Source organism: Sphingobacterium sp. SRCM116780 (genome assembly GCF_021442025.1).
Taxonomy (GTDB): Bacteria; Bacteroidota; Bacteroidia; order Sphingobacteriales; family Sphingobacteriaceae; genus Sphingobacterium.
Genome location: NZ_CP090446.1, coordinates 519,043 through 576,713, shown reverse-complemented (window position 1 = coordinate 576,713; position 57,671 = coordinate 519,043). Strand labels below are relative to the sequence as shown.

Below are 57,671 nucleotides of genomic sequence, written 5' to 3'. Positions count from 1 at the left end.
TTCTTCTTATGGTGGATTCAATTATTATACAGGAGAACAAGTCGTAAAAGATTCGGAGTTAAATCGTATTTGGATGTCCGGTGTAACCGCAACTTTAGGTAAGCGTTTACAATGGCCAGATAACTGGTTCCAAGCAAATACTTCTTTATCATTCCAACGTTATAAATTACAGAATTATGCAAACTATTTCTTGTTTGATAATGGTACAGCTTATAATATCAACTTAACACAGGAATTCAGCCGCAATACCATCGATGCACCTATCTATCCAACTTCAGGGTCTAATCTTAAGTTCTCGGTGCAATTGACACCTCCTTATTCTTTATTTAATGACATTAACTATCAAACTGCTGATAATAATGTTAAATACAAATGGACAGAATACCACAAATGGAAATTTGATTCACAATGGTATGCAAAGATTGCTGGTAAATTGGTCTTCAAGGCACAAGCACAATTTGGTTTCTTAGGACGTTATTCTAACAAAACTGATATCTCTACATTTGAGCGTTTCAAAGTTGGTGGTGATGGTATGCAGGGTTTTGACTTCTTACAAGGATCGGAAATTATTGCAATGCGTGGATATGCAAATGGTGTGATTATCCCAGAAGGAACACAAAATGTTAATATAGCAAGAAACTCAGGAAGTCCTATTTATACGAAATACCAAATGGAGCTAAGACATCCTGTGATGTTAAATGAGCAAGCAACAGTTTTTGTGTTAGCTTTTGCAGAGGCTGGTAATACTTGGAATAAATTTTCTGAATATAATCCATTCAAAGTAAGACGTTCTGTTGGTGTTGGTGCACGTATTTTCTTACCTATCTTTGGTATGTTGGGTATTGATTATGGTCATGCATTTGATCCAATTCCAGGATTACCTAGCAGTACTTGGAAGCAAAACTTTACATTTAGTATCATGCAAAACATGGGAGGATTTTAATTCTCCTTAAACTTTTTATCATAAACGTTGTCATATAGAAGAAATTCATATATTAGTTGAAAGTATAATCAAGAATAAGATGAAAAAAATAGTTTTATTAATAGCATTTGTTGTAGTTACCGTGTCAACTACTTTTGCACAGCAGTTTGCTTATGTAGATTCAGAATATATTTTAAAACATATTCCTGAATATACGTCCGCTCAGAAACAATTAGATGATCTATCCCAAAAATGGCAACAAGAAGTAGATCAGCAATATGCAGAAATTGAAAGATTATATAAGGCTTATCAAAATGACCAAGTTTTATTAAACGAAGATATGCGTAAACGTCGTGAGGATGAGATTGTGAAAAAAGAAAAAGAGGTAAAAGATTATCAAAAGCAAAAATTTGGTTTTGAAGGTGAATTATATAAACAACGTATTCAATTAGTACAACCCATCCAAGGACGTGTAACAAAAGCAATTCAAGATTTAGCGGCATCTCAAGGAATAGATATTGTATTAGACAAAGGTCAAGAAGCAACATTCCTATATGCCAATCCGAAACTCGATAAAAGTAATGAAGTCATTACTAAATTAGGTTTTAAACCTAATGCAACACTTGCAAAGTAAATATTTGTTTATTAATATTGCGAGAACGAATACCGAGTATTGTTAATTATTAAAATTAGAAACACAAACTTGTCTCAAAATAATTTTAAAGAGGCAACTAAGATTAAAATGGAAAGAATGAAAAATTTATTTAAAGGTGCAATTGCATTTGTAGCAGTTTTTTTTGCAACTCAGTTAGCTCATGCTCAACAAAAAATTGGACACATCAATTTTGCAGAAATTATCCAGTCAACTTCAGAATTCAAAACAGCGGAAGGTCAATTGAAGACGTTGAGTGATGGAAAAACAAAAGAGCTTCAAGATATGTATGCAATGTATCAAACAAAACAAAAAGAAGCGAATGACAAAGCTCGTAATAGAAGTGAAGCGAATAAAGAAACTGTAGATCCTGAATTACAAAAATTAGGAACAGAGCTACGTGATATTGAAACTCGCATCAACGAAAATCAACGTGTTGCTCAAGAGGAATTAAACAAAAAAGAAGAAGAGTTACTTTCTCCTATTCATAAGAAAGTAGCTGAAGCTGTTACTGCTGTATCAAAAGAAAAAGGTTTTGCTTATGTATTTGATATTTCAAGCACAAACATCCCTTACTTTCAAGGTGGTGATGATTTAACTGGAGCCGTTAAAACTAAATTAGGGATTTCGGCAACTGCTACATCAACCCCAGCTAAAAAATAAGTAAATCTATTGCTAAAATAAAACAGTATATAGCTGTTAAAAAAACAGTAGTCTCTTAAAAGGCTACTGTTTTTTTTTGCTTTTATCTTATTCCCTCCTCCCGCATTTCTCAATATAAACTTTCACTCGAGTTTATATGATAGATCTTAGATCAACTTGATATCCTGATGTTATCAAAAATAACTCGACAAATAAGTGCTCCTAATTTGTATTCTTCTTTTGCATATTAAAGATATACTAACCTGAGTTCGATTATTAATTTCATTTGTAGATTCCACACCTATCTGGGTTTGTAAGAACAAACGTGTCCTATTTTAAAATCGAGCTTAGGTTACTAGTCTCCACTTAAAAAATGAAATTCTTAATTATCGAAAAAGGTTATTAATTTTTAAAAATTATAAATAATATATTATGCACGCATACTATATTATTTATATTATATTTGTGTATACTGTGATAAAAAGATATGATTAACCAACTTATATTTGCATTATGCTTCATCAGTGCAATCGTACTGTTTGCCAAAAATGCCAGACAGATATATAAAAACATTAAATTAGGGAGAGCGCTGAACAGGACTGACAGACCTAAAGAACGTCTTAAAACCATGCTATTAGTCGCATTTGGTCAAAAGAAAATGTTTAAAAAACCTGTCCCTGCCATTTTACATCTTTTTGTATACACTGGTTTCTGTATCATCAATATTGAAATGATTGAAATTGTTATTGATGGCTTATTTGGCACACATCGTTTCTTATCCTTTCTAGGTGACTTCTATGCTTTTCTAATTAGCTCATTTGAATGGTTAGCATTTGCTGTATTACTCGGTTGTGTGGTATTTTTAATCCGTAGAAATGTTCTTCATTTAAAACGCTTAAATAGCCCTGAATTAAAAAACTGGCCTAAAACAGATGCTAATTTAATTCTGATAACGGAAATTCTATTGATGACCGCATTCTTATTGATGAATGCTGCTGATCAGAAATTACAACTTTATGGAAATTCACATTACATTGTTGCTGGTTCTTTTCCAATCAGCCAGTATCTAATGTCTCTTCTTCCTTCTGATGTGTCATCGTTGATTTTAATTGAAAGGACAAGTTGGTGGTTTCATATTTTAGGTGTTCTGGCATTTCTTAATTATTTACCTTATTCTAAACACTTACACATTCTGTTAGCATTTCCAAACACGTATTTTTCTAATTTGGATCCTAAAGGGAAACTAACCAATATGGAAAATGTAACAAATGAAGTGAAGGCGATGTTAGATCCAACCTTTACCCCACCTCCTACAGATCAACCAATACGCTTTGGAGCAAAAGATGTACAGGATTTAACCTGGAAAAACTTGTTAGACGCGTACACCTGTACCGAATGTGGTCGATGTACAGCTGCTTGTCCAGCTAATATTACAGGGAAGTTATTATCTCCTAGAAAAATCATGATGGACACAAGAGATCGTGTTGATGAAGTTGGTAAAAACATCCAAACCAATGGAACCTATGTTGATGATGGGAAATCTTTATTAGATAGTTATATCACACGTGAAGAACTGTGGGCATGTACAAGCTGTAATGCCTGTGTAGAGCAATGTCCTGTCAATATTAATCCGCTAGAAATTATTGTGGAGCTTAGGCGATTTTCTGTTATGGAAGAATCACAAGCTCCAGCCAGTATCAACGCGATGTTTGGAAATGTTGAAAATAATGGTGCTCCATGGAAATATTCTCAAATGGATCGTGCAAATTGGACTTCACAACAATAAGCTTTATATAAAATAAAAATCATGGAAAACGAATTACATGTCCCAACAATGGCCGAACTAATGGCTAAAGGTGAAACCGCAGATATTCTTTTTTGGGTAGGTTGTGCAGGAAGTTTTGATGAAAGAGCTCAAAAAATAACCCGTGATATTTGTCGTATCCTTCAACATGTAGGAATAAAATATGCGATATTGGGTACAGAAGAAAGCTGTACCGGTGACCCGGCCAAACGATCAGGAAATGAATTTTTGTTTCAAATGCAAGCAATGATGAACATTCAAGTTTTGGATGGTTATGAAGTCAAAAAGATTGTAACAGCTTGTCCACATTGTTTCAATACGCTAAAGAACGAATACCCGGCATTGGGAGGAAACTATGAATTGATTCATCATACCCAGTTAATCCAAAGTTTAATTGACGAAGGAAAATTAAAACCTGCCGATGGTCATGCCTTTCAGGGCAAAAAGATAACGTACCATGATCCTTGTTATTTAGGTCGTGCTAATGAAGTCTATGAAGCCCCTAGAAAAGTACTAGAAAGTTTAGATGCACAATTGATCGAATTAAAGAGATGTAAGAGCAATGGACTTTGTTGTGGCGCTGGTGGTGGACAGATGTTCAAAGAACCCGAGAAAGGCACAAAAGACATCAACATCGAACGTATAGAAGAAGTAATCAATAGCCAGGCTACAATTGTTGCTGCTGCCTGTCCATTTTGTATGACGATGTTAAAAGATGGGGTAAAGATCAAGGAGAAGGAACAAGAAATAGAAGTTCTGGATATCGCAGAAATAACGGTAAGAGCCAATAACATATAAAAAGAGGTCTGGAAAATTTCCAGACCTCTTTCCTTTAGTTACCATACTTTTGAGCATTTAAATTACTGATTGAATCTATTTGCCCCCATTTCATTTTTTTCAAGCTGGGAATTTAGTCTTCAATTTGCGATCTGTAAACACAACCCCAACTGCCTTTACATTCATCCAAAGCAAAAAACCAATACCAACTGCGAGAGCTAAGAAACTCAATAATATAGCCGGATGCATACCAAGAGGCTTCAGAAGATACAGCATCATGAAGTTGAAAAATACCAATATAATCATAATAACTTTTCCTAAGCGCTCTTCTTTTCGATATTTTGTGCTGTAACTTATGCTGTAACTGTTCATAGATGTACGTAACAATTTATCTGAAAATTCAGCTGAAGGTATATCCATTAGCTCTTGCTTGAGCAGGACTGCGAGTTGGTCATTCTCTTTTAATTTTCCTTTTTTCATAACAGATCTTTCAATTCTTCTTTTAATAAACCTTTAAGTGATTCCTCCAGTTTTCTTCTTCCTCGCATCAACCTCATTTTAATTGCAGATTTTCCAATCTCTAGTATTTCTGCGATTTCTGCGATACTTTTTTCTCCCAGATAATGAAGTGTTACCACAATCCTTTCCTCTTCCACTAGTTGTGCGAGCCCCAAGTTGATATATTCTTTCCGATCAGCTTGAAACAAACCATTAAATTCCTTTTTTTCATCCAGAACATATACCAAGTCACCCGATTCATCATTAAGCTCTACACTATCCATGCATCTTGAGCTTTTTTTCGTTAAAGCCGTATGGTAAACAATCTTATAAAGCCAAGTCGAAAACTTGGCTGCACTACGAAAAGTAGCCAACGCATTAAAAGCCTTCATAAATGCATCCTGTACCACTTCTTCTGCATTCTCTCTGTTCCCGCAAATTTTGAAGGCCACTGTATAAGCCAAGTTTCGATAAGTATCCACAAGATATTCAAAACCTTCCCTTTCACCGAGAATTGCTTTCTTTAAGTAATAATCTTCTTCTTTACGAATTTTCCTGAACAGCATGCTTGAGGCTAAATTGATTTCCTTATACTAATTGGTTAGACTATATATTAAAAACATTGGTCACAAATGTGACCAATGTTCAATACTTTCAGTCTTATTAGAAAATTAACAAAACTAATTAACATGGAAAGTACTTCAGCGGCATTATTTATATCTATATCCTTGGTCATATTTGGGATCAGCTATTATTATTTCACCACTAGGCACAAAGAGCGCATGGAAATTATCGCAAGGGGGCTTGCACCTGATCATTTCAAAGGCCAGTCTAATCCTTTACCTTTTTTACTTATACTAGGAATAATCAGTATCGGAATTGCACTTGGAATTGCAGCAGGTGTCACAATAAGCTTTTTTTTCCCCCTACAAAAACTAGAGATTATTATTTTTTGTGTATTTCTCAGTTTGGGTATAGCACTGATCTCCTCTTATGTCTTATTAAAACAAATACAAAAAAGAGGTTAGCATAACCGCTAAAACATTATTCATTCATATTTACATTAATTCTTAGAAAATGAAAACATCATTACAGGCATTGCTGTGCCTTATCTTTTCTATCCTTGCACCTGCAATTACCCTAGGGCAAGCCAACAATTATTTATTTGACTCATTGGCCACCGACGAACTTCCAAAGAACTCTCCAGGCACCGTAATTTACATTTCTCGAGGTGATCAGCTACTTTATAAAAAAGCTTTTGGCAAGGCAAACATCGAACTCGATGTGGACATGAAAACGGAGGATGTATTCCGCCTCGGATCGATCACCAAACAGTTTACAGCCTGTGCAATCTTGAAGTTGATGGAACAAGGGAAATTATCACTTACTGATGATATCCACAAATACATCCCAGATTTTCCACAAAAAAATGAAGCCATCTCTATTGAAGCTCTATTGACACATACTTCTGGAGTAATAAACTATACTGGATTGCCCAGTTTCACCGAAGAATTAAAACGAAAGAATTTAAGTCCTAAACAACTTGTGGATCTTTTTAAAGATGAACCTCTAGAATATAAACCAGGAACAGACTACAAATATTCTAACTCAGGCTACATACTGTTGGGCTATATTATAGAAAAAGTTACAGGAAAACCATATGGAGAATATATCGAAGAGACTATTTTTAAGGCTTTAGGGATGAATAATTCGTATTACGATAGCCCCACCAAACTGATCGATGGTAGGGTTTCAGGATATACACAGAGAAACGGACATTATCAAAACTCGGATTATCTAAACATGACCTTACCTTATGCTGCGGGTTCGTTGGCTGCTAACCCAGCGGACATTCAAAAATGGTACAGCGCTTTATATAATGGTCAGTTTTTACAACCCGAATCTCTAAAAAAAGCATACTCCTCTTATAGACTCAGCAATGGGCGGTTAACAGGTTATGGATATGGTTGGGAGATCGGCAATGTACAAGGAAGTGCAAGCGTTAAGCATGTTGGGGTAGTAAATGGTTTTTTTACTTATGTAGCCTATCTGCCAGAGGAAAACTTATTAATATCTATTTTTAGAAATTGCGACAGTCCTACTGATTTGGACATCCTTGCATCCAAAATGCTAGCTGTTGCTTTGGGAAAGCCTTATGATTATAAACCAATAACCATGACAGATGCTAAGTTGGAAACCTATCAGGGAGTATACAAGCTGGAAAATGGTGGTGAATACACCATCAGACTACAAGACGGAAACCTCATGTATTATAACCTTGGTGGTTTAAGAACCCGCTTGATCCCTTATGAAAAAGATCATTTCGTATTAGATAATAGCCTGACTATTTTCAATTTTAATAAAGACTCTTTTGGGAGGATAAATGGTTTTACGATCAAAGGTACTGGGCTACCTAACAAGGGGAATCGTAAAAACATTAAGGTCGTAGCGCAAAAGAAAATCAGGATACCGTTCAAGTTGTTGCAACGTTATATAGGTAGATATCAGTTTAATCCAGGACCTATTTTTGAAGTAGTTACAGATAACAATAAACTATTCGGACAAGTTGGAAACGATAGAAAAGAATTAGTTCCTTTCGCGGAACATGAATTTTTCGCTAGGGATTTGGATGCTTCCATCATCTTTAATGTCGATGCCAAAGGTAATGTTATTAGTCTGACCAAAATCCAAAATACTGAAATGATCGCTAAGAAATTTTAAATAAGTTATGACTATATGTACTATTAGGAAGTCAAAATATTTTGGTAATTATAGATTGTGGTAAACAATGGATCAACCAAAATTGAAATAAGAGTTTACAAATACCCTTATAATTTCCTGTTATTATTAAAGATTTTGAACAAAGCTGGAAGTTCTATACCATAAATTTGGCATAAAAAAATCGGACTTTGAAGTATTCAAAGTCCGATTAATACTTTAAGAATATATATTTAAAATTGTACCCAGAAGCAGATTCGAACTGCCACACCCATACAGGCGCCACCCCCTCAAGATGGTGCGTCTACCAATTTCGCCACCTGGGCCTATTTTCAAAATGGTATCGCAAATTTAATTGTTTTTTTAAATTCTACAAGCAATTTTTGCTAAGAATAGAAAATTTAATTCCCCTTCTACTTCAGTAGATTCTTTTTTATTAATGTTTGAATCACACCGTCCACTAAGCCCACGCGAGGTACCATGATTTGTTTTAAATGACCGTATCGCATGATCGTCATAAAAATTTCTGTAGCAGGAATAATTACATCGGCACGATCATCGTTCAACCCCAATTGCGTAATACGTTCTTTTAATGAATAAGAAGTCAAATAATGATACAGGGCTTTCAACTTTGCATAGGAAATCGGTTTATCCGCTTTTTCACTTGCTAAACGAGATAGTTTATTGATATTTCCACCTGTACCAATACCATATACTTGTTTGTACATCTTCGTATTATTCACAACCCATTCTTTCATATCTTCCCAAGTTTCTTGTTCATCTTGGTTATCTAAAATACGAATGGTGCCTAAATTAAAGGATTTTGAATTGACCAATTTAGCGTTAGCAAATAGTGATAATTCTGTACTACCACCTCCAACATCTATATATAGGTAAACCTTATCTAAATCCATTTCAGTATTCAAATGGCTATTATAGATAATTTCTGCTTCTTTCGTTCCATCAATAATATCGATATTAATACCGATCTCACGAACTTGTTTAACGACTTCTGGCCCATTGTCTACATCACGCATAGCAGATGTTGCACAGGCCATATAATCTTCTACGTTATAAACGTCCATAAGTTCACGAAATGCACGCATTGTTTTAACCAAATTTTCAGCCTTCTTCGGTGATAATTTGTGATGGATAAAAGCATCATCGCCTAGACGTAATGGAACGCGTAGCAGTGTATTTTTTTTAAAAGAAAAACCTTCTTTTTCTTGAATAATATCAGCAATTAAAAGCCTAACAGCATTTGAACCAATATCGATCGCAGCATACCTCACTTGAATACATTTTAAGTAATGAAATTAATTTTCCTTATGTGAATAGATAAATTATCTAATCACTAAGAGTATCATTTATTATTTCGAAAATATAAATAATAAATGAAGTCGAGATAATCTTAATGTTAAATTATTGTGAACAAGAGAATAATTTAACACAACGAAGGTTGTTCTAATATTTCTAATTGCCAGTATATTTGTTCTTCTGTGACAAAGTAAGGTTTATTATTTCTAATTTGCTCATATACCGCATCAAACAAAAACATATAGTTGCCTTTATTTGCTTTTATACTTTCAGAAATGATGTCACCATTTTCTAAATAGGTGAGTAATCCTTCTGCATGCTCATTCTCTTCGCCATAATGATTATCTAATGGCCAAATACCTGCAATCAATTGATTTTCCTGAACATCTGTACGATTTTTGACAAAAGTTCCTTGGGTGCCATGAATCAGAAAACTATATTGTGATTCAAGTACCAACATACTGACGGTAATAAAAACCGTAAGTCCATTATCATAAGTCAACAATATCGTTGCAAAATCGTCTACTTCAGAATCTGCCCGATGAATTGAAGTTCTTTTAACAGCAGCTGTCGGTTTTCCAAATAAGGAAATGACTTGATCTAATAAATGAGAGCCTAAGTCAAATAATATACCTGCTGCAGGTCGTTTCGTTTCTTTAAACACTTTTTGACCAATTTCTGTACGATAACGATCAAAACGTAAGTGAAGCTCTACGGCATCGCCTAATTTTCCTGATTCCAAAACTGATTTTAACGAGTTAAAGTCAGAATCAAATCTTCTATTATGATAAGGTAGTACAAATTTACCAACCCTCCTACCCAACTCAAATAGTTCTTTTGCTTCAGCAACCGTTGGTGCAAAAGGTTTTTCGATCAACACATGTTTTCCTGCTAGCAAAGCTTGCTTAGCAAAAGCAACATGGGTATCATTTGGTGTATTGACAATCACAAGTTCAATTGCTTCATCTGCTAATAATTCATCAATACTCATGTAACTGATGATAGAAGGATAATCTAGATGAGCTTTCTTTGTTGATCGCTCTACAATCGCCCGCAATTCGAAATGGTCATTACCAGCTATAAACGGCGTATGGAATATCCTTCCGGACATTCCATACGACATAATACCTGTAACTATTTTATTTACAGTCATTAAAATAAAGTTTTATTAGTGATGTTCATGTTCATCTACTTTACCACCAGCAAGCTTATAAACTTCTTCCAGTTTTTCTAAACTCTCGTGTGAAAAGTGATTAATATCAGCATTTGTATTTTGTGATTCTTTAACCAGTTTACTATTTACTTCAGCTTGAACTTTCGCCACTAAAGCTGAATAAGCATGATCATTAAAAGCAGCAGTACTATCTGCCCCTAGTTCAATTGGTGCTTGAAAAGCAGGAACGCCTCTCATGGGATCATTAACATGAAGACTTAATGCTAAAGAATCCAATTGCGGAAGTATTGTTCCATATGTTTCTTGAATTTTAGCAGATAATGCTTTTGTTTCAGCAGAAGTTGATTTTGTTTCAGCAAATTTTGCCAAATTCACTAAATAGTTTCCTTGCTCACCTACCAACTTAAACATGGCATAAGCATCACCGTCCGCCAATGAAGCGCGTGAATTTTTATATTGGTTATCCAAACCTGTCTGGTAGTTACAAGAAGCTAATAATGAACTTCCACAAACTGCTACCGCTACAAATAACTTATTAAATTTCATATCAATTATGTTAACAGCACAAAAATAATAAAATAAACTAGCTTAAAAACTCTTATTAAAAAAGATATGAAATTTTATGCCACATTTCGACCTGCATTCACAACCCCATAAATTGTTCTTGCAATTAATTTAGCATATACTTCACGCTTCTTCTCATCTATATTACCTTCATTAATTACTTTAATTGCATAATGCTGAATGATCAACAAGGGTAATACAATGTTTTCTCTTGCCAATATAGATTCTCGATCAATTGGATAGTTCTCCATTAATTTTGACGTATTACTCAATTTTAATAGATATTCTTTCGTGATCAAAAATTCTTCATGAAGCAATTTCCAAAAATCACCATACTTCTCATCAAATTGTATATAAGACGTGATATCAAAATTTGATTTTGTCATCGACATCATGCAGTTATCAATCAATGTTTGGAAAAAACCTGATGATACATATAAGTGTTGTACATCTTTCCAAAGATTATTTTGTTCTGCCCATTTTAATGCTGTTCCTACGCCATAGAAACCCGGGATATTTTGCTTTAGCTGACTCCAAGCAGTCACAAAACTAATTGCCCGCAGATCTTTTAGTTTAAGTTCTTTATCCGAATTTCTTTTAACAGGACGACTACTAATATTAATAGAAGAAAGCACTTTTAATGGAGATAAATTTTCCAGATAACTTAGAAATAAAGGATTTGTTCTTAAATCCATAAATTTATTATAACTCAGATCCGCCAATTTATCAACAACTTCTTTTTGATGAGGTGTTAAAGTATCGCCTGCTTTTTGTTTCAGATCTGAAATAATACCTGCATGTAATAATTGTTCTATATTGAACCGTGCCGTATCAAGGGAGCCATATTGACTACTAATGGTTTGTCCTTGAATGGTTAATTGAATATGATCATTGGCAATTTCTTGTCCCATGGAAGCATAAAACCGTTGTGTTTTACCCCCACCTCTTGCTGGTGGGCCACCGCGGCCATCAAAAAATACAAGATCTACATCATATTCTCTAGCCATAGCCGTCAATTCTATTTTAGCACTATAGATTGACCAATTGGCCATCAAATATCCTCCATCTTTTGTGCTATCAGAATATCCCAGCATAATGGTCTGCTTATTTCCTCTTAGCTTAAGATGTTTTGCATATGCCTTATTTGTATAGAGCGTTTTCATAACATCCGCAGCACGTGTCAAATCATCTACCGTTTCAAACAAAGGTACAAAGTCGATCGTCAGTGTATCTTTAGTCCATCCAGACCATAAGAATAATTGTCGTAATCCTAAGATATCACTTGCCTGCTGACAGTTACTGATAATAAATCTTTGAGCAGCTCTTTCAGATCCGGATTTCTGTATGTCTTTTAATAAACGAATAACACCTAATGTATCTTTTTCTAATGCAGTAGCCTTGTCATCATAATCTAAATCTAGTTCTTTAAAAGAGATTGCTTTTTGTTTACTTTCTTCAGATAATGTCAAAAAATCAGCAGGAATACCTGTTTCATTTGGATACTTTTTAATTACATATTCAAATGTTTGGCTTAAAATACTACTATCCTGACGAATATCTAAAGTCGTAAAGAAACAACCAAAAGTCATCACCTTACGCAATAAATCATCTACAATCTCAACGAATAAGTCATTATGATCATCCTTAAGAACTCGTTTTATAGCTTTCAGATTTTCAATAATATTTGCTGTTTCATCGATAGGATATTCAACAGGATTAAAACTATTTTCATAAAATAGTTCCTGTAAATTCTCCATATATTCTTCGACACCTCTAAACGTTATGCGACGTTTGACAATTCGAAAATCTCTATAATAACATCTGAATAAGATTGTTCTTAGAAGCGTTGCTACTTTTTTAGTACTCTCAGGGCTAACATTTGGATTACCATCCCGGTCTCCTCCTGGCCAAAAACCTAACTCGATTAATTGTTTGACATCAGCAGTCTCAATACCTAACTCATCATCTATATAGGTCTGAATTTCGGAAGCCACTTTATAAAATACATTTTCCAAAAACCAGGCTAAACTGATTGCTTCATCTACAGGAGTCGGTTTGTTATTATTAATAAACGGTGTTTTCCCTAGCTGTTGTAATAGCAAATGAATATTATGAATATCATTTTCTTTAATGGCATTAATCAAATCATTGATGATCGATAAAACCGAACCTGGATAGAACTGAGTAGGATGAGCCGTTAGTACCAACCGTACAGAGAAATCTTTTAATTTTGCGACTATTTTTCGCTTTAGTTCTGGATTTGTTTCAGATGACCGAATTAAAGAACCGAGCTGTGCAGAATTATCTGTTTTACCAATTGCTTTGAAAGACGAATCTTCAATAGCATCAAACAAAACAACTTGACGTTCTATATACTGTACAAAACGAAATAATAAATCAATTTGTTTATCTTCATCGGAATAAACTTCGTGTTGCTCAAAAAATGTATTGATGATATTCTCTGGAGTTTTATGTGTTTCTACTCCATTTTCACAATGTTTGGCAAAAAAAGGCAATAATGTACCTGTATCCTTAACTCGCTGAAATGGGAGTGTCAAAAATAAACTTTTAAATAGTTCGAAACGTGTCAAAACTTCGTCTTGAAAAACAGCTTCTTTTTTACTAAACTTCATATTTATAGAAAAAACAATTGTAGATTTTGGTGATTTGTTCAAATAATCTCAAACATTCAAATATATAAATTTTATATTTAAATAAACATTTAAATGAAATTTAAATAAAAAAAATAAGATAATATTACAATATTATTAAGAACAAAAACAGTTTCCATCTGTTATACTAGTTAGATAAAAATAAGAAAAATCAAACTAATAAAATCAAAATGGCAAAATTATATACAGCAGAGGTCACTGCAATAGGAGGACGTAATGGAGAAGTAAAATCATCAGATGGAATAATTGATTTGATTGTAAAAAAACCAACCACTATGGGAGGTGAAGGCAATGCTACTAATCCAGAGCAACTGTTTGCAGCCGCATGGAGTTCTTGTTTTTTAGGAGCCGTGGCAGCAGTTGGCGAAAAGGATCATGTTGACATGACTGACGCAAAAGTTATCGTACGGGCGTCGTTTAACCAAGAGGATAATGCTTTTTTTATTTCTGCAGAAATTGATTTACATGTTCCTACATTGACTGCAGAAGAATCTCAAAAACTCGCAGAAAAGGCACATCGTGTATGCCCCTATTCAAAAGCGACCAAAGGAAATATCGAAGTTAAAATAACTGGTATTTAAATACTAAATTTACTGTGCTTTTTATCGTAAAAGCACAGTTTTTTCCTATTCAATCTTGTATATTTGTTTGTATTCTAAGTTTATGAAGCAGACACAAGAGATAAAAAGTTTTTTTTATAGTCAATATTTCGCAGATGGAATAAGAATTACTATTGGCTGTATTGTTCCTGTTATTATTTTTGCTGCTATAGGTCAATTCATGAATGGAACATTTGTTTCATTAGGTGCCCTGTTAGTTGGCTTATCGGATACACCCGGCGCTCCCTCCCATCGTCGTAATGGTATGTATTTCGCTGCGTTATTTACGATTATTACCTTCGTCCTTACTATTGCAGTAAATTCCAATATCTATTTATTAACGATTCTAATTGCTGTCCTCTGTTTTATCTTTGCTATGTTCGCTGTTTTTAATGCCAGAGCAGCCAATGTGGGTTTGATGTGTATTTTGATGATGCTTATTCATATTGATACCCCATTTAGCTTGCAAAGTGCCCTCGAATATTTATTTTATTACAGTATTGGTTGTATGTGGTATATAGCCATTAGCTTATCAATAACGCAAATACGTCCCTACAGATTAGCCCAACAAGAACTAGCGGAATCCATTCGTCATGTGGCCGATTATATTCGATTGAAGGCCAATTTTTACGATATCAATGTCGATAATGATCAGAATTATTTAAAACTGATTGAGAAACAGGTAGAAGTTAATACCCATCAAGAAAATGTAAGAGACTTATTATTTCAAAGCAAAAGATCCATCAAAGACACGACAAAGACAGGACGCTACCTGACACTTGTTTTTAATGATATTATCGATCTTTTCGAACAGAGTATGGCAACACACTATGATTATCATGCGGTTAGTGAAAAATTTGGAAGCACAGGGATTTTAAATGAGTTCAAACATGTCATTTTAAAATTAACCAACGAATTGGATCACATTGCTTATCAATTGAATACCAATAAAATGCCTAAACCCATGTATAATTTTGATCAAGACATCAATCTCATACATAGTAAAATAGATATACTAGAAAAAAGCTTTCAATATAATACCATAGCATTAAGAAAAATTTTAATCAACGTCAGAGATATTATTAAACATATTAATGGGATATATAACTACTCCCATTTAAAATCGTCAGAGATCAAAAAACCAGAAATTGATGAAGCTAAAAAATTTATCGAATCTTCTATTATTGATTTAAAAAAATTTAGAAACAACATTGCATTAGATTCAACTTATTTTAGGCACGCAATACGTATGGCCATTGTGATGTCTCTTTCCTATTTTATTGCTAAAACATTTCAGATAAGTGAAAATATTTATTGGATATTATTGACCATTATGGTGATTTTAAAGCCAGGTTTTGGGTTGACTAAAGAAAGAAATATCCAACGTTTAATGGGAACAATTATCGGTGGTCTCATAGGCTCATTCATTCTTTTCTTTATTCATGATGAAACGATTCGTTTTGTATTACTTATTTTCTTCTTCCTAAGTGCCTATAGCCTTTTCCGTGTTAATTATATTGTTGCGGTCATTTTCATGACTCCCTATGTACTTATCATGCTCAGTTTTGTAAGTACAAATACCATCGCAGTGACAAAAGAAAGGATTTTTGACACATTCATTGGAGGAATGATAGCCTTCCTCTCTAGTTATATCATTTTTCCTAATTGGGAATCCATGCAAGTAAAAGATTCTATGCAAAAACTATTGATAGCAAACTACCAATATATTGCATTAATGTTAAAAGAAATTGCTGGAAATGTGCCGTCAATTACGGAATACAAATTGGTTAGAAAAAAATTGTATGTAGAAACAGCCAATATGGGTTCAACTTTCCAACGGATGTTAACGGAACCTAAAAATAAGCAAAGATATACGAAGGATGTAAACAAGTTTGTCATCTTCAATCATGTACTTGCTTCTTACGCTGTGACGCTCCATAATCAAGTTAGCTCTACAGAAGCGAATCAAATTATTACAAAAGAACATATAAAATTAATTCGAAAAATATTAAGTTCACTAGAAAGTGCAATAAAAACATTAGCAAATTCGAATGAAGAAAATCGTTTTGTTCCTGTAGATATTCAACTTCCAGAAATTAATGAAAATATAAATCTGGAAAGAAATGAAAATAGTGCGTTGATTACAGAGCAACTACAGTTTATTACTAAAATAGTTGTTGATATCGCCAAATTGGTCCAACAACTAAAAGAAAAAACACTTACGGATAATGAATTAACATTACGTGATCAAGCGAATTAATTTTAAACATAACAAAGACATGCACGATAATTATTATGATATCATCATTGTGGGAGGAGGTCCAATTGGCCTTGCTTGTGCATTGGAAGCTTCTTCAAATAATCTTACTTATTTAATCTTAGAAAAAGGATGCCTTGTTAATTCACTCTATCATTATCCACAAAATATGACTTTCTTTTCATCTGCTGATCGATTAGAAATTGGGGATATTCCATTCGTAACAACCTTAGCAAAACCAAAAAGAGCGGAAGCGCTAGAATATTATCGACGTATTCAACAAAAGTTTCAATTAAACATGCAATTGTTCGAAGAGGTAACTGCAATTGAGAAAAAAGAAGATTTTTTCTTCACACAAACTCCTAAAAACACATATACTTCAAGATATATAATTATAGCCACTGGGTTTTACGATATTCCAACATTACTTCATATTCCTGGGGAACAATTGGATAAAGTCAAACATTACTATCAAGATCCACATTATTATGCAAATCAAAAAGTGGTTGTTATAGGCGCAAGTAATTCTTCCATAGATGCTGCTTTGGAAACATATAGAAAAGGGGCTGAAGTCACATTGGTCATACGTGGGGAACAAGTTAGTCCAAGAGTAAAATATTGGGTTAGACCTGATATTGAAAATAGAATTGCAGCAGGAGAAATCCGTGTTTTCTATAATAGCACATTAAATAAAGTAACCGAATCCCAAGTTTACATTCAAACTCAAGAAGGAGAAGTCGTGATAGACAATGATTTTGTATTAGCACTAACAGGATATCAACCAAATTTCGAATTTCTTCAATCTATAGGAGTACATATTCCTGCTACATCACCTTGTATTCCAGAGCATGATGTAGATACTATGGAAACTAATATTAAGGGGTTATATCTTGCTGGAGTTGTATGTGGTGGTTTAAATACACACTTATGGTTTATAGAAAACTCAAGAATTCATGCGAAACAGATTTTAGCGGATATTAAACAAAAAAACGAGTTACTTCCTTAAACCCTTTAAAAATATTTTCATCATCTTTTTTTGCAAGGCTAATATGACATCAAACTCATCTTTGGTCGGAAATAGCATATTCTTCATATCTTTCAATATACCCATTCGCATTCCAAAAAGAGAGTATAGCAGAATACGAGCAGTCTCTTCAACATTTCCTACTTCTATCTCATCTTTGTCAACACCTAAATTTAAAATTTCAACAAAAAGTTCAACTTCTCTTACATAGGATTCTTTGAACACCCGCTCCAACTCTTCAGGAAGCTCCTTTACCATATTGATCGTGTATTCAAATAAATTATAGTATTGATTGATTAATTCTACTCTTTTATCAATAGTATACATCATAATTTCCTCAAAATCAGTGCAGGAACTGATTTTATCCTTAATATCTTGAACCATCTTATTGATGACATATTCAAAAACGGCAGAATAAAGACTATTTTTATCAGGAAAGTAATAATAAAGAAGGGCTTTTGAAAAGTTCAAATCAGTAGCAATTTCAGACATTGTTGTTTTTGCCATACCAAAATGGGCAAATCTTCGTGTTGCCGCTTCCAATATTCTGATTCTTTTTAAATCCGCATTTGCCATCAATTCAAATTTAATTACACTTAATAATTGCTTTGTGCTATCTTTACTAACTAATATATAAAGATAATTTATTTTTTTTGATTTTTTGAAAAAACTAGTCAACAATGGGCATAAATATACAATCAGACGTTTCGTTAAAAAAATATAATACATTCGGTATTGAAGAAATTGCAACAAATTTCATTGAAATAACCGATCCAATACAATTATTGAGTGCATATGAGACTGGTATATTTAAAGAAGAATTTTTGACTCTCGGGGGTGGAAGTAACATTTTATTTACAAAACCTTATAGCGGTTATATCATCAAAATAAATAACAAAGGAATTCAAGCAAAAATAGTTCAACAAGATATCTTTATTACAGCTTGTGCCGGTGAAATTTGGAATGATCTGGTATGTTATTGTATTAATAACAACTATAACGGATTGGAAAACATGGCACTCATACCCGGTACAGTTGGCGCCTCACCAGTTCAAAATATTGGCGCATACGGCACTGAACTCATGAATATCTTTTACAGTTGTATTGCCTTCGACACTGTAGCGGGAATATTTAAAGTATTTTATAATGAAGACTGCCAGTTTTCGTACAGAGACAGTATCTTTAAATCTGAGTATAAGGGTCGATATATCATTACAGAAGTAACTTATAAACTCAGCTCATCTCCTTCTATAAACACTTCATATGGAGCCATATCAACCGAGTTGGAAAAAAGACAGATTAGTAATCCCACAATACGAGATATCGCCGAAGTCGTTTCCTACATCCGAGTAGAAAAATTACCAGATCCTAGTACAGTGGGAAATGCAGGAAGTTTTTTCAAAAACCCAGTTATCTCCATAGATAAATACAAAGAACTAAAAGAATTGTTTCCTGATCTGATTAGTTATACTATGCCTGAGAATAAAATTAAACTTGCAGCCGGATGGTTAATTGAACAATGTGGTTGGAAAGGCAAAGTAATTGGACAAGCAGGAGTATGGAAGAATCAAGCTCTTGTACTAATAAATATACATGCTGCGAAAGGAACTGAAATTTTTGAACTATCGTCTAAAATAATAAACGATGTTTATCAAAAATTTAATGTTAAGTTAGAACGTGAGGTAAATATTTTTTGATTTCTAATAAAAAAATATTCGCACATATGGATAAAAAAATGGCGAATTTAGCGCATCTGATTAGAGTTTCACAACAAATACCCTTTTCAGAAAAGAAACTTTACATTAAATAATCATTATATATATATCAATTCTCAATAATTAGCATACTATTTGTAAATAGATTACTACACCGTATTCAATCGCTGAGGAATGAATACTCTATTTCTTCCTCAGTATTTTTGTAAATCATTCATTTTTAAAGTGAATAAAAATTCAGTGATTATGACTAAATATGAATTCAACTCGTTAGTAGTAGAGCAGTCAGATTCTCTAAAACACTACGCAAAGAAGTTTACAAATGATAGCGAAGACGCTAATGATTTAGTACAGGATACACTATTAAAGGCTGTCACCTATTTTAATAATTTTAGAGAAGGTACAAACCTGAAAGGATGGCTGTATACCATTATGAAGAATACGTTCATCAACAACTATCGGAGAATTGTAAAAACGAATTCTTTTATCACAAAAGAAGAAGAGATTTCGAATACAAATCTAAGCTTATCCGCCTCTAAAAATCAAGGAGAAAATAAGTTTGTGATGGAAGATATTAATTCTGCCCTTTCTAAACTCTCAGAAGACTATTATGTACCTTTTAGTATGTATTTTGAAGGGTATAAATACCATGAAATTTCGAAGTACTTAGCAATTCCTATTGGAACAGTCAAAACAAGGATACATATTGCTCGAAAAGTAATGAAGAAATCGTTATCGACTTATAAACTTATCGATTAAGATTTTTATACCTTCGTTTCATGAATAATCATGAAAATCTTCCTTTGTATTCTAAATCGAAACTAGCACTACGAAATGGGCAAGATAAACCAGAAATATGGGTTGCTTTTCGCGGACTTATCTATGACGTTACTGAAAGTCGATTATGGAAGTTTGGAAAACATTATGAACATTGGGCTGGTCAAGACCTAACTGAGGAGCTTTCGGAAGCTCCTCATTCAGATCAAGTTTTTAAAAGATTTCCTATTGTAGGAAAAATAGAATAAATTAAATATCAAATTTAGATAAAGCAACAAAAGCTTTTAATCTAGCATCAATTTCTTCTTGTGTCAATGTTTGCAGACGTTCAGTTCCAAATTTTTCTACACAAAACGACGCTAATGCAGACCCAAAAATAATGGCGTTTTTCATATTAGTGAAATTGATTGTTTTCACTTTTGCCAAGTAACCAACAAATCCTCCTGCAAATGCATCGCCTGCTCCGGTTGGATCAAATACTTCTGCCAATGGTAAAGCTGGAGCTGAGAAAATCTGACCTTCCCCAAATAATAATGCACCGTGCTCTCCTTTTTTAATGATTAAATATTTTGGACCCATTTGCAAAATAGCTTCTGCAGCTTTTACCAGTGCATATTCTCCAGATAATTGACGCGCTTCAGCATCGTTGATAGTCAATACATCAACACGTTTTAGAACAGCTTTTAAATCGTCCATCGCAATATCCATCCAAAAATTCATCGTATCTAAAACAACCAGTTTTGGCTTATTTTTTAAACGATCTAAAGTCGTCATTTGAACTTGAGGAGTAGCATTACCCAATAATAAGAATTCACAATCTTGGTAGCTTTCTGGAATAATGGGATCAAAATTTTCCAATACATTCAATTCTGTTGTAATGGTATCACGGCTATTCATATCATTATGATACTTTCCAGCCCAAAAGAATGATTTTCCACCTTCTATTATTTGTATACCTTCTACATCAATACCTTTGCTTTTAATAATATTCAAATTATCAGCTCCAAAATCCTCTCCTATTACACCAACTAATTTTACGTGATCATATAAGAATGATGCCGAAAGGGCTGCAAAGGTACCTGCACCACCGACTATTTTATCTGTTTTACCAAAAGGTGTTTCGATAGCGTCGAATGCTACCGTGCCCATTACTACTAAACTCATCGTATATATTATATAATTATAAACCAAAAAAAAACCGGCTTTTAAGCCGGTTTCACCAAGTGCTCCTGAAGCTGGGCTCGAACCAGCGACCCTCTGATTAACAGTCAGATGCTCTAACCAGCTGAGCTATTCAGGAATCTTCTCAAGAAAGATAATTATGTATCCTTCTCTTTTAACGCCACAAAAATATAGTAAATTCAGTGAATTCACAAATTTTTTTAAATTTTTTTATTCGCGAAATAATGACAATATTTATCATATGCAACAGAGGCAATATTAAATTAAATAATCGATGACCTCTTCGCCATATTTTATGTTATTAAATCATGAATAAAATTTTTATAAAAACAACTACACTTCTCTTATTTGCAGCATCCATACTTAGTTGTAGCAAAAAAGATGTAACAGAAGAAATCCCAAAAGAAACATCGAGTCGTATTGAAAAATTAACAGATTCACTTTTCTATTACGCCAAAGATGCTTATTTATGGAATTCTGAGCTTCCTACTTATGCTGTTTTTAATCCTCGCAAATATAGTACTGGAAGTGATGAATATGAAAATCTAACACAAGAACTATTTGCTATTACACGATATGGAATAAATCCTGCTACACAATCTCCTTACGAATATAATAAAGACGATGTTAATGAAACAAAATACAGCTACATTGACAAGGATAGTTATACTGGTAGTACCTCATTTATCAGAAGGCATGATTTTGCTTCATTAGATTTAGAAGGAAATGGAAAAGACTTTGGACTTAAAGTTGGCTTATATGGAAGTGAGACAGACTATGACATCTATATACAGTTGGCTTATCCAGGCTCCCCTGCTGCCCTTGCAGGCTTACAACGTGGTGATATCATCACAGACATTAATGGGGTGAAATATGGCACTAACTTTAACAGTGAAGTATCTTCCTTAAACAAAGCGCTTTTTGATAGCGAATCAACCACTATCAAAGGAATAAAAAGTGATGGAAAATCCTTTAATCTCACCTTGAACAAAACAACATATAAAACAAAATCAGTCCTTATTGACAGTGTGTATACTAAAGGCACAAAGAAAATTGGTTATTTTGCTTTCAGCTCATTTTCAAGTCTAGCACATACGGAAGCTGACTTGACAACAACTTTTAATGACTTCCAGACTGCTGGTGTTACCGATTTAATTATTGATTTGCGCTATAATGGTGGGGGTTATCTCAATACTGCAGAATTTATTGCCAATAAAATTGCACCAAGTTCTTTAAATGGTAAAGTGATGTTTACAGAACATTTTAATAGTACCATGCAAAATAAAAAAACGCAATATTTAAAGTATTTAACCTATGAAACGACGAATGCAAATGGAACGAAAATAACTGGAAATTATGGTGAGTTAGATTATAGCGTTTCAGGAAATACCTATACATTTAATCCAAATGGAAATTTAAATATTAATTCTATTGTATTTATTGTTACAGAAAGTACTGCCTCTGCAAGCGAACTGCTTATCAACAGTTTGAAGCCATATTTATCCGTTAAGTTGGTTGGATCAAACACTTATGGAAAGCCTGTTGGATTTTTCCCTTTAACAGTTGGGGGCTATGATGTCTATATGAGTATGTTTGAGTCAAAAAATTCGAATAATGAAGGAGGTTATTATGATGGTATGACTGTTGACGGAACTTCTCGGGATGATGCCACCTATGCTTTAGGTAATTTAAAGGAGCAATCCTTACAAGCCGCTTACAATTATATTACAACGGGTAGTTATCTGAATAGCTCTTCAAGAATTTCTAGTAAAACGACATCGACCAATCAGCTGAAAAAGTTAAAAGAATTTTCTCCTGGACAATTCAAGGGTATGATCGAAAATAGAACAAAAATAAAATAAAAGCAAAAAGCCTTTCCAAAAATGGAAAGGCTTTTTTTTGCTCCTGAGTCCGTAATTTTCAGACTAAATTATAACTTCATTGGCTAAATTACGGGATTTAGGTGATGATAGGGAATAAATGTAAATGCTCAAAAGTTTACCTACCCAAGCTGATATAGGATAGCGTTTCCTTGCTCTAAAGATATATGATGTGGGTAACTATTAAAATAAACACTAAATATCTTAAAATTGTAGAATATATTTTATACCTTTTTTCACTTATTTTAACCAAGATATTCATCGATAAGAAAAATTCTATTATGAAAAGCCTAATTAACATTATTCTTATTGCAATTTTAATTCTTTCAATAAGTACAAAATGCTTCGCACAAATTGATCTAAAAAAAACAGTTTTTGATTTTGCTGAACAATACACAAAAGATAGCATTGTAATCAATAGTCGCTTTTTACTTACGTACAATGAATTTAAAAATATATCAATTTCTGAAAGTAAAAAGCCGTTAGACGAAAAAACAATACAAACTAACTACAAAAGATTAAATGATGGGATTAAATATAATAACAGTGAATTAAAAAGAAATTTAGGAAAAATATATTCTATAGTTTCTTTCGATTCAGTCAGTTATAAACAAAAAAAATTAAGCTTTATCGATGTTTCAATTGTATTTAGAAATAAAAGACCCTATTTTGATTTAAATGATACAACGATAAGAACCAAATTCGTTTTTATGTTAATAAACAATAAATTAAAATTTGTAGGACCTGCACATGTAATAAGTGATCTACATTTTAATTTAAGTAAGCTCGATAGGATTAAAACAGAAATGGAGAATGAATTTCACGTAAAATACAAAAATATTTATTTTAATAATACATCAAACAATTGTATTCCTTTTAAAACAAATAATAAATGGGGATTAGTTTCTTTTGATAATAAAATTGTATTGAATGCAGTTTACGATTCTATTTATCCATTTAAAGCTAATTATGCATTAGTTAAATTGAAAGGAATGTATAATTTAATTGACGAAAAATTTAAATTGGTATTTAATGAACCTAAAAAGCATATTATATTTACTGAAAATGAATATTTGGTATTAAATAACAAAAATGAATATTAGCACTATCCTTATAAATTAAAGGCTAATGATGGAACAGTAACAATAGGCAATGTGCCAGCGCAACATCTTGGAAGTTACAAACCGTTTGAGGAAAAAGCTGATCCTTTTAAAGAATATTACAAAACGGATTATATAATTGAAAAAGGTAGGGATGAAAGTACTTTTTACGTAATTGGTAAAACTTCAAAAGATACAATTTCTGTTAATAAAAACTTTCAGTATTTAGACCCTTATGGTGAATTTATATTTGGCTTAAGCAATGATAATGTTGCGAAAATAATCAATCCAAAAGGTGATGTTTTATTTGAAAATAAATATATATGTAGGTATCAGTACCCCGGAAATTTGGATGTTTTTAACAGCGAAACCTATTTATTTGGTATATATTGTCCTTATACAAAGGTATATATAACCCCAAAGTATAGGCTCATAAAAGCTGTTGATAGAGATAAATTCTTTATTGTATTAACAAAAAACGGAACTTTTGGATATTTAGACAGTGAAGGTAAGGAACTATTTTAATCTTGTCTCGTCGTGAATACCAATATCGTAAATATAAAATGAAACAGTAAAAATATAATTCATTTCGAATGTGTGCTTACTTCTCATTGCGATAATTAATCATGTTTGTCTATTATTTCTTATTAATTATCAACCTCGTTCCCTTTCAAAATTTTCAAAAACGCGAGGCTATCGGGACTAATGAAGACTCATTCTAACAAAAAAAGATGCATGATGATTTATGATACACCCTCTTTTTGCTATTGAAAAGACGAAATGAAGCAGGATACTTCCTATTATAGAAAAACCCCATCTTAATAGCTATAAATGGGGTTTTAAGGATTTTCAGACTTGAAAATCTTTGCTCTTGAAGCTGGGTAGATTCAGGTAGGCAATCAGCCCTTTTGCACTTTAATTTCGCAATACTGAATCATGGCAATGTATTTTTGCATATTGTTTTCGGTCAGTAGCGTATTCTCTTCCATCCATTAGTATGCGACCAATTTATCTTCAATTTCTTTGACAGCTTTCACTGTTTTCATAAAGGAATCGGGTGTAACTGAAATTGAATCGATACCCTCCTCAACCAAAAACTGTGCAAAATCTGGATAGTCAGATGGCCCCTGGCCACAAATACCTACTTTGACCCCTTGCCGCTTTGCTGTTCGAATAAGGCTCGTGATCATCATTTTCACAGCATCATTACGCTCATTATATAAACTAGATACTAAGGCCGAATCACGGTCCAACCCCAATACTAACTGGGTAAGATCATTCGATCCAATAGAGAATCCATCAATATGACGAGCAAACTCCTCGGCAAGGATAACATTGGAAGGAATTTCAGCCATTAGATAAACTTCCATTCCATTTTGACCCCGTTTAAGACCAAATTCGTCCATCACCTGATAAACCCGTAGCAATTCGTCAACAGTACGGCAAAACGGAATCATGACCACCACATTATCCAACCCCATTATTTCCCTAACTTTTTTTATCGCTCGGCATTCCATCCCGAAAGCCTCTTTATAAGCATCTGAATAGTATCTAGAGGCTCCCCTCCAGCCAATCATTGGATTCTCCTCTTTTGGTTCAAAGAACTTTCCTCCTGGCATATTATAATATTCATTAGTTTTAAAATCTGAAAAACGAACAATTACCTTATTCGGATAATAAGCGCATGCAATCTTAGCAATTCCATAAGACAGCTTTTCAATAAAATAACTCTGTTCATCCGCATAACCGATAGTCAACGAGCTAATATAACTGCTCAATTCGATGTCGTTCACTTCCCGATGTTTTAAAAGTGCCATTGGATGAATTTTGATGTAATTGTTAATAATAAATTCCTCGCGGGCCAATCCTACCCCCTTTGCTGGATAATCCGCATACTGAAAAGCGATATCTGGTGATCCAATATTCATCATTATAGGCGTACCTACATCTGGTAAGTCTGAAAGATCATGCTCATACTTACTATATGGAATCCTTCCCCTGTAAATCAAACCTGTATCACCTTCAGCACAGGAAACAGTAATTTCCTGTCCTGTAAGTAGTGTTTCTGTTGCTTGGTCACAGCCCACAATTGCGGGCACACCTAATTCCCGCGCAACAATAGCAGCATGACATGTCCTACCACCTTTATTGGTGATTATTGCGGACGCCTTTTTCATAATCGGCTCCCAATCAGGGTCAGTTATTTCCGCAACCATGATATCGCCAGGATTAAAGTTGATTTCATGTATATTTTGCTTACTGACTCCTTTGAAGTTATGAATTTTCCCAGATGCAATCTTATCCCCTACGGCAACCCCTCTTAATATGATCTGCGATGCACGGTCTTTTTCATTGATTATATATTCAGTAATACAGCTGGTCTTCTTCCGTGAATGAATAGTTTCTGGCCTTGCCTGAACGATATATAAATCACCTCTCAGTCCGTCAAGAGCCCATTCTACATCCATAGGACACCATTTCCCTATGAGATCCGAATAATACTTTTCAATAATACATACCCATTTGGACAGCAGAAGGATTTGTGTGTCATTTAAACAAAAACGCTTTGCACTTTCTGTTGGTGTATCTATCACTTCCACAGTTTTGTTTTCTGAAGCTCCGTAGATCATCTGCAATTGTTTGCTCCCCAGCTTCTTTTCTACAATCGAAGCATAACCCTGTTTTAGCAAAGGTTTGTATACAATAAATTCATCTGGATTCACCATCCCTTGCACAACGAGCTCGCCCAATCCATAAGATCCATTAATAATCACCACATCCTTGAAACCACTTTCTGTATCTATAGAAAAAGCGACGCCAGAAGCCCCTAGATCGGACCGTACCATCTGTTGTATGCATACTGAAAGTCCTATATTTAAATGCTCAAAATTAAGCGCTTCCCGATAACTGATAGCTCGATCAGTGAAAAGTGAGGCAAAACAATTTTTAATTGCCCTTAAAAGCTCTTGTTGGCCCCGAATATTTAAATAGGTATCCTGTTGGCCCGCAAATGAGGCTTCAGGAAGGTCTTCGGCGGTAGCTGAAGAACGGACTGCAACACCAACATGCTGCATATGCTCTAAACCGATAAGCGCTTCATAGGCCGCAAGAATCTCCTGTTCCATTGCTGTTGAGAAAGTGCCGCTCTGAATAAGTTCACGTATACTACTCCCGCAACTGGTCAGCTCCTGCAAATCTGTAATATCAACATCCTCCAACACATTTCTAATTTTTTGATCCAACTTATTGTCAGCGATGAACTGAAAATAAGCCTTGCTAGTCACAATAAATCCATCTGGAATATTTACCCCTAAAGGTTTCAAATGCTGTAACATTTCTCCTAGGGAAGCATTTTTTCCGCCTACCAAATCAATATCTCCAATAGAGGCCTCGATCAGACGCATTGTAAGTTTGTTATTGTTCATTATAAATTGTTTTGAACGAAGTTATGGGGTATTGTTTGCACTTATTTGTTAAATATTAAGACAAGATGATATTATTTTAATAATTTTATTTAATAATTATATATAATCATATTTATATTATATAAATGAAAGATTTTTTTGGCCAGACGATCCTAACAGAAAATTCAACGTTCACTTTAGCTACCGCCAATGTTTACCATGCATTGAACAGCTTCCACAGCCATCGCGAACTTGAACTGATCTATATCCACTCAGGACAAGGAAGTTTTTCAATAGGCCAGTCTTCTAAAAGAATTGCTAGCGGAACCATCATCCTAATTGGCGCAAGCACACCTCACATGTTTAAATTTGAAACGAATCGCTACTATGATTATGCCATGAAACATGGCTGGACTCCAGTGCCACTGGAGCTGCTTACTTTGCATTTTGACCCTAACAAAATGGGACAAGATTTTCTTAATCTTCCTGAAAACAAGCTACTGAACAAGCTATTGAGCGCCGCAAAGATCGGATTGCAGCTGGATGGGAAATTAAAAACATGCGTTATCAAGAGAATGAAACAATTAGAAAACTGTCAAACATATGAACAACTTCCAATTTTGTTGTTATTGATGAATGAAATAGCAACTAGCCAGGATATTTCCCAGAATTTTGAAAATGAACATATCAAGCCATTTAAGAAAATAGATGAAACACGCTTGAGTAGGATCTACTTATACACAATGGATAATTTTTATAAAGACATCAAACTAGCTGATATTGTCGCAATAGTTTATATGGTCCCAAATGCTTTTTGCCACTACTTTAAATCGCGTACGGGAAGAAGTTACTTTGACTTTCTCATTGAAGTCAGAATTGAGCATGCCTGCAAACTTTTAAGAGATGGAAATGAAAGTGTTTCCAATATTTGTACTAGCTCAGGTTTTAACAATATTTCGAATTTCAACCGTTATTTTAAACAACAAACTGGTTCTTCCCCCATTACCTATCGGCAAGAACATCGGAAATAATATTCATTAAATATTTTTATTTTTAAAGCTTAAAAAGTGAGGTAAAAGAAATAAAACCCCAACGTATCAAGATAGAGAAAGAATTTTTAGGTGCTCAAAGACTGGATCAAGACGGTTCTGGAAAACGGGAAGATCATTACCAGAGACTGAAACCTGATTCCTCAGAGCGCTCGAATGACTAAGGAATTCGGTTTTTTTTAAAAGGGAATATTTGTATAACTATCTCATCAGTGCCCATCTTTTAGAGCTTTTCTTTCAGTTGGATGATAAACTGCATGCTTAAAAGTATCCCCCAACAATTCCGTATGATCCGGTTTTGTATCTTCAGGCAGCTAAATCCTTCAGTATCTTACAATCAAAAGTCCTTAGAAGTCCATGTAAGTCCTTTAAAGTCCATAGAAGTGCCAACAATGTTCGGTACTTATTCGTATTTACTACGATATATTTACAGTTGTGTCTTACCCGACCTGTGACAGTTGTAAGGTCTCCATTCCATATATCTTCAAAAACAAGGCAAGTAAAACTCTTTCCCCAATCAAAGTCTATTCAAGTCAGTTTTGAAACACTTTCGGAACCAACCTAAACAATAACTGAAACCTACTCAAAAAACAGTTGACTGGCAGTTGTTCTAAACTCATCTTACATGCATACTACAGATAGCCATCAAGATATACACGCATTGGCTTAACATGCTTAACCTACAGTTTATCTGTGTTAATCATCTGTTATGATGGTTCTTCTCGAGGAAACGCTTTTACAACGCCTAGCATATGCTTTATCCCTGCTTTATCCTCACTTCATCCGCGGCTCAGGAGTATGATTTAGAAGTAATAATCAGCTTGATTGGTACAATTATGGATTTTAAACTCAGCTAAAATCCATTAATGATTGAAGAAGACAGAAGATCTATTGGATGATCTTCTCTCAGAGATCTAAATTTGCTATCAAAAATGAGAAAAAGCGTTAAAGATTATATGATTTATAAAGCTACCTGACAACACCTTGCAAGTTTTTTCGGGATATCTGTATTAACTTTTGCTATTTTTCAACTTTTTAACGTGAAAAACCTGTGAAGCATTGACAATCGGATTGGGTTTTGTGAATTCTTTTCTTCTTTTTTCATAATAAGTTGATTTAGGTGTCAACTTATTTTAGGACGGAACAATACATAAAAAAGGCCTTTTTTTCAAAAAGACCTTTTGTAGTTATTGCTCCTGAAGCTGGGCTCGAACCAGCGACCCTCTGATTAACAGTCAGATGCTCTAACCAGCTGAGCTATTCAGGAATCTTTCAAGAAATATATTGCTACACTTCTTCTGGTTAAGAATTTAAAATTCTATTTTCTTACGTATTCAATCTGGACTTTTGATTGAGATTCGATTTCAACTTTACGAAATCGTTTTGCTCCTGAAGCTGGGCTCGAACCAGCGACCCTCTGATTAACAGTCAGATGCTCTAACCAGCTGAGCTATTCAGGAATCCGGTCATTTTCCGAAGCGTAATTTCCGTTTCGGTGATGCAATTATCGGAAGATTATTGTAATCCTACAAATATTTTAAAAACATTTTTTGCAACTCCCTCGATTCCAACAAGAATAATTTTTATCTCATTTAGATCAAAACGCCCTTTAAGAGCAAAGTAGCAAATGTAAAATAAATCAGCAAACCTGTTACATCGACTAAAGTCGATACAAAGGGAGCTGATGAACTAGCAGGATCCGCTCCTAGCTTCCTTAATATAAAGGGGAGCATAGATCCCATTAAGGAACCCCAAAGCACAACCCCCACTAATGAAAAACTCACAACCAGCCCTACCAAAACCCAATGTTCACCATAAGCGTGCGAAAAGCTTTGCCATGTCATAATTCGGACAAATCCTAAAATACCAAGAATTAAGCCCAATAAAAAACCAGACAACAATTCTCTTTTCATCACTCCCCACCAATCCCCAAGTGTTACCTCACCAAGTGCCATTGCTTGAATAATCAATGTCGAAGCTTGTGAGCCACTATTACCCCCACTTGATATAATGAGTGGCATTAAAGCGAAAAGCATGATAGCGCTCGCCAATTGATGCTCAAAATGCTCAATAACTGTTGCCGTTAACAATTGACCAAAAAACAAAACAACTAACCAGCCTGAACGTTTTTTCACCAGGTTAACAATAGAAACATCCATATAAGGTTCATCCAAGGCTTCCGTTCCTCCAAATCGCTGCATATCCTCTGTGTACTCTTCATTTGCCACCCATAAAATATCATCAATGGTGACAATTCCCAACATAATCCCTTGTTCATTAACAACAGGCAATGCTACACGATTATTCATGCGGAAAACATTTACGGCTTCTTCTTGTGGATCGTTGGCATTTAAAGAAATAAGTCGGTTATCAATCAGGTCACCAACGACGACGTTGGGATCGGCCATTAAAATATCTTTGATACGAATATCATCAATTAATTTTCCACTCGCATCAATCACGTACAAAACATCAATTGTTTCGGAATTTTTTCCATACCGACGGATGTGTTCTAAAATACGAATAATGTTCCAGTGAGGTTTTACTGTAATGTAGTCTGGAGTCATTAAACGTCCAACACTATCTTCTGGATATCCCAATAAAGAAAGAGCCTCTTTCCGGTCTTTTGGAGGTAATAAAATAATCAACTGTTTCACCACATCTCCGTCCTTCAATTCGCTAAAAAAAGAAGTCCGATCATCTGGTGGCATTTCATTAATTAATTCACTGATTTTAGTTCCAGAGAGCTTCTTAAAAATACGTTCTTGAGTAGGGAAATCCAGTATACGAAATACGTTAACTGCACGATTTAAATTTAAAGTTTCGAGGAATATGTGACCGTGCTCAGGTAGCTCATCAATTAATGCTTCTACATCTGAAATATTTAGCTCATTTAAATATGCTTCCAATCCATCTGTATCCTTCGACTCAATGAATTGTTCGATTTGTTCTACCTGCAATTCCAATTCTTCCATAACTCCCTTTCTTTATGATATTCTACATCGCTGCCTTAAAAATTTATGCAAAAATCGTCTTTTTAAAAATAATATAAGAATTTATTTGGATAGTAATTAAAATTACTTATTTCTAAGCGTCAAAATCACAGATAAGAAGTAACCAATATTTAAAAATAATTAAGCTTTCTTAGGCAAATGAAAAGTTTATGATTCCATCAGACCCATATTTAGAAAATGCACAACAAGACATTATGACAGTGTACAATTTCATTAAGAGGACGCAATCTAATGAAACAAATTTTGTTATTACAATTTCAAAAGTAATGAATCACTCACTTGTGCGTATTTCAGAATAAATCAAACGCGTTGTTAGAAAATATAAAAAAATATGCTTAACCTTTTTAGCTAACAAACTTTTGAAACAACCTGATCCAAATTTCATCGATGTATTCCTATGAAGTTATACATACAGCTAAGAAATAATCGAAACATCGTGATGTATTTAGTAAAAATAATTTTATTAAATACTATATATAAAATAGTGTAAATTGAAATAAAAAACATATTTTTATTGAACAAGTCATCAATTGAATAAAAAGTAATAACAAACTATAATATAAATAGTTATGTTACATATTTTAAACAAACAAAAGAGTTGATTTTGCAAAAACAAGCTAAAATAATTAGTAAAGCAAAGAATTAATAACATATACAAAACATAAATAAATGAAAATCTGCATATTAACATATATCATATTAATTATATCTTTACAAATGGGTAGATGTCAGATTTTTGAAGACACACAAGCGCCCCCATCAGTAAAATGGCACCAAATAGATCGGCCAGAATTTAACCTTATTTTTCCTATTGAGATGGAAAAAAAAGCCTCTACCCTAGCCTATCAGATTGAAGAATATTTAAAAATTAACAGTAGGGATTTGCAAGTAAAGCCAAGAAAAATATCGTTGATCTTACAAAATACACAACTCGAACCGAATGGATTTGTTCAACTTGCGCCTCGAAAATCAGAGCTCTACAGCAGTCCATCACCCGAACCCAGCAACCAAGAATGGTTATCAAACCTCGCTCTTCACGAGCTAAGACATGTTGCTCAATTTGACAAATTGACAGGTAAATTAAAAGCCCCTTTTCTAGAACAATTAGCCCTCGCAATTTATGGTTTAACATTACCTTCTTGGTATTTTGAAGGAGATGCAACATGGACTGAAACGAACTATTCAAAGGGAGGAAGAGGGAGACTTCCATCCTTTGAAATGACATTAAAGGCAAATGAAATGTCTGGAAAAAAATATAAATATGAAAAATATTTAATGGGTTCCTATCCGGATAAAATACCTAGCTATTATACGATAGGTTATTTTATGACAAAAAATTTAAAAGAAAATTTTAAGGAAAATTTTGAACCGGACCTCTACAAAAGTCTTCAAAAAAATAGACTGATCCCTTACAATTTTAATAGATCCTTAAAGAAAATATCTGGTTACAATGGTCGAGAATTGTTCAACAAAACTATGCATGATCTGAATAATGAATGGACAACAAATGAAGAAAAAATTACAACGAAATCATACGATATCATTGAACCAAAACTGAGCAAGTATTATCAGGATTGGTTACTTCCAAAAAGCTATAAAAACAAGAGTATTTTAGCGCTATTTGGAACAGCAAACAAAACAGCTGAAATTATAAAAATAGATAGCAATAAGCATATTTCAACACTTATAAAATTAGGAAATCAGATTATTCCTAACTATGATATAAGAAATGATATGATTGTATGGGATGAATTAAGAAGAGACATTCGTTATACAAAAAGATCTTATAATGTGATCAATTTATATCATTTGGACACAAAAAAACAAGAACAAATAAGCTCCAAAACTCGTTATTTTTACCCTATTTTACATCCAACCAAACATGAAATATTAACAATCGAAGTTGATCTAAGTAACCAGACGGCTATCGTATTCATTGATATTGCCACTAAAAAAGTATTAAAAAAGGTTCTTATTGGTTCCAATATTTTATTACAACAACCTGCTTTTAATGCCGATGGATCAAAAATAATAGCGATTGCCATTTCAGATAAAGGAACAAATCTTGTAGAAGTAGCTTTAGACTCAGGGAAATTAACATTTTTACAAGACTGGGGAAACCAACAATTTGAAAGACCACAGTATATCAATGAAGACAATATCTTGTTTAAAGCGCATTATGATGGCATAGACAACATATATAACTATACGCCAAAATCGAAAGTACTGAATAAACTAACCAATGTGCCATTTGGTGCGTTCAACCCATACTATAATGCGGAACAAAATGAAATTCTATTCAACAACTACCAATCAAATGGCTATAAAATATCCAAAATAACTTTTGATAATAGCACTAAAACAGCTAGCAGCTTATTAGCGGATGGCGATCAAAGTAGCAAAAATAGATTTTATACGGTTACCGACACAAGTAGACATTACAGCATAACTCCTTATAAGGGTCTTTCACGAACATTTAATTTTCATAGTCTATCTTTAAGCAATACAAATTTTGAGAGCTTAGATAACTTTAAACCAGGCATATTTTGGTTATCCAATAACATTCTCAATACAACACAATTTGTATTAGGCTACGAATATGATACCGATATTAAAAAGTCAACCTATTCCGCCGCTGTAAATTATAATAAATACTTCCCTAAGTTTACCTTAAAATATGAAAACAAAGGACAGATCGGAACAGCTAAAATCAACAACAAAGCAGATAGCACGTTGAACTTTGATTGGAGAGAGCACCTTGTAACTGGACAGATTGCTATCCCCATCGCTTTTTATAAACGGAATTATGTGTACAGTACAGGGTTTAATTTTTCAACATCTTATCTTCGACGATACGATATAAGTATCAAAGATTTAAAAAACTTTAACTCAGAGGTATTGTTCCCATTGACTTATCAAATTTACTGGAATAGAAATGCGATGTTATCAAAAATGGATATAACACCGCAGTGGGGACAAAATTTCAGTATTACTTATCGACATCTTCCATTCGAAAATCAATTGAATGGAAGTATATTTTCAATTAGAAGTGGCTTTTACTTACCAGGTTTTGCCTCCAATCATGGATTCCAAGTGAGATTTGGATATCAAAAAGCTACCGGTCAATACCAATACAGCAACGATATTCCTACAGTTAGTGGTTATGGGTATTACAAATACGAAAAAGTCAAAAACACCTTATTAGTAAATTATAGATTCCCAATCAGTTATCCTGATTGGGCAATAGGAGGCTTAGCTTATATTAAGAGGATTAAAGGAGGAGTATTTGCTGACTATCAAAATATTCATCACCAATCCAATATAAGTCCAAAATCTTTTGGGTTACAGCTATCCGTTGATTTTAATGCTTTCCGTTTCCCTTTACCCGATTTTGAAGCTGCTTTCAAAGCAACATACATCAATGATATAACAGCAACACAAAAAGTAGTGCCTACATTTACATTAAATTATACCTATTAAGCTTTTAAAATAGAAAAGGAAATCTTTTCTAGAGAGCACTAAAAAGCTACCAATACATAAAAGGGCTTGTACAATGGTTTGTACAAGCCCTTTTCTTTGCAATATTTGAAGAACGATAGACTTCTTGTCTCAAATTTGCGATTCTCAGAGCGTTTATACCTCACGTTTATATAAGGTTTTTCTCTCTATATTTATTGTATAAGGGGACTTTTTAGGCCTCCTTATATGTTCACTATCTAGATGCTGGTTATTAATCTTGGATTGCTTTTACACCAGGTAAAACTTTACCTTCCATATACTCTAATAAAGCTCCTCCACCAGTAGATACATAACTGACTTGTTTTGTCATACCAAATTTAGAAACAGCTGCAGCAGAATCTCCTCCACCGATTAATGAAAATGCACCATTTTTAGTCGCTTCAACAACAGCATCTGCAACAGCTCTAGTACCAGTCGCAAAGGTATCAAATTCAAAAACGCCCATTGGACCATTCCAAAGAACTGTTTTCGAAGACCTGATAATAGCTGCAAATGCCTCCCCAGATATTTTTCCAATATCTAAGCCTTGTAAATCTGCAGGAATTTGATCATTCGGACCATCATACACATTTGCATCATTTGAAAATGCATCCGCAATTTGCGCATCAGTAGGCAATACTAAATTAACTCCTTTAGCAGCTGCTTTTTTCACCAATTCAGTTGCTAAATCTAATTTATCTAATTCAACTAAAGATTTTCCGATCTCACCTCCGCGAGCTTTTACGAAAGTATAAGCCATACCTCCTCCAATAATCAAATTATCAACGCGATCCAATAGTGCTTCAATTAACTCCAATTTATCCGAAACCTTAGCCCCACCCATAATTGCTGTAAATGGACGTTCAGCATTATTCAGCACTTTTTCGGCATTTCCAATCTCTGCGGCCATTAAATATCCAAAATATTTAGCTCCAGAGAAAAATTGAGCAATAACAGCAGTTGAAGCATGCGCACGATGTGCCGTTCCAAAGGCATCATTCACGTATACATTCCCTAATTTGGATAATTTTTCAGCAAATGAAACATCTCCTTTTTCTTCCTCTTTATAAAACCGAAGATTTTCTAATAGCAAGACTTGACCTGCCTGCAAGTTTCCTGCTTTTTCAATAGCCTCTTCGCCAATACAATCATTTGCAAATTGAACATCTACTCCTAAAACTTGCGATAAGTGTGCTACAATATGTTTAAGTGAATATTTATCTGTTGGTCCATCTTTTGGTCTTCCTAAGTGTGACATTAAAATAACAGAACCACCATCTTTTAATATTTTTTTTATCGTTGGAGCAGCTCCTTGAATTCTATTATCATCTGTAATATTAAAATTATCATCTAAGGGCACATTAAAATCAACACGTATCAACGCTTTTTTGCCTGCGAAGTTTAAATCATCTACTGTTTTCATCTCTATTATTTATGTGAAGTATTATTTATCTATTAGTATGGACAGATAAATATAAAAAAAGCCTTTTATTATCCGAATAATAAAAGGCTTTTTTTAATTAATTTACATTAATTAATGTATTTCAATCGTATAAGGCAGTTTAGCCTGGATACCTGATTGGGTTGAAACATTTTTAATAATATTAAAATAATTATAAAACTCTCCCATTTGTTCCTTCGCCATCCACACTTGCACCTTTTCTTTAGAAGAAGATAAGAAAGAGGTAAATGGATCTTCTTTAGCTGGGTATTGCTTAATTGCATATTTATCTAATTTTGCTTTTTTAGCAGCTGATTTAATCGCATCCTCAATTCCACCAATACGATCAACCAATCCAATTTCTAAAGCTTGTTTTCCTGTCCAGACACGTCCTTGACCAATTGTATCAACTTGAGCAATTGTGATTTTTCGACCATCTGATACTCTTTTCATAAATGTCTGATACACATGATTGACTTCCATCTGTATAATATCTCTTTCTTCTGCAGTTAAAGGTCTATCTGGAACCATTCCTAAATCAGAAAATTTACCTGTTTTAACGCCGTCAAAATGTACACCTATTTTATTATTCAATAGATTTTTAAAATTTGGAATCACACCAAAAACACCAATTGATCCTGTAATGGTGTTATTTTCTGCAAAAATCGAATCCGCTGCAGCAGAAATATAATACCCACCTGAAGCGGCATAATCTCCCATCGAAACAATAACTGGTTTAACCTTCTTTGTTAATTCAACTTCTCTCCAAATCACATCGGAAGCTAAAGCAGAACCTCCAGGTGAGTTAACACGAAAAACAACTGCTTTCACATCATCGTCCTCACGTAGTTTACGAAGTTCTCTGGAAATCTTTTCAGACCCAATCTCACCAGTTTCTCCCTCTCCTCCTACAATTTCTCCCTCGGCATATAATACTGCTACATTAGCATCTCCACTCGTATCGTTAGCTTTTGATTTATAATCTAACAAGGAGACAACGGACAAATCATCTTTGGCGTCTACACCTACTCTTTTCTTTAACTCTGCAATAAGTTCATCTTTATATAATTTAGCATCTGCCAATTTATATTTCACAGCATCATCAGAATTTCTAACCAAATAATTGCTGGCTATGTTTTTCAATGAATCTGGAGTTATTTTTCTTGAAGTTGAAATCTCTTGAATAAATGTATCATAGATACTGCCTAAATAAGAAGTTACTTGTAAACGATTCGCTGGACTCATTTCATTTAAGAAAAATGGTTCAACAGCACTTTTAAAGGTTCCAACTTTAACAACTTGCATGTCAACACCAAATTTATCAAAGGCGTCTTTCATAAACATCGTCGAGCTAGCCAATCCTTTAAAATCAATAGCACCTTCTGGATTGACATATATTTTATCAGCAACACTTGCTAAATAATAAGCCTTTTGTGTATAGTTTTCATTATAAGAAACGATAAATTTACCTGAAGTCTTAAAATCTAACAAAACATCCCTAATCTCTTTTAAACTTGCAAAACCAGTAGATACCGTACTTAAATTCATGTAAATACCCTTGATTTTACTGTCTGACTTTGCATTTTTGATACGAGCGATAATATCATCCAGACCCAAATTCTTTATATTATATCCAGGGATATCTAATGATCCAAAAGGATTTTCTACGGTTCTTTCTGAAATCGAATGATCAAAAGAAACATACAAAATGGAATTATCATTCACTACAGTTTCTTTTTCCGAAGACGCTGAACTCACAATTGCTCCAATAATGCCTAACGTTATTATAAATAATACCACTGCTGATATCACGATCCCAGTTACAGTAGCAAGCACATATTTAAAAAATGATTTCATAAAATAAATTTTCTAAAATTTAAAATTAACCTATTAGTCTTCAATTCACCACAAATGTTACAAATATTTTTTAATTCTTTTATTTTATTTAACTAAAATTCTATATTTATAAGGTGAAAAGTAGCTACATTTTATTAGGAGCGAATCTTGGTCATCGCATATTGCAATTAAATCAGGCGCAAGAATTGATTGAAAATTTGATTGGAAAAGTAACAAATGCTTCCACCATAGTGGAAACAGCTGCTTGGGGTAGGGAAGATCAGCCCAGCTTTTTAAATCAAGTAATTGAAATTGAAACAAGCCTTAGTCCTATTGAAGTATTTGAAGTCTGCCAAACAATAGAAAATAAACTTGGAAGAATTAGACATGAAAAATGGGGTGCTCGCGTAATCGATATTGATATTTTATATTATGGAACTGAAATCATCCATCTACCGACCCTTCAAATACCTCATCCTTATCTTCAAGATCGAAAATTTACCTTGATTCCTCTTGCTGAAATTGCACCAGGCTATATACATCCTATTTTAAAAAAGAGCAACGAAGAGCTCTTAGCATTATGCCAAGATACATTAGACGTACACATTTATAAATAATATGTATAAACACATTAAATCCGCGATTATTGAACAAAATATGTTTAGTAATTCAGATATGATCAAACAATTCGTTGGTCTATATTGTACTCAAACTCCTTTAGATTTTGAAAAATTAGAAAAAGCTGTTTTGCAACAAGATTATAAAGGAATAGGTGATGCCGCACACCATATTAAACCGACAATGGAATATATTGGTGCCTCACATTTGAGAGATCACCTCCAAAAAATAGAACTTCTTGCCAAGGAAATGAATGACATTAATAGCATTCAAATTGAATTTCTTTCGTTAAAACCTCAATTCGAAGAGCTATACACTGAACTTGAACATTACGAAAAATCACTATAATTTTAACCTTTTTCTTTTGTATAGTTAAAATGCACAATAGAAAGAAGAATATAGATGAGTAGTATTAATGGCAAAGCGACAAATTGAAAAATAGCAAAAAGTGTAATAGCTAAAATGACAAAAATAAATTTAAATTTATTTTCAGACCAAGACAGAGATGACAACTTCATCGAAAACAACTTAATTTCACTGATCAACAGGTAACTTGTCAACGCGATACTGATTAACAAAAAATAAGGATTCAATATTATCTGAGGATACTTTTGCGCAATAAAAGGTAACGACAAGACATAAAATGTATTCATAGGTGTATTTAAGCCTATAAAATCTGTAGTCTGCCGCTCATCCAAATTGAATTTTGCCAATCTTAAGGCTGAAAAAACAGTAACGACAAAACCTAAATAAGCGACGATGGATATTGGTTCATTTGGAAATACCTTTGTCAATAAGGTATAAAGAATGACACCTGGTAAAAAACCAAAACTAATCATATCCGCTAATGAATCCAGCTCCTTTCCTATTGTTGACTTAACATGTAACAGTCGCGCAACCATACCATCAAAGAAATCAAAGATACCAGATGCTAATACACAATAAGCTGCAGTCATATAATCACCCTTTAGCGCAAATAAGACTCCAATACATCCACTAAAAAGATTTAAGCAGGTTATCGTGTTAGGAATATGTTTTTTCATATTTATTTATCTGTTAATAAAAAAGCCATCATTTTAATAAATGATGGCTAAATTATTAAAATCAAATGGGATTATCCATTCATACTGATCAAAAACTCTTCATTTGACTTGGTGCCACGCATTTGCGCTAATAAAAATTCCATTGCTTCGTTAGAATTCATATCTGCTAAGTGATTACGTAACACCCAAAGACGACGAATAGATTCTTTATCCATTAATAGATCATCACGACGCGTACTTGATGCTGTCAAATCGATAGCAGGGAAAATACGTTTGTTTGCCAATTTACGATCCAATTGTAACTCCATGTTACCTGTACCTTTAAACTCTTCGAAGATCACTTCATCCATTTTAGATCCAGTCTCTGTCAATGCCGTTGCTAGAATAGTTAACGAACCTCCATGCTCAATATTACGAGCAGCACCAAAGAAACGTTTCGGTTTATGTAAAGCATTTGCATCTACCCCTCCTGATAAGATTTTACCTGAAGCAGGTGCAACCGTATTATAAGCACGAGCTAAACGAGTGATGGAGTCTAACAAGATCACAACATCATGGCCACATTCTACCATACGTTTCGCTTTTTCCAATACGATATTAGCAATTTTCACATGACGTTCAGCAGGCTCATCAAAAGTAGATGAAACCACTTCAGCACGTACACTTCTTGCCATGTCTGTCACCTCTTCAGGACGTTCATCAATTAACAAAATAATTAAATAAACCTCTGGATGATTTTTTGCAATTGCATTAGCAACTTCTTTTAACAGATTTGTTTTACCTGTTTTAGGTTGTGCTACAATAAGACCACGTTGTCCTTTACCAATAGGTGTAAACAAATCCATGATACGTGTTGAATAGTTACTTGTACCCAAATCCAAATTCAAACGCTCATTCGGAAATAAAGGAGTTAAGAAATCAAAAGGAACACGATCGCGTATTTCTGCAGGATTTTGACCATTGATCGCCTCTACGCGTACTAATGGAAAATATTTCTCACCCTCTTTAGGAGGACGAATACTACCTCTAACAGTATCTCCAGTTTTCAGACCAAACAATTTGATTTGTGACTGAGAAACATAAATATCATCTGGAGAAGTTAAATAATTATAATCTGAAGAACGTAAAAATCCGTATCCATCAGGCATAATTTCTAATACTCCTTCATTAACAATTACATTGTCAAAATCTGCATTTGATGAACTTGATTCTACTTTTGGAGCTGTTGAAGGAGATGCTTTTGCTGCTGGAGCTGTTTTTATATTTTCTGGAGACTCGGTAGTTACTACTTGACTAACTGAATCTACTTCGTCATTTTCTCTTTTGCGAACACTTATTGGTTCTGCCGTTTTCGCTGTTCTTGTTCTTTTTCTAGGTCGCTCAACTGATTCATCGGCATTTTCTTCTTTTGCTGGAGAAGTATTGTCCGATTCGTCACCTGTGCTGATAATTTTTTCTATTAGTTCTTGCTTTCTCAGCTTATCAGCATCAGCGATACCTATTAATTTTGCAATTTCGCGTAATTCAGACACGAGTTTTGCATTTAATTCATTAATATCCATTAAATTTTTATTATGATATATTAGGATTTTATTTTAAAGTGAAATCTATTTATTTCGCTACATTAATCATTATGATTAACACACAAAGGGATTTAAGAACTAAGTGATTTCTTTTACACCTGAAGCGGAATAAATTATGAGAACCTGCACAAAGAAAAAAAACAATTCTGACAATTCAAAATTAATCATGAAAAATATTGGGCTTAGATGGAATTATTTTTTATTAAATCGTTTTATTAAAATATAAACGCACTTATTTACATCAATATTATATTTGAATATGATATTTTTTTTTTAAGTTAGCGAATCAAAAAAAATTAAAGCAAACGATTTAAATGGAAAATAAACTCATTAAAACAAATTATCCAGCCCTTTATACATTAATCATTGTATTTTTCTTTTGGGGCTTTATTGCAGCAGGAAACAGTGTATTCATTCCTTTTTGTAAAAATTACTTTCATTTGGACCAATTTCAATCACAGCTGATTGATTTTGCATTTTATACAGCTTATTATTTAGGTGCGTTACTATTGTTTATTTTCAGTACATTTTCAGGAAAAGATTTAGTTGGAAAATGGGGATACAAAAAAAGTATCGTTTATGGTTTGCTTTTTTCCGCTTTAGGTGCCGGAGCCATGATAGTTGCTGTTGAAGTTAACATTTATATCGGTATGTTGCTAGGCTTATTCACCGTTGCTTTAGGTTTTTCTCTTCAACAAACGGCAGCTAATCCCTTTGCCGTTTTATTAGGAGACCCAAAAACTGGAGCATCACGTGTTAATCTTGGTGGAGGAATCAATTCATTTGGAACGACGATTGGTCCATTAGTAATTGGTTTTGCCTTATTTGGAACTTTTGAAAAAATTTCAGATTCTGAAATTGCAAATCTACCTTTAGATAAGGTCGTATATCTATATATTGGAGTAGGTCTATTATTTTTATTGGCTGCTAGTCTATTTTACTTTAGTAAAAAAGTTCCTCCTGGAATTAGTAATGAGCCAATGGAAAAAGCAAATAAAGCGTTGAATACATTAGTCATCATGACAATTTTGCTTTTTACGATGTTTACTCCTGTGTTTTTAAGTTATAAAAGTGATGCCGCCATTCATTTAGAACAATTACAAGCACAATTAAAAACCTTATCTGATCAAGTAAGTATTGATCAATTAAAACTTCATATCAAAGAAATGGCACATCCATTAGAAATACAAAGAATGCTTTGGTTAGCAGGAGCATTGATTGTAGTCATTGGAGGTTTAATATTCGCGAATGTAAGAGCACAAAAAAATGCGGAAGGATGGGGAGCCATGAAATACCCACAACTTGTCTTAGGAATGATTGCATTGTTCTTATACGTCGGTATTGAAGTCGCTATTGGAAGTAATTTAGGGGAATTACTTCATCTAAAAGAATTCGGTAGTCTTCAATCTTCTCAAATCACTCCTTATGTCTCGATGTATTGGGGAAGTATGATGATTGGACGTTGGGCTGGAGCGATTACAGCATTCAACTTAACAAAATCAACGAAGAATATCTTATTGATTGTTGTTCCTTTGTTGGCTTTCTCTATTATAATAGGTGTAAATTCGATGGCTGGATTTGACATGTCACACTTATATTATTATGTTATCTGTATTATTATACAAATTATAGCATTCTATTTGAGTAAAGAAAAACCAGCTAGAACTTTAGTCATTTTTGGATTATTTGGTATAACAGCGATGACAATAGGTCTCCTTTCATCTGGAACAGTAGCGATTTATTCTTTTCTAACAGGCGGTTTAGCTTGTTCTATCATGTGGTCATCCATATTCAGTCTTTCTATTGTTGGACTTGGAAAGTATACAGCACAAGGATCAGCATTCCTAGTTATGATGATTTTAGGTGGGGGTATCATTCCTCCTATTCAAGGTAAGTTAGCGGATATTATAGGTATCCACAATTCTTACTTACTTCCTTTAATCGGATTTGCATATATTGTATTCTTTGCAATTGCTGTTCGAACAGTATTGAAAAAACAAGGAATCAATATCGATGAGGTTGAAGCAGAAGGAGCACATTAATTTCCTTAAATCAGCAACTAATTGTATAAAATACACTAACAAATCAACTTTTTAGCGAACACAAAAATGGCCTTAAATACAATTTAAAGGCCTTTTTTATAGATAAAGAATAATTTATATTAAACATTTTTTTATTTTAGTGTTATGATTATACATAAATTATAAATAAAAAAATGTATTTTCGAAAATCGGATTAAAAAAATCCTATTTAAAAACGCAAACTCAATTAAAACTACTCAATAATGATCATTATTGCTGACGGAGGATCAACAAAAACAAACTGGTGTTTGTTGGACGATTCAAACAAAAAAATTTACTTCAATACTGAAGGATATAACCCATACTTTGTAGATAGCGAGTATATCGTTAATTCTTTAAAAAAAGGTCTGCCAAATGATTTACCTTATGATGATATTAAAGAGGTTAATTATTATGGAGCTGGTGTTCATAATGAAGAAAAAGCAGAAATCGTTGTAAAAGCTATTCAAGAAGTTTTCCCAAAAGCTCAGGTTGAGGTTGGTCACGATCTACTAGCTGCTGCACGCGCTTTATTAGGTACAGAATCAGGATTTGCTGCTATTTTAGGAACAGGAACAAATTCATGTATTTATGATGGTCATGATATCACCTATAACATTGATTCTTGTGCATACATCTTAGGTGATGAAGGTAGCGGTAGCTATATTGGTAAAAAATTATTAACAGATTATATTCGCGATTTAATGCCTCAGGATGTACGTAAAGTATTTTATGATACTTACAAAATTACTCCCGATGAAATTATGGACGCTGTTTACACAAAACCATTAGCCAATCGTTTTTGCGCAAGCTTTAGCAAATTTGTCTATGACAATAATGTAAATATTGAATATACTCGTGCTATTGTTGAGGATGCGTTCGAAGCATTTTTCAAAAACTTAGTGAGCAATTATCCAAATTATCAAAATTATACATTCAACTGTATTGGATCTGTAGGGTATAACTTCCGAAATGTTTTGGAAGATAAAGCAAAACAATATGGAATGAAAGTTGGAAAAATCTTACGCTCTCCTATTGATGATTTAGTTCAATTTCACATTAATAGAGCTACAAAATAATTTCGAATCATTTCTAGTTAAAAAACAAAGGGTGAAGATATTAATATCTTCACCCTTTGTTTTTTAATGATTTCATAACAAAGCATTTATACAGACATCATACTAAAATGCGTCTTTTGAAAAAACATGTTATGAAACGCAATCTAGATATCGTAGTATTATCAGACATTCATCTTGGAATGTATGGCAGTCATGCAAAAGAGTTACTCTACTATTTGGAATCTATAGCTCCCAAAATGTTGATTTTGAATGGTGATATCATCGATATTTGGCAATTCAAAAAAAGCTACTTCCCATCAGAACATTTACATGTTATCAAGAAGATCATCGATTTAAGTGCAAATGGAACAGAAGTTTATTACATCACAGGCAATCATGATGAAATGCTTCGAAAATTTGCAGATTTAAAATTAGGGAACATTAAATTAACCAACAAACTCTTACTATCGCTAAACAATAAAAAGGCCTGGATATTTCATGGAGATGTTTTCGATGCTTCCATTCAACACTCAAAATGGCTAGCCAAATTAGGAGGTTGGGGTTATGATAAACTCATTCAATTGAATCATTTCATCAATTGGTTTTTACTTAAGATGGGAAAGGAAAAATATTCTTTATCCAAGAAAATAAAAAACAGTGTAAAAAAAGCAGTTAAATATATTTCCGACTTTGAGACAACCGCAACCGAACTTGCGATTGAAAAGAACTATGATTATGTTATCTGTGGTCATATTCATCAACCTCAAATTAAAGAAGTAATTACGAGAAAGGGAACCGTTACTTATATGAACTCTGGTGATTGGATTGAAAATCTGAGTAGTTTAGAGTACCATAACGATGAGTGGAAATTATTTCATTACGAAGATTATAAAGAATCCATTATAAAAAATAAACTCACAGAGACACCGCTATTTACATTGGAAGATTTAAAAAAATTAGTCTCCATATAAAAAAATCAATAGGGAGAGCGATAGATTCCCCTATTGATTTCAACTATAGCGAGATTGATTCTCCGATGGCAGGTAAATAAAGTGTTTTACCAACATTCGAAAATTTTTCTGAAGCTTCCTCTTTATTAATCTGAATAGGCGGAAAAGAATCATAATGAATCCCAACAATTCTATCACAATTAATGAATTCAGCAGCACGCACAGCATCATCAACATCCATGGTGTAATGACCACCAATAGGTAAAAATGCCCAATCTAAATCAAGGTCTGCCAAAAGTTTCATTTCCAGTGTAAGCGCAGTATCTCCCGCAAAATAAATCTTCTTACCCCCTACTCTTAAAATAAAACCAACTGGAGCCCCACCATATTGCCCATCCGGGGTACTATTACTATGCTGTGCATACACAATCTTTACTGTCCCAAAAGTTGTTTTAAGCGTTCCTCCAAGGTTGAATTCAATTACCTTATTATCTGGAACCCCTTGTCTTCTTGCCCATGCAGCCATCTCCAAAATAGCAACAACTGTGGATTGACTATTTTTCTGAATTTCAACCATATCCGCAACATGATCTTGATGACCATGGCTCAAGAAAATATACTCAGGTAAAATAGACTTGATATCCACTTCTTTTGCCAATGAATTATAAGTAATGAAGGGATCAAATAATACCTTATGTCCATCAAAATCAAATTCTATACAAGAATGACCGTAGTATGTCGCTTTCATAAAACTATTGATTAAATAAACCTCCTAATCCACCAAGCATGTCCTGACTCGCAGCCGACATTTCCGCTTGACTAACATTTTCAGCCTGTGTCATTGCCTTATTTAAAGCTACGACAAGTAGTTCTTCCAACTCTTCTTTATCCGCGTTACTCAAGAAGATCGGGTCGATTGTAATCTCTTTAATTTCCTTATTAGCAGTAGCTATTACCTTTATCAATCCTCCCTCAGCTTCTCCAAAAACAGAAATATGATCTAATCGTTGTTTAATTTCTTGCGCCTTTTGTTGCGCCTGGAATAATTTATCAAACATAATATATAATCTAAATGAACAATCCTAAATATAGTGCAATTTACAAATTTGAATTCAAATCATAGATGACAAAATAACCTTTCATTTTAATTCGCAAATCAAATCATCATTTGTAAATTTGCAAGATGCAAAGCAATCAAGAAATTTTAGTTGAATCCATTCTGAATCAATATGAAGTTGATCAAGCTCTTTTACCCGATGGAATTTTAGAGACCATCTATTCCATACCTACAGATTTAGTGAGCAGTAGTGACGTGATGAGCTATACGAAGCAAGTAGGCGAATTATTAGATAAAAAAGAAAAAACTATTGAACTTTTAGAAGTACTAGACGAAGAAGTACATATTATCATTCATAAATTAAAATTCATTACTGCAAACGATCGTCCAAAAGTAATTGTATTAGACGGATTAAATCCAGCAATCATAAATACAAGCAGTTATCTACAAGAATGCATTAAAATTGCAGGAGGTATACCCACGAACGAGATTTTAGAAGCCGACAAGATTATTATCATTAATGAAGAAGAAATAACAATCGCTCAGGTTCCTTCCTTATTATCAGAATCCGTGTGGAACGAAAGCAATGCAATAAAATTAAACCAAGTTTTCTTGATAAATAAAGCAGGTTTTGGAAACACTCCAGGCAAAAACTACTGTTTAGAGTTAGAGACATTAGCCGAAATATTACAACCGAAATACTTTTTCTATGGCCTAGAAGGAGATACTTGGATGCAATTTCAACTCGCATAAAAAAAAGCTGACTTGAAAAAGTCAGCTTTTTTTATGCAAATCTTTTCCGTATCAACTCATATAGCTTATCAACAGCATGAGGTTTTTCAGTCCATTTATTTTTCACTGCGTAATTCGTTTGTAAAAATGCATCTGCTTCCGCATAATCATTACATCTATTTAATAATTCAATCGCCTCACTATAAGCTAAACTGTAACCATTAAAAAGATCCTTAATGAACAGCAACTTATCATTCAAATTAATAACAGCTTTGATATCCTTCACTTGTCCCGAAGTTCCTGTTGGGGTATTCATTTCATATACACGATTCTGAATACCAGCCTTTTTTTGTTGAGAAATGATTTCATTCAATGTTAAAGGACGATTTGCAACCTCATTTTCAACAGGTATTTCTACTGGAATTTCTTCTTTGATAACAATTTCTTTCGATTCTTCGATTACTTCATTGACCACAACAACCTCTTGTTGATGCGTTTCTTCAAAAATAGGAGATTCTTCATTCAATCCACCATCTTTATGCTCTGCTACAGATTTTTCAAATGTTATATCTTGTTCAACTGATTCCGTTTGTGTATCATCTTTTTCAACAACAGCTGGTTCCTCTTGCAAATCAGTCGCAAATTCTTGTACAGCAGTTTCCTTTTCAACAACAGCAACTTCATCCTCATTTACAATAAGTTGTTCCACTACAGGAGATTTTTCCGCTACAATTGGAAGCTCCACTTGCTCTTGTTGCTGACTTTGAAACAAATTTGAAGGTGGAGTAAAATAATTATTAAATGCTACTTTCTCTGCCTCCTTGACTTGAGTTAATACTTTTGGCGTAGCAGGTTCATCTTCACGATTTAATAACACCTCCTTATCCAATAAATCTTGCGCTTTAAGAACTCCAATGTTAGCCGTGATATACTGTGCTGTAGCTTCTAACAAAGCCAAATCAACTTTTTTATTTTCGAAACCATTTTCTGACAGCGATACATATTGCGTATTCAACTCTTGCAATAAATCACCTATTTTATCAAACACATTCTGTTTAGTAGCCATAATTTATATATTCCTCTTGTCTTAGAATCCCTTGAAAAACTTAAATTTTACAAAGGAAATGAGACATCAATTTCAACTTACTGATTTATACGTTATTGTTAAGTATTTAGCTTTTATAGAGTCAAATTTAATATTAAATTCTGATATTAGCAGGACTTGAACAGTAATATTTTTCTTAAAAAATCAGATTTTATTCTGATTAATAATAATAGTCAATATATTGATTTTAATTCATTTAAATGCTTTTTTCTGAACATAATTTTACGCAAAGAGGTCCCTCCTACGGTAGCATAGAAGTTATTTGTGGTTCGATGTTCTCTGGCAAAACGGAAGAGCTTATCCGAAGACTTAAGCGAGCTCAATATGCGAAACTTCGTGTTGAAATTTTCAAACCGGCAGTAGATAAAAGATATGATGAGCATTTGGTGGTATCTCATGATAGTAATAGCATTCCATCTACACCTGTTGAACATTCATCTGCCATCTTGTTACTGAGCAATGATACACAAGTAGTCGGTATAGATGAAGCACAATTCTTTGATGAAGGTCTGACAGATGTTTGTGTCAAATTGGCAAATAAAGGAATGCGTGTCATCGTTGCAGGATTGGATATGGATTTTAAAGCACAACCATTTGGTCCTATCCCAGCCGTAATGGCGGTTGCAGAACATGTGACCAAAGTGCATGCTGTATGCATGCAGTGTGGAGCTCCTGCAAACTACTCTTTTAGGACTTCTTCTGACACAAAAACAGTTCTTCTTGGAGAAAAAGAGGCATATGAAGCAAGATGTAGATCTTGCTATTACAATTTAACAAATTCTTAACAAGGATTAAGATAACTTAGGAGACTTTTGGCATCACCTTTGTAATTTATCTCACATCAAACGATACTAAAAGCTAGCAATAGCTACAAAATACTTTTCATAATTTAGGTTAATAATTGGTTAGTTAAAAGTCCACCCTCCCAAGGTGGACTTTTTCTTTTTGGAATTGACATAAAAAAAGACCATCAATATACTGATAGTCTTCATATTTTGATGGTCTTTTCGTGTTATTTTTTAACCCAATTTACGATTTCATCCGACATTGGATTGACTGCTGAGCGGTAGCGATGAACCAGTTTACCATTTTCATCAATTAAAAACTTCTCAAAGTTCCATTTAATCTCTCCTTGAAAATCCGGATTTTCTTGCGAGGTCAAATATTTGAATAGCGGCGCTATTCCATCTCCTTTGACATCAACTTTTTCAGCCATCAAAAATTCTACACCATAATTTTGCTGACAGAATTCTTGAATATCACCGTTTGTTCCCGGTTCTTGATTTCCAAAATTATTCGCAGGAAATCCGATAATCACTAAATCTTTTCCATATAAGGAATATAGCTCCTGCAAATCTTTATACTGTTTCGTAAAACCGCATTTTGAAGCCGTATTGACAATTAAAATTTTCTTTCCTTTAAAAGAAGACATCTTAATCTCTTTTCCATCGAGGCTATTAAAGCTATAATCATAAATACTTGGGTTGCCAAACACCATAGACAAGCAAACCATAATTGTTGATAAAATCATCATACTAAAATTATAAATTTATAAGTGAACTTTTTTCTCTTTCAATCACAAAATCAAATAATTCATTGATCGGTGACTTAAGTATTTTACCAATTTTAATGCCATAACCATTGCAGACATCTCGCAATATTAAATCGAGATAATAAGCAATAGATCCAACAAAATGACATTCATATTCCTGATAATCTTGATAAGTCAATATACAGGTTTGCACATACTCTTCAAAACCAGTTCGAACGAGTTCGTCTATAAATGGATGTGTAATATTTGCGGATAAAAATGGTGCAAATGAAGCTAAATAAGCATTTGGTCTCTCCTTTTGATAAACATTTTTAATGACGATCTCTTTGGTTACACGATAATGTTCTGCAAAATTTTCGGATAAATCCTTTGGTAACCGACCATACAAAAATAATGTAATTAATTTTTTCCCAAACCAGGCACCAGAACCTTCGTCCCCTAAGACATAACCATTTCCATGATTAGAAGGTTGAACTTCTTCTCCATCAAAAAAGCTAATATCTGATCCCGTGCCTAAAGTAGCGATATAACCTTTATTTTTTCCACAAGTTGCCAAGGCGCTCCCCACAAGATCATTTTCAACAGAAATAAATGCGTTTTCAAACAATGGAGTAAGCGCATTTGAAACCATTTCTCTTCGATCTGGTGATGTACATCCTGCACCGTAAAAGTAAAGTTCTGTTATCTCATTAGCATAAGGTATAATCTCAGGAATCTCCTTAATTACACGGGTGATCTCTTTATCATTCACAAAAAATGGATTAAGTCCATTTGTAGAAAATGATATAGGAGGACTATCTGGAAGTTCTAACTTCCAATCCGATTTGGAAGAACCACTATCGACAACTAAAATCATAAAAAATAAGATTATGCTCTATCAAGCGTCTCAAATATACAAATTTTTAAAGTTTATAATAATCAAACGATTGCTTAAAATAAAATTATATACTTTCAAAGAAACATTCATTCAAATAATTTTGTATAACACGTATAACCTGTTACTTTTGTACACCAAAACAAAATTTTAACTGATATCAATATCAGTTTTTTAATTCTTTAAAATGATTGAAAAAATTAATTCTACATTAAATATACATTTTGATGTTTCTTTCAGTGAACCACAGGCCCATTATGCAGCTATAAAAATGTCTATCAGCGAGATTCAAGCTGATTATATTGATGTAAAAATGCCTGTTTGGTCCCCCGGATCCTATTTAGTTCGAGAATATTCGAAACAAATAGAACGATTCTCTGTAAAAGATCAAGTTGAGTATGAAAAAATAAGTAAAAATACTTGGCGTATATACACTAAAGATAAAAGTTCTGTAGAAATTAACTATCATATTTATGGATTCGAAGTTTCGGTAAGAACCAATTTCATTGATGAAGAGCATGCATTTATAGTTCCCACAGCTACTTTTATGTATATTGATGGAAAAATTGATCAAGCTGTAACGGTGAAATTCTTTCCTCATAAAAACTGGAAACACCTATCAACAGGTCTAGAAAAAATAGCAGAAAATACTTTTTATGCTCCAGATTTTGATATTCTTTATGATTCCCCTTTTGAAATTGGCAATCAAGATATTTGGACGATCCAGGCATCCAATGTGGAGCATGAATTTGCTATGGTCGGTGGAGGCACCTATAGTAAGGAAAGATTAAGCAAGGACGTACAAAAAATCGTAGAAGAGGAAACCCGTATCTGGGGATCCAATCCTAACAAAAGATATGTATTCATTACACATAACCATCAATCTGGAGGAGGTGGATTAGAACACCTCAATTCTACTGTTCTGGGTGCATCGAGAACTGCTTATAGCAATGAAAGTACATATAAAACATATTTAAGTCTAGTTGCTCATGAATATTTCCATTTATGGAATGTAAAACGTTTACGTCCTAAAGCACTCGGCCCATTTAATTATGACCAAGAGAACTATACAACGGGCCTGTGGATCATGGAAGGATTTACATCTTACTATGATAATCTCATTATCAAGAGATGTGGTTTCTTCTCAGAAAAAGAGTATCTAAATTTGTTGGCAAACGATTTCACAACAGTTCTTAATCGACCTGGGCATGAAATTCAATCTGCTGCTGAATCCAGTTTTGATGCTTGGATAAAGTATTATCGTCCAGATGAGAATTCTCCAAATTCTGGCATTTCCTATTATAATAAGGGCGCAATGTTGACCGTATTATTGGATTTAAAGATTATTGCTTCTTCTGGTGGTACAAAAAAATTAGATGATGTACTCCGAGCTACCTACAATTATTTTTACCTGCAAGAGCAAAGGGGATTTGAAGAAAATGAATTCCAAAAGTTAACAGAAGAAGTTACTGGAATTTCTGTATCTGATATTTTTCAAGCAGCACATAACTATGGAGAATTAGCCTATAATGATTATTTCAACTTAGTTGGATATGAGATCATCAATATTAATGCTGAATCTAAAAGTTTAGATTTGGGTATTAATATGAACAAAAATGACGGGATTCAAACCATAACCGCTGTTGAAAGAGGTTCTGGTGCTTGGGATGGCGGGCTCAATGTTCGAGATGAAATAATTGCAATTAATGGTATACGCTTGGATGCTAAAGATAAAGAATACGATTATTTCATGCAAAATAGTGTTGAAGGTGACTATCTAAATATACTGATAGCAAGAGATGGTAAAATCAAAGAGCTGAAAATTCAAATTCGTTCCAATAGTAAAAAATTATTTCGCATACAGCCACTAGAAAATCAAACCGAAGAACAAAAAAAGTTAGCTCAATTTTGGTTATCTTAAAAAACAATTAAGTTATTTCAATAAAAAAGGTTGCTCTATTGCATATAGAGCAACCTTTTTTATGCATCGACCGTTCAAACTAGAATTTATATCTAAAAGAGAAACCGATTGGATCTATTAATTTAATCGAACTTGATTGTAGAAAATCAAAATAGGGTTTCACATCTAAGGACAATTGAAAAGGAGTTTGCGGAATATTATACTCAATCCCAATAATACCATCGATACTCAATCCCAATTCTGAATCATGTTCAATACGTTTTCCATCTACAATTTTGTCCTTTTCTTTGTAAGAACCTACACTTCCTCCAAATCCATAATACCAATTAAATCCAGCAGACAACGGTTTATAAATCTCATACAAACCCACTACTCTAAATCTTCTATAATTAGAATTGCTTTGAATACTTAAGATTCCTTCCAAAGCTCGGTCATTTGAAAGCGTATGTCGATACGTAAGCCCTTGAGAAGAACCAAAACGAGCTCCTATAGCTCCTTTCGAATCTAACTGTGCACAAGCTTCATTCGACAATCCCATTAAACCACACGTCACTCCCAATATCCAAGATAGTTTTTTCATTTCTAATGTTAATATTTATTTTCAATTAATTACCCAAAGTTAATATCAATATCTAAACGACACAAATTTTAAATTGTTATTAACTATTTTAGATATTTAAAATAGTTAATAACATTTTTCATATATTGGACTGTATTTGAATACTTAAGTAATAAACCAATTACGCAAATATTTTTAAATATTTCATTATGAAACAACAAACTAGAATTTTCGATCTAATCACCAATTATAAAACTGAACACGCTAATAAAACCATTATTGCAGGTCGTAATAAAGAAGGTGAATGGAGAACATATTCAAGCATCGAATTTATTGATAAAATAAATAGCCTCAGTAAAGCTTTATTAAGTATCGGTCTACAAAAAGGTGATCGTATTGCACTGATGTCGGGTAATCGTCCCGAATGGAGTATTGTTGATTTCGCTTGTAACCAATTGGGTATCGCACTTGTACCGCTTTACCCAACATTAGCTTCCCAAGATCTATCTTTCATTATCAATGATGCAGAAGCAAAATTAATTTTTGTGAGTAATGAAGAGCTTTCAACTAGAATTAATGTTGCATTAAAAGACAATCAATTAGCAATACCTATATATACTTTCGAAACTGTTAACAACTATCAAAATATAGCATCCCTATATCAAATAGGCGAAAAATTAGAGACAGATTTAAAACCTTTTAATGATGCTGTTTCTGAGAATGATCTCCTTACATTAATCTATACATCAGGTACCACAGGCAAGCCAAAGGGAGTATTTTTATCTCATAAAAATATTTTGAGTAATGTACAAGCATGTTATCCGCTCATCCGGTCTGATTTCAAAAAAGCGATTAGCTTTTTACCTTTATGTCATATTTTTGAGCGCATGGTTGTTTATATGTATTATTCAAAAGGCGTAGAAATTTATTTTGCTGAAAACCTAGATAATATTGTTGTCGATATCAATGATGTGAAACCAGATCTTTTTACAACAGTACCTCGAGTATTAGAAAAAGTATACGATAAAATTGTGGCCAAAGGAAAAGATTTAAAAGGAATTAAAAGATCCTTATTCATGTGGGCCCTAGATCTTGGACTTCGCTATCAAGAACCTCTCAAAAATAGTGCATGGTACAATTTTCAACTATCCATTGCTCGGAAATTAATTTTTTCAAAATGGCAGGAAGCCCTTGGAGGAAATATAAAAATTATTGTTTCTGGTGGAGCGGCATTACAAGAAAGGCTTGCACGGGTATTTTGGGCTGCAGAGATGAAAGTATTAGAGGGATATGGTCTTACGGAAACATCTCCAGTTATTGCCGTAAATACATTTGAAGATACAGGTATTAAGTTTGGAACTGTAGGAAGACCTTTAAAAAACTTAGAAGTAAAAATAGCACAAGATGGAGAAATTTTAGTAAAAGGGCCAAGCGTAACTTCAGGATATTACAAAAATGATGAAGCGACAAAGGAGACTTTTGATGAGAATGGTTTCTTTAAAACTGGAGATATTGGCGAAATCTCTTCCGATGGATTTTTGAAAATTACAGATCGTAAAAAAGAGATGTTCAAAACTGCTGGCGGTAAATATATCGCTCCACAAGCCATTGAGAACAAATTAATGGAATCTACATTCATTGGACAGATCATGGTTGTTGGAGAAAACAGGAAGTTCCCTGCCGCTTTAATAGTTCCTGCCTTTGAGGAAATAGAAAAATGGATGAAATATAAAGGAATTTCAGTCGTTTCTAAGGAAGATACCATCAAGAATCTACAAGTAATAGCAAAATACAATCAAGAGATAGAAAGATTGTCAACAGAATTTGGACATTGGGAAAAAATTAAGAAGTTTACGTTACTTCCTAAAGAATGGACGATTGACGCTGGACAATTAACCCCCAAACTAAGTCTAAAAAGAAAAGTCATTCTGAAAGAGAATGAGAGCAAAATTGAAGATATATATAAAGAAAGCAACTGAGTTTCCCCCCTACCTAAAAAATAGGGGGTATTTATTAAAAGAAACTTTCTTTCAATTCCAAATCACATTATGAAAGAAGTACATTTCAAAGATTTACTAACATTTACGTATTGGAAACAGGTTTTAAAATTAGTCTATGATGCTTTTAATGGATTCCTGGATGACAATTGTATGAAAAAAAGTGCTTCATTAGCATATTATACTGTCTTTTCTATTGGACCTTTATTAATGATTATCATTTGGTGTATTGGTTTTTTTTATGGTAAACATTTAAGCCAGGAAACATCTGCTCAAAAGGAAGTTTTTGATGAATTGATGGTGCTGTTTGGAAAAGATGTAACCCTGCAAATTCAATCCTATATTCAAAAAATAAGTTTTGAAAATAAATCCAACATTGGTATTATCATAGGGGTCATAACACTTATCCTGACAGCAACAACCTTATTTGTCGACATTCAAGATTCTATCAATGACATTTGGAAAGTTAAACCTAAACCCAAAAAAGGGTGGCTTAAATTAATTATTAATCGTTTGATTTCGTTCTCTATCATCATTGCATTAGGGTTTCTACTTATTGCATCTTTGATGATCAACGGAGTCATTGCTGCTATTACCAACATGGTCTTACAATATTTCCCCTTTATTCCAATCACGTTAATTGATTGGGTCAATACGAGTATCACTTTCATTGTCATCACTATACTTTTCGGTTTTATATTTTCATTTTTACCCGATGCTAAAGTAAAGTTCAAAGATATTTTAGGTGGTGCTATTTTTACGGGATTATTATTTATGTTAGGAAGATACTTTATATCTATTTATCTAACATTGTCATCTACAGCAAGCTTTTATGGTGCCGCAGGTTCCATTATTGTCATGCTCTTGTGGATTTATTATTCTGCAGCAATATTATATTTCGGTGCCGAATTCACTAAATTCTACGCTCAAAAACTTGGGGGAGGTATAGAACCTGCTTCATTTGCAGTTGTTATAGAACACACGGAACGGATCAAGAAAGTAGGTGAAGAAGCAGATTCAAAAAAAGGTGAAACACTTCACAAATATTAAGATAAAAAAAGGCGTTTTATTAAATAAAGCGCCTTTTTTTGTATTTACCTATTGACTGACTTGGTAACGAATCACCTTCCTTCCCACATTGCCCGTTTGATCCATACCTTCTACAATAATTTTGTACTGTCCGTTTCCATCTGCATTATAAAACTCAAGTGCAGCTTCACCTGTTTCCGTTACTTCTACTTTTGGATTCCAATAAATAGTCGTTCTCAAATCATTAACAGCTTTACTCTCAGCTGTTTCGTATTTAGGTTGATAGAATTTTCTTTCTTTTATATAACCCAATGGAAATAAATCAATCACATTTGATTTTGGTAGTAATTTTTCAATTTCTGTTAATGACATTCTCGGTTTTTTCTCAACTTTCTTCGTATAGATCGAGACAACACCATTATTTTGATACATTCTAGAAACAGTTCCTAAATCATCTTTTAAGAAAATCTCAATTCCTTCAATATCGATCACATTAATACCATTTAAACCAGGCTCATCAATAGCCATTCCATTTAAGAAAAATTGCACTGGAACTCTACTCCCACCATTATAATCTCGGGTGACATAATACTTTTGTGTTTGTGAGTCATATGTGATACCTGTTAACAAAGTAGTCAAACACATTGTTAAGACATTACAACCTGCTAATCGATCTGCTTCAATGCGATGCTCAGGCATAGACAAACCAGAAATAGAAGGAAAGTCTTTATTTGTAATCACTTTTTTCTGAACACCTGTAATGGCAACCTCATCCAACAAAATTGATTTTCGATACTCTTTCTTACTATTTTCTAAATAAGGAGCGATTGTTTTGTCAATATTTAGGACGAAATTATTCTTATATGCATTATTTTTATCAATTTCAGGATAATAACTTTGATCCATATTAATCACCAAACTACGATAATTATCATTTCCACGAGCATTGACAGTTACTTTAGAAGAATCTGAGAATACTAAATCTTTAAATACAAATCTTCCTTTAGCATCGGTATA

Annotated in this window: 49 protein-coding genes and 4 tRNA genes (2 of these 53 only partly in view); 28 read left to right on the top strand and 25 right to left on the bottom strand. The window is 33.5% G+C overall.

Annotated features, from left to right (window positions below; all coding sequences use genetic code 11):
• The 5 genes from bamA to LZQ00_RS02330 all read left to right on the top strand — a co-directional run.
• On the top strand, positions 1–943 hold the final stretch of the coding sequence (gene bamA, locus LZQ00_RS02350) for an outer membrane protein assembly factor BamA (protein WP_234511587.1). 1,625 nt of this gene lie to the left of the window's left edge; only the last 943 of its 2,568 coding nucleotides appear in the window; its start codon lies off the left edge, out of view; the stop codon is at positions 941–943.
• 79 nt (positions 944–1,022) lie between these two features.
• Positions 1,023–1,556, top strand: a complete 534-nt coding sequence (locus tag LZQ00_RS02345) for an OmpH family outer membrane protein (protein ID WP_234511586.1) — start codon at positions 1,023–1,025, stop codon at positions 1,554–1,556.
• A 39-nt stretch (positions 1,557–1,595) separates the two neighbouring features.
• Entirely contained in the window at positions 1,596–2,237 is a 642-nt protein-coding gene (locus LZQ00_RS02340; protein WP_234511584.1) for an OmpH family outer membrane protein, read from the top strand.
• Between the two features lie 466 nt (positions 2,238–2,703).
• Positions 2,704–4,002 carry a (Fe-S)-binding protein gene (locus LZQ00_RS02335; protein WP_234511582.1) on the top strand — a complete coding sequence of 433 codons (1,299 nt, stop codon included), beginning with the start codon at positions 2,704–2,706 and terminating at the stop codon, positions 4,000–4,002.
• A gap of 21 nt (positions 4,003–4,023) precedes the next feature.
• Positions 4,024–4,818, top strand: coding sequence for a (Fe-S)-binding protein (locus LZQ00_RS02330; protein ID WP_234511580.1), 795 nt, complete (start codon positions 4,024–4,026; stop codon positions 4,816–4,818).
• 99 nt (positions 4,819–4,917) lie between these two features.
• Here the strand turns inward: LZQ00_RS02330 and LZQ00_RS02325 are convergent, their stop codons facing one another.
• Together LZQ00_RS02325 and LZQ00_RS02320 are read right to left on the bottom strand one after the other, a co-directional pair.
• Positions 4,918–5,277: a hypothetical protein gene (locus LZQ00_RS02325; protein ID WP_234511578.1), complete on the bottom strand. Its 360-nt coding sequence runs from the start codon at positions 5,275–5,277 to the stop codon at positions 4,918–4,920.
• On the bottom strand, positions 5,274–5,861 hold the full coding sequence (locus LZQ00_RS02320) for an RNA polymerase sigma factor (protein ID WP_234511577.1): 588 nt from the start codon (positions 5,859–5,861) through the stop codon (positions 5,274–5,276). The genes LZQ00_RS02325 and LZQ00_RS02320 overlap by 4 nt, the downstream gene beginning before the upstream one ends.
• A 123-nt stretch (positions 5,862–5,984) precedes the next feature.
• Here LZQ00_RS02320 and LZQ00_RS02315 point away from each other — a divergent pair, with 123 nt between their 5' ends.
• Positions 5,985–6,323, top strand: coding sequence for a DUF6249 domain-containing protein (locus LZQ00_RS02315; protein ID WP_234511575.1), 339 nt, complete (start codon positions 5,985–5,987; stop codon positions 6,321–6,323).
• Positions 6,324–6,372: 49 nt separating this feature from the next.
• Entirely contained in the window at positions 6,373–8,016 is a 1,644-nt protein-coding gene (locus tag LZQ00_RS02310) for a serine hydrolase (protein ID WP_234511573.1), read from the top strand.
• A 239-nt stretch (positions 8,017–8,255) separates the two neighbouring features.
• On the opposite strand, the gene LZQ00_RS02305 is transcribed toward LZQ00_RS02310, so the two are convergent.
• From LZQ00_RS02305 to LZQ00_RS02285, 5 genes are all read right to left on the bottom strand, one after another.
• Positions 8,256–8,339: transfer RNA gene (locus LZQ00_RS02305), tRNA-Leu, on the bottom strand.
• Between the two features lie 87 nt (positions 8,340–8,426).
• A complete protein-coding gene (locus LZQ00_RS02300; protein WP_234511571.1) occupies positions 8,427–9,305 on the bottom strand; it encodes an exopolyphosphatase in 879 nt (292 codons plus the stop codon).
• Positions 9,306–9,457: 152 nt separating this feature from the next.
• Positions 9,458–10,483, bottom strand: a complete 1,026-nt coding sequence (locus LZQ00_RS02295) for a Gfo/Idh/MocA family oxidoreductase (RefSeq protein WP_234511569.1) — start codon at positions 10,481–10,483, stop codon at positions 9,458–9,460.
• Between the two features lie 15 nt (positions 10,484–10,498).
• Positions 10,499–11,050, bottom strand: a complete 552-nt coding sequence (locus LZQ00_RS02290) for a hypothetical protein (RefSeq protein WP_234511567.1) — start codon at positions 11,048–11,050, stop codon at positions 10,499–10,501.
• Positions 11,051–11,124: 74 nt separating this feature from the next.
• Complete coding sequence (locus tag LZQ00_RS02285; protein ID WP_234511565.1) at positions 11,125–13,701, bottom strand: phosphoenolpyruvate carboxylase; 2,577 nt, start codon at positions 13,699–13,701, stop codon at positions 11,125–11,127.
• 209 nt (positions 13,702–13,910) lie between these two features.
• Here LZQ00_RS02285 and LZQ00_RS02280 point away from each other — a divergent pair, with 209 nt between their 5' ends.
• The 3 genes from LZQ00_RS02280 (at position 13,911) to LZQ00_RS02270 (ending at position 17,602) form a co-directional block, all read left to right on the top strand.
• Positions 13,911–14,321: an organic hydroperoxide resistance protein gene (locus LZQ00_RS02280; protein ID WP_234511563.1), complete on the top strand. Its 411-nt coding sequence runs from the start codon at positions 13,911–13,913 to the stop codon at positions 14,319–14,321.
• Between the two features lie 82 nt (positions 14,322–14,403).
• The gene (locus tag LZQ00_RS02275; RefSeq protein WP_234511561.1) at positions 14,404–16,599 is read left to right on the top strand and encodes an FUSC family protein; all 2,196 of its coding nucleotides are present in this window, start codon (positions 14,404–14,406) and stop codon (positions 16,597–16,599) included.
• A 19-nt stretch (positions 16,600–16,618) separates the two neighbouring features.
• Entirely contained in the window at positions 16,619–17,602 is a 984-nt protein-coding gene (locus tag LZQ00_RS02270) for a YpdA family putative bacillithiol disulfide reductase (RefSeq protein ID WP_234511560.1), read from the top strand.
• Here the strand turns inward: LZQ00_RS02270 and LZQ00_RS02265 are convergent.
• On the bottom strand, positions 17,591–18,196 hold the full coding sequence (locus LZQ00_RS02265; RefSeq protein ID WP_234511558.1) for a TetR/AcrR family transcriptional regulator: 606 nt from the start codon (positions 18,194–18,196) through the stop codon (positions 17,591–17,593). The genes LZQ00_RS02270 and LZQ00_RS02265 overlap by 12 nt on opposite strands.
• A 104-nt stretch (positions 18,197–18,300) precedes the next feature.
• Here LZQ00_RS02265 and murB point away from each other — a divergent pair, with 104 nt between their 5' ends.
• The 3 genes from murB to LZQ00_RS02250 all read left to right on the top strand — a co-directional run bounded on the left by murB (position 18,301) and on the right by LZQ00_RS02250 (position 20,360).
• Positions 18,301–19,317, top strand: coding sequence for a UDP-N-acetylmuramate dehydrogenase (gene murB / locus LZQ00_RS02260; RefSeq protein ID WP_234511556.1), 1,017 nt, complete (start codon positions 18,301–18,303; stop codon positions 19,315–19,317).
• A 264-nt stretch (positions 19,318–19,581) separates the two neighbouring features.
• Positions 19,582–20,094, top strand: a complete 513-nt coding sequence (locus tag LZQ00_RS02255; protein ID WP_234511554.1) for an RNA polymerase sigma factor — start codon at positions 19,582–19,584, stop codon at positions 20,092–20,094.
• A 20-nt stretch (positions 20,095–20,114) separates the two neighbouring features.
• Positions 20,115–20,360, top strand: coding sequence for a cytochrome b5 domain-containing protein (locus LZQ00_RS02250; RefSeq protein WP_234511552.1), 246 nt, complete (start codon positions 20,115–20,117; stop codon positions 20,358–20,360).
• 1 nt (position 20,361) lies between these two features.
• Here the strand turns inward: LZQ00_RS02250 and LZQ00_RS02245 are convergent, their stop codons facing one another.
• Entirely contained in the window at positions 20,362–21,276 is a 915-nt protein-coding gene (locus LZQ00_RS02245; protein ID WP_234511550.1) for a PfkB family carbohydrate kinase, read from the bottom strand.
• 62 nt (positions 21,277–21,338) lie between these two features.
• A tRNA-Asn gene (locus LZQ00_RS02240) sits at positions 21,339–21,412 on the bottom strand.
• A gap of 190 nt (positions 21,413–21,602) precedes the next feature.
• Between LZQ00_RS02240 and LZQ00_RS02235 the strand changes: the two genes are divergently transcribed.
• The 3 genes from LZQ00_RS02235 (at position 21,603) to LZQ00_RS02225 (ending at position 24,799) form a co-directional block, all read left to right on the top strand.
• Positions 21,603–23,156: a S41 family peptidase gene (locus tag LZQ00_RS02235; protein ID WP_234511548.1), complete on the top strand. Its 1,554-nt coding sequence runs from the start codon at positions 21,603–21,605 to the stop codon at positions 23,154–23,156.
• A 299-nt stretch (positions 23,157–23,455) separates the two neighbouring features.
• Positions 23,456–24,277 carry a WG repeat-containing protein gene (locus LZQ00_RS02230; RefSeq protein ID WP_234511547.1) on the top strand — a complete coding sequence of 274 codons (822 nt, stop codon included), beginning with the start codon at positions 23,456–23,458 and terminating at the stop codon, positions 24,275–24,277.
• 51 nt (positions 24,278–24,328) lie between these two features.
• Positions 24,329–24,799 carry a hypothetical protein gene (locus LZQ00_RS02225; protein ID WP_234511545.1) on the top strand — a complete coding sequence of 157 codons (471 nt, stop codon included), beginning with the start codon at positions 24,329–24,331 and terminating at the stop codon, positions 24,797–24,799.
• Between the two features lie 467 nt (positions 24,800–25,266).
• Here LZQ00_RS02225 and ppsA read toward each other — a convergent pair whose 3' ends face one another.
• On the bottom strand, positions 25,267–27,699 hold the full coding sequence (gene ppsA, locus LZQ00_RS02220) for a phosphoenolpyruvate synthase (RefSeq protein ID WP_234511543.1): 2,433 nt from the start codon (positions 27,697–27,699) through the stop codon (positions 25,267–25,269).
• 125 nt (positions 27,700–27,824) lie between these two features.
• On the opposite strand from ppsA, the gene LZQ00_RS02215 reads away from it, so the two are divergent.
• The gene (locus LZQ00_RS02215; protein ID WP_234511541.1) at positions 27,825–28,709 is read left to right on the top strand and encodes an AraC family transcriptional regulator; all 885 of its coding nucleotides are present in this window, start codon (positions 27,825–27,827) and stop codon (positions 28,707–28,709) included.
• 1,211 nt (positions 28,710–29,920) lie between these two features.
• On the opposite strand, the gene LZQ00_RS02210 is transcribed toward LZQ00_RS02215, so the two are convergent.
• The 3 genes from LZQ00_RS02210 to mgtE form a co-directional block, all read right to left on the bottom strand.
• A tRNA-Asn gene (locus tag LZQ00_RS02210) sits at positions 29,921–29,994 on the bottom strand.
• A gap of 119 nt (positions 29,995–30,113) precedes the next feature.
• A tRNA-Asn gene (locus tag LZQ00_RS02205) sits at positions 30,114–30,187 on the bottom strand.
• Positions 30,188–30,319: 132 nt separating this feature from the next.
• Positions 30,320–31,702, bottom strand: a complete 1,383-nt coding sequence (gene mgtE, locus LZQ00_RS02200; RefSeq protein WP_234511540.1) for a magnesium transporter — start codon at positions 31,700–31,702, stop codon at positions 30,320–30,322.
• An 855-nt stretch (positions 31,703–32,557) separates the two neighbouring features.
• On the opposite strand from mgtE, the gene LZQ00_RS02195 reads away from it, so the two are divergent.
• Complete coding sequence (locus tag LZQ00_RS02195; RefSeq protein ID WP_234511538.1) at positions 32,558–35,221, top strand: hypothetical protein; 2,664 nt, start codon at positions 32,558–32,560, stop codon at positions 35,219–35,221.
• Positions 35,222–35,471: 250 nt separating this feature from the next.
• On the opposite strand, the gene LZQ00_RS02190 is transcribed toward LZQ00_RS02195, so the two are convergent.
• Positions 35,472–36,662 (bottom strand): phosphoglycerate kinase, encoded by a 1,191-nt coding sequence (locus tag LZQ00_RS02190; protein WP_317259288.1) that lies wholly within the window; start codon positions 36,660–36,662, stop codon positions 35,472–35,474.
• Between the two features lie 111 nt (positions 36,663–36,773).
• Positions 36,774–38,537 carry a signal peptide peptidase SppA gene (sppA, locus tag LZQ00_RS02185; RefSeq protein WP_234511536.1) on the bottom strand — a complete coding sequence of 588 codons (1,764 nt, stop codon included), beginning with the start codon at positions 38,535–38,537 and terminating at the stop codon, positions 36,774–36,776.
• A gap of 113 nt (positions 38,538–38,650) precedes the next feature.
• On the opposite strand from sppA, the gene folK reads away from it, so the two are divergent.
• Positions 38,651–39,133: a 2-amino-4-hydroxy-6-hydroxymethyldihydropteridine diphosphokinase gene (gene folK / locus LZQ00_RS02180; RefSeq protein WP_234511534.1), complete on the top strand. Its 483-nt coding sequence runs from the start codon at positions 38,651–38,653 to the stop codon at positions 39,131–39,133.
• Between the two features lies 1 nt (position 39,134).
• A complete protein-coding gene (locus LZQ00_RS02175) occupies positions 39,135–39,482 on the top strand; it encodes an Hpt domain-containing protein (protein WP_234511532.1) in 348 nt (115 codons plus the stop codon).
• A 2-nt stretch (positions 39,483–39,484) separates the two neighbouring features.
• On the opposite strand, the gene pssA is transcribed toward LZQ00_RS02175, so the two are convergent.
• Complete coding sequence (gene pssA, locus LZQ00_RS02170; RefSeq protein WP_234511530.1) at positions 39,485–40,177, bottom strand: CDP-diacylglycerol--serine O-phosphatidyltransferase; 693 nt, start codon at positions 40,175–40,177, stop codon at positions 39,485–39,487.
• A 71-nt stretch (positions 40,178–40,248) separates the two neighbouring features.
• Positions 40,249–41,739, bottom strand: coding sequence for a transcription termination factor Rho (rho, locus tag LZQ00_RS02165; RefSeq protein WP_234511528.1), 1,491 nt, complete (start codon positions 41,737–41,739; stop codon positions 40,249–40,251).
• A gap of 335 nt (positions 41,740–42,074) precedes the next feature.
• On the opposite strand from rho, the gene LZQ00_RS02160 reads away from it, so the two are divergent.
• The 3 genes from LZQ00_RS02160 (at position 42,075) to LZQ00_RS02150 (ending at position 45,849) form a co-directional block, all read left to right on the top strand.
• Positions 42,075–43,802, top strand: coding sequence for an MFS transporter (locus LZQ00_RS02160; RefSeq protein WP_234511527.1), 1,728 nt, complete (start codon positions 42,075–42,077; stop codon positions 43,800–43,802).
• Positions 43,803–44,044: 242 nt separating this feature from the next.
• Entirely contained in the window at positions 44,045–44,899 is an 855-nt protein-coding gene (locus LZQ00_RS02155; protein ID WP_234511526.1) for an N-acetylglucosamine kinase, read from the top strand.
• Positions 44,900–45,030: 131 nt separating this feature from the next.
• Positions 45,031–45,849, top strand: coding sequence for a UDP-2,3-diacylglucosamine diphosphatase (locus LZQ00_RS02150; protein ID WP_234511524.1), 819 nt, complete (start codon positions 45,031–45,033; stop codon positions 45,847–45,849).
• Positions 45,850–45,892: 43 nt separating this feature from the next.
• On the opposite strand, the gene LZQ00_RS02145 is transcribed toward LZQ00_RS02150, so the two are convergent.
• Together LZQ00_RS02145 and LZQ00_RS02140 are read right to left on the bottom strand one after the other, a co-directional pair.
• Complete coding sequence (locus tag LZQ00_RS02145; RefSeq protein WP_234511522.1) at positions 45,893–46,576, bottom strand: metal-dependent hydrolase; 684 nt, start codon at positions 46,574–46,576, stop codon at positions 45,893–45,895.
• A 4-nt stretch (positions 46,577–46,580) separates the two neighbouring features.
• On the bottom strand, positions 46,581–46,886 hold the full coding sequence (locus LZQ00_RS02140) for a YbaB/EbfC family nucleoid-associated protein (protein WP_234511520.1): 306 nt from the start codon (positions 46,884–46,886) through the stop codon (positions 46,581–46,583).
• 125 nt (positions 46,887–47,011) lie between these two features.
• Here LZQ00_RS02140 and LZQ00_RS02135 point away from each other — a divergent pair, with 125 nt between their 5' ends.
• Positions 47,012–47,638 (top strand): hypothetical protein, encoded by a 627-nt coding sequence (locus LZQ00_RS02135; protein ID WP_234511518.1) that lies wholly within the window; start codon positions 47,012–47,014, stop codon positions 47,636–47,638.
• 31 nt (positions 47,639–47,669) lie between these two features.
• On the opposite strand, the gene LZQ00_RS02130 is transcribed toward LZQ00_RS02135, so the two are convergent.
• On the bottom strand, positions 47,670–48,683 hold the full coding sequence (locus LZQ00_RS02130; protein WP_234511516.1) for a hypothetical protein: 1,014 nt from the start codon (positions 48,681–48,683) through the stop codon (positions 47,670–47,672).
• 239 nt (positions 48,684–48,922) lie between these two features.
• Between LZQ00_RS02130 and LZQ00_RS02125 the strand changes: the two genes are divergently transcribed.
• Positions 48,923–49,507, top strand: coding sequence for a thymidine kinase (locus LZQ00_RS02125; protein ID WP_234511514.1), 585 nt, complete (start codon positions 48,923–48,925; stop codon positions 49,505–49,507).
• Positions 49,508–49,734: 227 nt separating this feature from the next.
• On the opposite strand, the gene LZQ00_RS02120 is transcribed toward LZQ00_RS02125, so the two are convergent.
• The gene (locus LZQ00_RS02120) at positions 49,735–50,253 is read right to left on the bottom strand and encodes a glutathione peroxidase (RefSeq protein WP_234514782.1); all 519 of its coding nucleotides are present in this window, start codon (positions 50,251–50,253) and stop codon (positions 49,735–49,737) included.
• A 10-nt stretch (positions 50,254–50,263) separates the two neighbouring features.
• Positions 50,264–51,130 (bottom strand): N-acetylglucosamine kinase, encoded by an 867-nt coding sequence (locus LZQ00_RS02115; RefSeq protein ID WP_234511512.1) that lies wholly within the window; start codon positions 51,128–51,130, stop codon positions 50,264–50,266.
• Positions 51,131–51,335: 205 nt separating this feature from the next.
• On the opposite strand from LZQ00_RS02115, the gene LZQ00_RS02110 reads away from it, so the two are divergent.
• The gene (locus LZQ00_RS02110) at positions 51,336–53,069 is read left to right on the top strand and encodes a M61 family metallopeptidase (RefSeq protein ID WP_234511510.1); all 1,734 of its coding nucleotides are present in this window, start codon (positions 51,336–51,338) and stop codon (positions 53,067–53,069) included.
• Between the two features lie 79 nt (positions 53,070–53,148).
• Here LZQ00_RS02110 and LZQ00_RS02105 read toward each other — a convergent pair whose 3' ends face one another.
• Positions 53,149–53,649: a hypothetical protein gene (locus tag LZQ00_RS02105; protein WP_234511509.1), complete on the bottom strand. Its 501-nt coding sequence runs from the start codon at positions 53,647–53,649 to the stop codon at positions 53,149–53,151.
• A 188-nt stretch (positions 53,650–53,837) separates the two neighbouring features.
• Between LZQ00_RS02105 and LZQ00_RS02100 the strand changes: the two genes are divergently transcribed.
• Together LZQ00_RS02100 and LZQ00_RS02095 are read left to right on the top strand one after the other, a co-directional pair.
• On the top strand, positions 53,838–55,607 hold the full coding sequence (locus LZQ00_RS02100; RefSeq protein ID WP_234511507.1) for an AMP-dependent synthetase/ligase: 1,770 nt from the start codon (positions 53,838–53,840) through the stop codon (positions 55,605–55,607).
• A gap of 69 nt (positions 55,608–55,676) precedes the next feature.
• A complete protein-coding gene (locus LZQ00_RS02095) occupies positions 55,677–56,675 on the top strand; it encodes a YihY/virulence factor BrkB family protein (RefSeq protein WP_234511505.1) in 999 nt (332 codons plus the stop codon).
• Positions 56,676–56,723: 48 nt separating this feature from the next.
• Here the strand turns inward: LZQ00_RS02095 and LZQ00_RS02090 are convergent, their stop codons facing one another.
• Positions 56,724–57,671 carry the final stretch of a carboxypeptidase-like regulatory domain-containing protein gene (locus LZQ00_RS02090; protein WP_234511503.1) on the bottom strand. 1,779 nt of this gene lie beyond the right edge of the window, so the window shows 948 of its 2,727 coding nt (coding positions 1,780–2,727); its start codon lies beyond the right edge, outside the window; it ends in the stop codon at positions 56,724–56,726.

Bases quoted from the DNA above. Each gene is read 5' to 3' on its own strand.
- LZQ00_RS02175 (WP_234511532.1), top strand. From the start codon at position 39,135: ATGTATAAACACATTAAATCCGCGATTATTGAACAAAATATGTTTAGT.
- LZQ00_RS02320 (WP_234511577.1), bottom strand. From the start codon at position 5,861: ATGCTGTTCAGGAAAATTCGTAAAGAAGAAGATTATTACTTAAAGAAA.
- LZQ00_RS02095 (WP_234511505.1), top strand. From the start codon at position 55,677: ATGAAAGAAGTACATTTCAAAGATTTACTAACATTTACGTATTGGAAA.
- LZQ00_RS02310 (WP_234511573.1), top strand. From the start codon at position 6,373: ATGAAAACATCATTACAGGCATTGCTGTGCCTTATCTTTTCTATCCTT.
- LZQ00_RS02110 (WP_234511510.1), top strand. From the start codon at position 51,336: ATGATTGAAAAAATTAATTCTACATTAAATATACATTTTGATGTTTCT.
- LZQ00_RS02130 (WP_234511516.1), bottom strand. From the start codon at position 48,683: ATGGCTACTAAACAGAATGTGTTTGATAAAATAGGTGATTTATTGCAA.
- LZQ00_RS02235 (WP_234511548.1), top strand. From the start codon at position 21,603: ATGAATAAAATTTTTATAAAAACAACTACACTTCTCTTATTTGCAGCA.
- LZQ00_RS02140 (WP_234511520.1), bottom strand. From the start codon at position 46,886: ATGTTTGATAAATTATTCCAGGCGCAACAAAAGGCGCAAGAAATTAAA.
- LZQ00_RS02335 (WP_234511582.1), top strand. From the start codon at position 2,704: ATGATTAACCAACTTATATTTGCATTATGCTTCATCAGTGCAATCGTA.
- sppA (WP_234511536.1), bottom strand. From the start codon at position 38,537: ATGAAATCATTTTTTAAATATGTGCTTGCTACTGTAACTGGGATCGTG.
- LZQ00_RS02160 (WP_234511527.1), top strand. From the start codon at position 42,075: ATGGAAAATAAACTCATTAAAACAAATTATCCAGCCCTTTATACATTA.
- LZQ00_RS02125 (WP_234511514.1), top strand. From the start codon at position 48,923: ATGCTTTTTTCTGAACATAATTTTACGCAAAGAGGTCCCTCCTACGGT.
- mgtE (WP_234511540.1), bottom strand. From the start codon at position 31,702: ATGGAAGAATTGGAATTGCAGGTAGAACAAATCGAACAATTCATTGAG.
- LZQ00_RS02105 (WP_234511509.1), bottom strand. From the start codon at position 53,649: ATGAAAAAACTATCTTGGATATTGGGAGTGACGTGTGGTTTAATGGGA.
- murB (WP_234511556.1), top strand. From the start codon at position 18,301: ATGGGCATAAATATACAATCAGACGTTTCGTTAAAAAAATATAATACA.
- LZQ00_RS02255 (WP_234511554.1), top strand. From the start codon at position 19,582: ATGACTAAATATGAATTCAACTCGTTAGTAGTAGAGCAGTCAGATTCT.
- LZQ00_RS02135 (WP_234511518.1), top strand. From the start codon at position 47,012: ATGCAAAGCAATCAAGAAATTTTAGTTGAATCCATTCTGAATCAATAT.
- LZQ00_RS02120 (WP_234514782.1), bottom strand. From the start codon at position 50,253: ATGATTTTATCAACAATTATGGTTTGCTTGTCTATGGTGTTTGGCAAC.
- LZQ00_RS02115 (WP_234511512.1), bottom strand. From the start codon at position 51,130: ATGATTTTAGTTGTCGATAGTGGTTCTTCCAAATCGGATTGGAAGTTA.
- LZQ00_RS02270 (WP_234511560.1), top strand. From the start codon at position 16,619: ATGCACGATAATTATTATGATATCATCATTGTGGGAGGAGGTCCAATT.
- LZQ00_RS02315 (WP_234511575.1), top strand. From the start codon at position 5,985: ATGGAAAGTACTTCAGCGGCATTATTTATATCTATATCCTTGGTCATA.
- LZQ00_RS02190 (WP_317259288.1), bottom strand. From the start codon at position 36,662: ATGAAAACAGTAGATGATTTAAACTTCGCAGGCAAAAAAGCGTTGATA.
- LZQ00_RS02345 (WP_234511586.1), top strand. From the start codon at position 1,023: ATGAAAAAAATAGTTTTATTAATAGCATTTGTTGTAGTTACCGTGTCA.
- LZQ00_RS02325 (WP_234511578.1), bottom strand. From the start codon at position 5,277: ATGAAAAAAGGAAAATTAAAAGAGAATGACCAACTCGCAGTCCTGCTC.
- LZQ00_RS02145 (WP_234511522.1), bottom strand. From the start codon at position 46,576: ATGAAAGCGACATACTACGGTCATTCTTGTATAGAATTTGATTTTGAT.
- LZQ00_RS02195 (WP_234511538.1), top strand. From the start codon at position 32,558: ATGGAAAAAAAAGCCTCTACCCTAGCCTATCAGATTGAAGAATATTTA.
- LZQ00_RS02100 (WP_234511507.1), top strand. From the start codon at position 53,838: ATGAAACAACAAACTAGAATTTTCGATCTAATCACCAATTATAAAACT.
- LZQ00_RS02155 (WP_234511526.1), top strand. From the start codon at position 44,045: ATGATCATTATTGCTGACGGAGGATCAACAAAAACAAACTGGTGTTTG.
- LZQ00_RS02295 (WP_234511569.1), bottom strand. From the start codon at position 10,483: ATGACTGTAAATAAAATAGTTACAGGTATTATGTCGTATGGAATGTCC.
- LZQ00_RS02150 (WP_234511524.1), top strand. From the start codon at position 45,031: ATGAAACGCAATCTAGATATCGTAGTATTATCAGACATTCATCTTGGA.
- LZQ00_RS02250 (WP_234511552.1), top strand. From the start codon at position 20,115: ATGAATAATCATGAAAATCTTCCTTTGTATTCTAAATCGAAACTAGCA.
- LZQ00_RS02330 (WP_234511580.1), top strand. From the start codon at position 4,024: ATGGAAAACGAATTACATGTCCCAACAATGGCCGAACTAATGGCTAAA.
- LZQ00_RS02215 (WP_234511541.1), top strand. From the start codon at position 27,825: ATGAAAGATTTTTTTGGCCAGACGATCCTAACAGAAAATTCAACGTTC.
- LZQ00_RS02290 (WP_234511567.1), bottom strand. From the start codon at position 11,050: ATGAAATTTAATAAGTTATTTGTAGCGGTAGCAGTTTGTGGAAGTTCA.
- LZQ00_RS02285 (WP_234511565.1), bottom strand. From the start codon at position 13,701: ATGAAGTTTAGTAAAAAAGAAGCTGTTTTTCAAGACGAAGTTTTGACA.
- LZQ00_RS02245 (WP_234511550.1), bottom strand. From the start codon at position 21,276: ATGAGTTTAGTAGTAATGGGCACGGTAGCATTCGACGCTATCGAAACA.
- LZQ00_RS02265 (WP_234511558.1), bottom strand. From the start codon at position 18,196: ATGGCAAATGCGGATTTAAAAAGAATCAGAATATTGGAAGCGGCAACA.
- pssA (WP_234511530.1), bottom strand. From the start codon at position 40,177: ATGAAAAAACATATTCCTAACACGATAACCTGCTTAAATCTTTTTAGT.
- ppsA (WP_234511543.1), bottom strand. From the start codon at position 27,699: ATGAACAATAACAAACTTACAATGCGTCTGATCGAGGCCTCTATTGGA.
- LZQ00_RS02275 (WP_234511561.1), top strand. From the start codon at position 14,404: ATGAAGCAGACACAAGAGATAAAAAGTTTTTTTTATAGTCAATATTTC.
- LZQ00_RS02230 (WP_234511547.1), top strand. From the start codon at position 23,456: ATGAAAAGCCTAATTAACATTATTCTTATTGCAATTTTAATTCTTTCA.
- rho (WP_234511528.1), bottom strand. From the start codon at position 41,739: ATGGATATTAATGAATTAAATGCAAAACTCGTGTCTGAATTACGCGAA.
- LZQ00_RS02280 (WP_234511563.1), top strand. From the start codon at position 13,911: ATGGCAAAATTATATACAGCAGAGGTCACTGCAATAGGAGGACGTAAT.